This is a genomic window from Chryseobacterium sp. 14P4.3.2, assembly GCF_057799275.1.
Genome location: NZ_JBYOKO010000011.1, coordinates 115,344 through 168,827 on the forward strand (window position 1 = coordinate 115,344; position 53,484 = coordinate 168,827).

Consider the following 53,484-nt stretch of genomic DNA (forward strand, 5'->3'; position numbering starts at 1 on the left):
TTGAGGCATTCTCTCCAAAACAGAATAACAGAATCGTTTGATATGTGGGAAGCAGTGTTTTGGTAACCGCAATGTCAGATGTATTTTCAGCAAAATAAAAATGAGTGAATACATTTTCAAATTCCGCAGGAACTGAAATTCTGAAATCATTGTATTGCGGTTGTGGCTCCATTACTCAGATAATGATGAGGTTAGTTTTTTAGTCATTTTATAGTTGGTGAGGCTGATCCCTTTTACATAGACAATCTGCTCTTTGATTATTTGAAATCCTTTTTTTTTAAAAAATGGACGGGCCGTTTTGCTGACATCCGCTGTAAGGTAGAGCTCATTTTGTTCCAAAGCTTTTTGTTCGATATGAGTATACAGCCTGGATGCAATTCCCTCATGTTGATGATTATGATGAACAAATAGTAAATCAATATAATTTCCCTGATCAAGTGTACAGAAACCAACCAGCTGATCATTCAGAATGGCAACTAAAACATATTGATCTTTGAGGACACTCAGCCATCTTTCTTCATTTTCTGTACCTGAGCTCCAGGCTTTGCGCTGCATATCATCATAATCTTTCCTGCAGATAACATCTATTGTATGAGTAAACAATAGCTGCATCTCTTTCAGGTCGTTTTCATTTCCTTTTCTGATGATGATTTCCGGATTATTAGATGTACTGCTGCTCATAAAGTTTTTGTTGTTCTTTGTTGAGAAGAGGGTAGAAGAGATTCATCTGAAGAAGAGTATAATGCTGTATTGCTTTTTTTTGATCCAGTTTTAAAATGAGCTTATTGTGGCTGAGCCAGTTATCGGCAATGATGAAAATCTGTTCAGTGAGGCAGTCTACAATAAAATCTGGTACTTCAGTCTGAAAAACAGCACTCTTTTGAAGGTTGGTAAATATCTGTTGAAATTCTTCCTTTCTGTTAAAATTAATCACTTCATATTGTGCCTTTATTTCGGGAATTTTGTTTAATATATCAACAAAATTGACAAATATAAAACGATAAGAATAAAATATACTGGATGTAGAAAAAGTAAACTGATAAAGGTCTTGAAGAGTTTTATTCTCCGTCGCTTTCATTTGATTCAGGAGTTCATCCATTTTCAGGGTAAGTTCTGAAAAAAGAATTTTGATAATGTCCTCAGAATGTCTGAAATGATAATGCAGATTCCCTGCACTTATTTTCAGTTCAGCAGCAATATTCCTTGTGGTGACATTATTATACCCCTTTTCATTAAATAGCTCCAGCGCTTTAGACAAAATCTTTTCCTTTGTGGTCATCCTTCAAAGATAAGAATAAGAGTGGTAATAAATCATCTTTTTATAATTAGAACAATTGTTCTAATTATGTATATTTGCAGTATCAAATCTTATGATAATGGAAGGAAAACAAAAGTTTGATTACGAATCGGCGGAAAAAAAGGGAACATCTGATAATACAGACTTTCAGGAGATTGTCGTGAAAGTTCTACAGGTGATTTTGGGTATTATTATGGCAGTGCTGCATATGTAATGAAGAAGAAAATTCCATACTGGTTTTGGGCGGGAATAGCTTCGTGGGTACTTATTATTCTCCTGAGAAGAAATGACATTTATATACCTGTGATCAATGATCATTTTACAGATTTTATTACCATTCCTATGTATTGCTGTCTGATAGAATATATAATGAATTCCTTACCAGGCTGTCATTGGAAGCCTGATTTGAAATTTGTACTCACCTCAGTTCTCTACCTGTCTTTTTTATTTGAAGTACTTTGCCCAAAGCTTTCTGAAAAGTTTACAGGAGATGTTTGGGATGTACTGGCTTATCTGGCTGGAGGACTCATTTATTATATTTTTCAGGTTAGGAGGTTTCAGGCAGAAAAATAAAAAAGCCGGCAGCTCCACATCGTAATCGGAGACTGCCGGCCGGCGTTATAGTTTTTATCCTGATTCAATCATAATCCATGTACATGAAGGTCTAGCTGCCGCCACCTGCTCTGTTGGATTCTTCAAATTTCACTTGCTTGGTAGCTCCTTTCACATTATTATTCCCAAATTTATAAGTAAGAGAAAGATTTACATTTCGGGTAATTCCTTTATACTGATAATCGATATTGTAAGTAGGGTAGTATTCAATCCCTTTTTCGCGGTTGGTATTTAAAATATCATTTAAATAGAGATTCACGAGAAGTTTTTTATCCATGAAAGCGAGTTTCACTCCTGTATACAGTGAAGCATTGGTATAATAATAGGTATTTCCGTTTCTGTTTGGAAGACTGCCCCATAATCCAAGCATCAGGGTTACCGTTTTTTCTTTATTAAGGAAGAAATTGTTGTCGATATTAATATTGGCACTGTACCCTGCCGGAGCTGGAAGAATCAGAGGATCATAAGATTTTGACTTGGCATAATATCCATTGACAAAAATAGTGGACTCCAGCCATTTCAGTTTGTTGTAATTGTAGCTGATATTGATTCCGGCCTGATCTTCATTATAAAAATTCTTAGCAACCGTATATCTGTAATTTCCGTCTACCATTTGAATCCTGTCCCAGTTGTCTTTATTGTAATTATAATATAAAGTGATATTGAGATTATTTTTTAAGACATAACCAAATTCAAAATTGTCAGAAAATGAAGGAAGGAGATAAGGATTTCCTGTACTGTATTCATAATCGGAGGTAAAATATTTGAATGGATTCAGATTTCCGAAATAAGGACGTGAAATTCTGCGCGAATAGTTGAGCGAGAAGGCATTATTCTCATTAGGTTTATAGCTTATATAGGCGGTAGGGAAGAATTTTCCATATTTAATCTTTGCTGAATTGTTGTCATTCATTGAAATTCCTTCCAGTGTAGTATATTCATAGCGAAGCCCGGCTTTTGCATCCCACTTTTCACTGATTTTAAAATTAGTAGAAATATAGGCTGCATAATTTTCTTCATTATAAAAGAAGGTATTTGTTTTCCCTTGATTAAGTTCGTAATCTCCGTTTTTTATATCAAAAAAATTAAATTCAGAATCATTTTTAATCTTAGTATACTTTAGCCCGCCTTCAGTTTTAATCTTAGCAAAAGTTTTTTCCATATCAGCCTGCCCCGAGTAGATTCTGTATTTACTGATAGGATTAGCCATTGTAGAAGTTGTTCCCGTAGTAGTGGTATTGGAGAAATTCCTGGCATTGGAGTTATTAATCATCATATTGGCAGTAAGGTTCAGTTTACCACCCGCGCTGTCTAGTTTTGTTTCATAAAAAGCCGTTGCATTATGAACATCCCTGCTGTTTCTGTTCCTGTAATCAGACATAATATCCAACAGTCCTTCATCATTGAATCTTTTTGATGTACTCTCTCCTTTTTCCAAAGGATTACTGTGGGAGTAATTATAATTAATTCCAGCAAGATTTTTATCATTGATCTTGTATTCGGCCTTTATATTTCCACTTTTATATTTATAATTATTAAGAATTTGAGTATCTCTGTTCCAGTAATTATTGCTGGTGGTACCTGTCAGATAATTCTTATTGGTATAGTACCAGTAATTATCCCCTATAGACAAATTGGTACTTAGAGATAATTTATCTCCCTGATAGTTAAATGTTGCTCCACTTCTTGAAGAAACAGTAGGTCTTCCCCAAAAATAATTTCCGGAGGTCTGAAGAGATCCGTTCCAACCCAAATTGGCATTTTTCTTAAGAATAATATTGATGAGCCCGCTTTTTCCTTCCGCGTCATATTTTGCAGGAGGAGTGGTGATCACCTCAATTTTAAGAATATCGTCAGAACGGAGGGTCTTCAGATAGTTGATAAGTTCCTGCCCGTTCAGGTTCAGTAGTCTGTCATTAATCATTACAGCTACGTTACTTTTACCGGCAATACTTATCGCATCATCACTGGTTTTTACCATCGGCGTTTTGGCAAGAGCTTCTATAGCATCAATTCCCTGAGAGGCTACAGAATTCTCGACATTGAAGACCAGGCGGTCTACTTTTCTCTCGAATAATTTTTTCTTTGCAGTAACGGTTACTCCTTCTATTTTCTGCTCCGCAGCTGGAGCTTCTTTTATCTGAATATCTTTTTTGGCATTACCGTTTACTGTAATTTTTTCACTGTTGGTTTTTACCCCGTCTTTTATAATCTCAAGCAAATAATCTCCGTTTTCCTGCAAAAGAATTTTAAATAATCCTTTTTCATCGGTGATGGTAGAAAATTTTTTCTCATTTTTCGTAATCAGGACCTCAGTTTCAGATACTGGCTTATTATCTTTATCCATAACTGTTCCTTCTACACTTTGTGCAAAAATGAATGATGAAGAAAAAAGGCCTAAAAGGTAGATAATCTTTCGATTCATACTTTGTTTTTATATAAGACAACTATTTAAATGAACCTATTACATCAGCTTGTGAAAATCTTTTAAAAATATTAATCAATACTGAAATTTTCTTTTGGTATTTTTGTATCATACTCAAAAATATCCATTTCTATGCACGACAAGCTTTTACAATACCTCTGTTCAGACCATGATTTTTCACAAAGAGAACTTGAGGCTGTAAAGCTGTATTTCGAACCCATTATATTTTCGAAAAATGAGATAATAGAAGAAGCCGGAAGAGTTCCTGGTTATCTTTATTATATTGTTTCCGGATATCTCAGACTCTTTTATACGGACGAGAATGGGAATGAGATAACCACCCATATCAACTGCCCGCCGGGATTTTTTACATCATATTCTGATTTTATCAACAGTATGGTCTCAGAAAATAATGTGGCAAGTATTACAGATTGTGAACTTTTGAGGATTTCCAAAGAAAATTTGGATCATCTGGTGAATGAAAGTCAGACGATGAAGGACTTCAGTATTTCTGTTTTCCAGCAGTCTATTACCTATAATGAAAACCGTTCCAGAGAACTATCGGGTTTGAATGCAGAACAGCGCTACCTGAAGCTTATGAAAGATTTTCCTGAGATTATTCAGAATGTTCCCATTCAGTATATCGCTTCCTTTCTGGGAATGAAACCCGAGAGTCTGAGCAGAATCAGAAGAAAAATAATTAACTAACAAAAGTCAAGTGATTCCGGAGACAGGAAATAGAACTTTGTCGTAGTAAAATCAATACAATGACAAAGAATAATTGGAGTCTCGTTTCAGGGGCTAACGGGCATCTGGGAAATAATTTAGTGAGATTTTTATTAAAAAAGGGACTTCCGGTACGTGCTGCAGTGAGAAATACCGGCAACATAAAACCTTTTGAAGGACTGGATTGTGAGCTGGTGCAGGCAGATATTACAGATAAAGCTTCTTTTGTAAAAGCTCTGCAGGGGGTAGAAACATTTTATGCTGTAGGTGCTTCATTTAAACTATGGGCCAAAGATCCTAAAAAAGAGATCTATGATGTGAATATCAACGGTACGCGTAATACCATTGAAGCTGCCGCAGAAGCCGGAGTAAAGAAAATTGTTTACGTAAGTTCTATTGCAGCCCTGGATTATACTCAGCTCCCGACTAAAGAAAGCAATGGATATAATCCGGACCGGAGGGATATGTATTATAATTCTAAGAATGATGGGGAAAAAATTGCCTTTGAACTGGCTGCAAAACTTGGAATTGAACTGGTTTCTGTGATGCCCTCTGCAATGATTGGAAGTGAAGCATTTTTACCTTTAAATGTTTCTTACGGTGTATTAAAGCTTATTTTAAATAAGAAAATTCCGGTTGATACAAGGATTACCCTGAACTGGGTAGATGTGAAAGATGTTGCCGAAGGATGTTACCTTGCCGCTGAAAAAGGACGTCCGGGAGAACGTTATATTCTTGCCAATGAAAAGTGTATGACGATTACAGATACCACCATTCTTGCCAATACCCTTTATCCGGAACTGAAACTGGAGATTCCCCGTTCTGTTCCCAAAGGAATTTTGTTTACAATTGCTGCTATCATGGAGTTTACAGCAAGAATGAGTGGAAAAGCACCGGTGCTTACCAGAAAAGATATTTCCATGTTTTCCGGATTACAGCAGGATTTTGATATATCCAAATCAAGAAATGAATTGGGATTCAATCCTAAAAGTCCTGAGCAGGCTGTAAAAGAGGCACTGCAATACCTGATGGAAAGGCCTGAAATTTTAAAAGAGAGTTAGAAATCTCCTTACTGATACTCAAGCTTGATAATAGAACCTTTGTAAAATTTGGTTAAATCATATAGATCTGCAAAATAACGTTGAAGATCTGGAATGATTTTTTCATCAAAATCCAGTAAACTGAATTGGCTTTCAGCCATTAAATATAAGGAGTGGTTATCTGGTTTCAGATAGTCGCATAGTATATTTTCACAGCCTTTTTCCTTTTTGAAGATCTCAGTAAGAAATATTCCGTAGACAATAAATTGATTGAAAATTTGAGCATCCACGATATAGTTCATATCCTGCTTTATGAGTTTTTCATAGCTGGCAAGGATCTGCTGGAATTTTTCCGAACCATCCGTAGCGGGAATTTCATAAAAAATATCGATACCATTGATGAAGAGCTGTGTCTTTATTTCTTCATGATCTGAAGAATAGGCTGTACTGAACCATGAAAAAATTTGCAGAAATTCTTCCCGGCTGAGATTTTCTACAGAATCCTTTATTTTATCTTTAATAATTTCAAGATTGGATTTTGCATCAGGTTTTAAGAATTTCAATACACTTTCTTCCTCACGGCAGATCTTATTGTACAAATTAATTTTGGCAATATTAGGATTGGTTTTTATGAAATAAAGTTCTTCTGCCATAGCTATTTACCAAATAATTTTTATTAAAGATACGAAATATGCAGTAAGTTTATCTAAAAAATAATATGTATTGAATGGTAATGGTGAAATTGTTTCTTTTTTAATAATATAATCCGTTACTTAATTGTAAAAACTATAAAAAGTAATCAATTTTAAGACTTTAAATGCTGTTTTCATAATTTTTTCTGGGAGTCTTTTTAATTAAAAAAAATCTTAAAATAGAGTATTGTAAATGACAGCATTTCCCTGAGTCATAGTTTGCAGTAAAACAGACAGTTTTATTAATCTTAAATAAAGATTTTCTTTATCATTTAAAAATAGATAGACTTATCTATTTTTTTTATGTAGCTTTGTAAAAAATTTTCAGGATGAAAAAAGAGAAAGTGCAGGACAGGATTCTCAGAGTGGCGTCTGACTTATTCTACAGACAGGGCTATAATTCTACGGGGATTAATCAGATTATTGCAGAAGCTGATATTGCAATTGGTTCATTGTACAATCACTTTTCTTCAAAGAATGATCTTCTTCAGGCTTATCTTATCAGAGAAGAATTGAACTGGTTTGAAGGCTTTGAAAATAGAGTTGCCAAAATTTCAGATCCAAAAGATAAATTATCAGCCCTTATTGACTACAGAAAAAAATTACAGCATTCTGCTCATTTTGCAGGATGTCAATTTATCAAGATTATTTCCGAAATAGGAGATGGAAATCCGGTGATCTCTGACTTTGTTAAGAAACATAAGGAGAAACAAAAGGATCTGATCAGAACCTTAGTGAAACAGTCGAATATAAAAGAAGAATCTATGGATTCTGATCTTATAGCAGATACTATTTTCCTGCTTATAGAAGGGGCAGTAGTAACCTCTACCATTAACAAAGAAAATGATTCTTTTGATCAAATTAAGAAAATGATTAAGGGATTAATTCCTTAATTTTTTTAAACAGTAAAAAATAGATATATCTATATAAAAATGAAACCTAATTATCTGAAATTAATTATTATACTGTTTGGACAGTTGCTTACTATTATGGATATTTTCATCATTAATGTATCCATTCCTTCCATACAGCGGGATCTCAATGCTTCCAATGGAGAAATGCAGTTTATAATAGCGGCTTATCTTATCGGTTTTGCTTCTTTTCTGATTACAGGAGGCAGGCTGGGAGACTTATACGGGCGGAAAAAGATGTTTATTACAGGATTATTATTTTTTATGCTAAGCTCTATAGCCTGTGGAATTTCATCCGGAGCTGTTCAGCTTATGATTTCAAGATTTATACAGGGAATCAGCGCGGCGGTGATGGCTCCCCAGGTACTTTCTATGATACAGATATTATTTTCAGAGCATAAAGATCGTACTAAGGCAATGGGATGGTATGGGATCACCATTGGGATAGGAACTATTCTTGGACAGTTTCTAGGAGGTTATTTTTCTTCTCTTACAGAGATGGACGAGCCGTGGAGACTGATTTTTCTGATCAATATTCCGGTCTGCATTATGGCTGCTTTTTTCAGTACAAGCCAACTGGAAGAATCCAAAATAAATGAAAAGCCATCTTTTGATATTGGAGGAGTACTGATCCTTTCTGCAGGATTATTCTGTATTACATATGCTCTTACCGCTTCTGAGCAGGAAGGACTGAATGTTCAGAATGTATTGCTGATCATTATTTCTGGCTGCATATTATTCTATTTTATGAAGAGCCAGAAAAACAGGCTGAAAAGTTCAAAATCTTATTTGATTGATTTTGAACTTTTCCAATATAAGAATTTCAATTTGGGGATTGTGGCTGTTTCTTTATTTTTCATTATGCTGGATTCCTATTTTTATATTCTGTCGATATTTTTTCAGGATGGCTTGAAGATAAATCCGTTACAGGCAGGAGTTATCATTGTTTTTCAGGGTCTGGGTTTTATAACAGCCTCGGTTTTCTCTGTGAAACTGGTTTTAAGATATGGAAAAAATGCTTTAATATCAGGGCTTATTCTGATCATTATGGTGCTTATCCTTCAACTGTATTTTTTCAGAATGCAGACTGATTTTTACCTGTTCTGTGTTCTTTTATTTTTACATGGAGTAGGAGTGGGCTCTGTCATTCCTTCCTTAGCTAATATTGCGTTATCCGGAATGTCCGAAAAGCTCATAGGAAATGCCTCCGGGGTCTACAATACCCTCCAGCAGGTTGCCGCCATTATTGGGATTGTTGCTGTAGGAAGTATTTTTTATTATTTTCTTGGAGACAAACCTTTAGCAGAACGGTATTATTTTGCTTTTTCAATAGCTGTGGGGATTAATGTTCTGTGTCTGATTTTAGTAATTAATACTGTTTTTAAAGTACCGGACTATATTTTACCAAAGATCAATTCAAAAAAATAATGAATAGAAATTATTGAACTGTTCATTGGATAAATCGGTTCATGGCTTCCGTCCAGTGAGGTTTATCATGATTGATCTCTCCGTTTTCCACTTCAAAGAAATTGTGCTCAGTATTCAGGTATCTTTTATAAGTTAAATTGTTTTTATGGGCTCTGATTAAAGAATGGGGTTCACGAAAATAATTAACTATTTTTTCAATTACAGATTGTTATCAATGATGATAAATTCATTCTCCGGCAACGTTTTCTTCATAATTTTTCGGTTCATTCTTCAGCGCAACAGGTATATAATGATTTCCTTTTTTCGTGTAAACATCAGCACGGTAAGGGTGTTTTTTTATAATACCTGTGATTGATTCAAATAAATCTGATTGGCTAGACCACACGGTTCCGCATTCTCCACAGCCCCAGAATTCTTTCTGACCGGACACATGAGATATCAACCCATAACAGGAACTGCATGGACATCTTAATCCATCTTCGGCTGTTTTTCTTATAGCGTCTGGAGCATCCATGGTTTGTGGATTCAAAGAGAAATCTTGATAGCATGAAGGGCATTCCAGCATGATGAATTTCATTCCTTTTTTCTGTGAATCAAGAATAAATGTAATTTGGGACTCAGAGGCTGCAGGCATCGTAAATTTATTTATGATCTGAGAACTTTTTCGTTATAAACTTCCATAAAAACATCAAAACTCAAGAGATGTCCGTATCTGAACTTTAAAATTACCTCACCTTTTACAGTTTTTATTTCAAAATATTCTCTATTGCGGTACAGAGGTCTTAAATCTTCATAAGCATAGGAATGACAATCGATCTCAATATTTTTTGAGCTCATAGTGATGACATTGGCCGTAAGATCTTTTATTAAAAGATTAGGGATATGGGCAGGTTGTTTCTTATCCCTCCTGACCAGATAATAAAAAGTAATAACTTTTTTCTGTTCCAGTTGCTCTAATAAAAAGGGAGCTCTGTAATATAAATAATTTTCCAAAAAATAATCTGTGTTTCCGGAATAATCAGATGAAATGGTGTACCAACGGTCTTCTTTGGTTCGAAAAGCCAGGTTGTTGTGTCCTCTTTCAAATTTTTTTCCTGATGGAAAAAGAAATACATCTTCTATGCTAGATAAAGAAATTATTTCATGACCAGTATTTATTTCGTTCCCTGCCAGGTGGAATACCGGTTTTTTTAGATGCTTGAAAAACAGATACCCAAAAAAAATACAGGTGGCAAAAAGGGCATATATTGCCATATGCTCTATTTTTGTAGAGTAAGAGAAATTAATATACCATAAGACAGTAAACAGGGAAAGGCTAAGGAAAATCCCAAGCGCGTATAGGACACTAAGCAAAGGCGAGGGTCTGTAAGATATAATGGTTTTCATACCTGTTTAAGCTATTTTGAAGACATGTGATAATAATATAACAAGGTTTATTATGGGCAGAAAATGTCCTGACTTCCATGATCAAGTCTTTTCGTAAGATTTATTTTTAATAAAATGGAGACAGAAAACAGAGGTAAAAGAATCTGCCGTGATCGGGTAGAAATAAAATGTAAGCTTTTCACCTTAGCCTATGCTTGAAAATTGGAATCATCATTTGTGTTTTTAGAATCGTTTTTTACAGGTTTATAAGTCGTATACCGTGAATATTAGTTTCTACTTTGAGAATAAACCGAAGCACAGGACATAGGTGATATTGTTAATTTTTTCATTTTTTCTTTGTAATAATTGTATACTGATTTTCCATATAAGATCAGTCATTAGGGAATGATGCAAAGCTATCCCGAAACAATATAATTGACAAGGAAAAGGGTGTCATTATTCGCGAATATTAACAGGTATTGTATTTTATTTATTTGATTTTTAGATTTTTATTTGGTTTTATTAAAATTGTTTTTTAGTAGAAACTGGAACTAAAGATTTATTTTATTTGCTCAAAAAGAATAAATTTCCTTTTTTTAATAGAAATATTGATGAAAATCTAATCTTGAAAAATAATCAGATAATTGGCTTTCAATAAAGGCTGTCATTATTCGCGAATAATGACAGCCTTTATTGAACAGCTTTCCGTCTCATAATACTTTTTCGACAGGATGAAAAATAATGATATTTGATCTATAATTGATCATTTGAACAGAAATATAGCTGATCCTTAATGAAAGTAATATGATAACGAGTATTGCACGAACTAATTCATTACAGTATATAAGTAAAGCCCGGATAAGAAATCCAGGCTTGTTGCTATATAGTCTCAAAATGTGTATATGAATACTTATTTTACTGATATTCTTAGTTGAATTTGTAGTTCAATTATTTCTCTACAGAAATCAATAGCATCATAGGACGCCGAAGCTCATCTTTCATTTCCGGAATTTCTTTCAGCATTTCCTGCCCGGGCTCCGGTTCTGTGATTTCTTTTATTTTGAAACCGATCTTTAATAAAGTATTTATATAAGAAGTTAAAGTTCTGTGATATTTGATGACATTTTCACCTAAAAAAGTCGTATTTCTTTTTCCTTCTATGAAATAACGGTCAACCGGCCAGGATGTTTTGTTACCATCTTTGTCATAAGCCCAGTCCTGACCTCCTTCTGCTGTGAAAACAGGATGTTCCACTGAGAATATAAAATGACCTCCGGAGGTTAGCCATTGAAAAATATTCTGAGCAATGCTTTCAAAGGATTCTACATAATGTAATGTAAGTGAGCTTAGCACAATATCAAATGTTTCAGCAGGATAATCAACATCTTCCAATGCTTTTCTTTCATATCGAATGCTTTCCAGATCATTAATTTCCTTTGCTTTTGCCAGCATTTTTTCTGAAAGATCAATTCCAATGACGGATTTCGCCCCATTTTCAATAGCATAGCGGCAATGCCATCCAAAGCCACAACCAAGATCAAGAATATTTTTTCCATTAAAATCAGGTAACATCTTTTTCAGGGTATGCCACTCTCCGGCACCTTCCAGGCCTAACTGTGACCTCAGCATTTTTTCGTACTGGTCAAAAAAAGAAGGGTTATCATATTTATTTTCTTTCATAAGCTGATATTTTTGAATGATGATGGATCAGGTAGAAATAAGAATTTAATACAGTTCGTAACGCAGGGCTTCTTTATCGTTATTTTTCATAATAACAAATTTCCCGTCATAAACGTATTCTGTTTGTAATGATGTTTTAAATTCATTTTTAATAAGTCCTTTTTCCCGGTCATAAACAGGATTTAATGAGAGTGCTTTAGTGAGCAGGTTTTTATTATTGTACTCAAAAACTTTCTTTGCCGTTAATTGAGTATTAGCATAATATTTTACTTCCGTCATGAGTCCGTTTTTATAGGTATACTCTTTTAAATATTTTTTGGGAGAAGAAGAGTCCCCTGAAATTTCTGATATTTTTATTAAAAGATTTTTATCATAGACAAATTCTGTTCTTTTGTTCTCTTTATTATTATAAAAATCAGTAACTGAAGCCAGATTACCGGATTTGTCGTAGGTATATTGGCTGAAGTCTTTTTTCCAACCGAATCTTATCATTCTGTTTTTTTGATCATAGGATACAGAATCTCTGATCCCTGAGCGCTTTTCTGCAATTTCTCCATTTCTGGTAAGTTCCTCTTTGTACCGGATAGCGATCAGGTTTTTGTTTTTATCATGAAGAAGCTCTTCTGTTGTTTTCCTTTCCTGAAATCTTTCTGTTACCTGCGATTCTCTTTTTACCAGTATCCCGTTTTGATAGAAATACTGCTGTCTGCTGTCAGGAGATTGTATTGTAGATATTTTGCCATCCTGATAAGTTATATCCGTTTTTTGATCAGAGGTCAGTTTTTTACTTTTTTCACTCAATTCAAATTCCTGAGAACGATAAGATGTTACCTGATTTTTACTGTTTAATGTTGCGGTGTAAAGACTTTCTGTACTGTTGGGTTGTTGATAAGATACATCGATTATCCCATCATTGCTGTACTTGGCCCTCGCTTCTGCCTGTTGTAAAGCTTGCCGGTTAGAGGCTTCTATTTTATCTTTATCAGCAATATACACGAATTGCTTTTCAGTAAGAATTCCATTTGTATAGGTGCATTTCAGGTTTTTTTGGGTACTGCCGGTTTGTGTATTTTTTATAATGTTGCCATTTTTATCATATTCCGTAATACTGGTAGATGTGATTTTTTTTCTGATAGGTAGCTTTTTTAAATTCTGGTTTTCGATCTCCATTTCAGGATATGAAAGAAACTGTATTTTTTTAATGCTTATTTCAGGAGTAACATAGGTAGGGCATGTATCTACCTGTGCAGAAACAGGTATGGAAGCAGCTAAAAATAATAGGAATGAATATCTCATGGTTTTAGGATAAAATAAATAGGAAGACAGGATGTTTTTTGATAAGCCATAAAATTACAATTTTCAGAAATAAAAATCCTTTACAGAAGTAAAGGATGAGAATATAGAGGTAAAATAATTTTATTTCTGACGGTCACGCACTGCCCGAATTAATTTCTCATTCCGTTTATTGGCTCTTTCATTATTCAGCGACATTACTGCCCAGATAGCAGCAGGAAGCCAGCCTATAAGCGTAATCTGCAAAATAAAACACAGAATTCCGGTAAGGATTTTTCCACGAATCATAAAAGATAAAAAGGGAAGTAAAATGGCTATTAACATGGTTTTAATTTTTGAAGTTAATATTTAAAAATACATCAGTGTGAATCAATGCAATTTACAAATTAATTATTCATGCGTGTATTGCACATTTTTCTGCGTATTTCCTGAAAATTATTTATATTTTCGGCAGCTATACCAATAAAAGCTGTTTTTAATGATTTATTAAAAACAGCTTTACATTTCTTTAGTTCTTCAATGAGAGCTTATCGCAATACTTTTTTTTAAAAAAATGCTGCTCTGCTTTGCCAAAAATTTTTATACATTCTCGTGGATCTTCAGGTGCACATGAACAAAGCAAATGCGTATATATAATTTTAATGGGATTGTGGATCAAAATACGCTTTAAAGGTAAGCGAATTCTCAACTTTCTCTTCAGCTTCTTCGAGATATTCTAAATATTCTGCCTGATGCTTTTCCATATAAATCATAACAATAGCCAGATTTACAAAAAGGTTTTTATCTTCTGAACCTAGGTTTAAAGCCATTTTTAAATAGTGCAAAGCTTTTTCATTTTCTCCCATATCAGAATAAATAGCCCCAATGTTAATTAAAGCAGAGGTATTTTTAGGTTCAATAAATAAAATTTCATCCAATTCTTTAATCAAAAGATCGTTTAAAGTATCCCAGTGATCTTCATTCTGCCATCTTTTTGCCTGAAGTTTTTTTACGTTTTCAAGTCTTTGTACTATGTTATTCATTTGTTTTGAAGTGTTGAATCTTTCCAGATCTTATCTATAAGTGAGGTTTTAGTGTAATATTTAAAATGTTGTCCTATCCAAATGCCCTCTTCAACAGACTTTCCACTTTCGGCTCACTACCTCTGAAGTTTTTATATAATTCCATAGGGTCTTTTGTTCCTCCTGAAGAAAGAAGTATCTTATACTTCGCAGCAATCTCCGGATTGAAGATTCCGTTTTCTTTAAAATACTGGAATGCATCAGCATCCAATACTTCTGCCCATTTATAAGAATAATAACCTGCAGAATATCCACCCTGAAATATATGTGAAAAGCTCGGACTCATTGCTGTTTCCGGGTTTACAGGATAAAGGCTTGTAGCTTTGGTATATTTATCCTCAAAGTCTTTTACACTTTCATGATCCAGCTCATCTACTTTTGTGTGGTAATTCATATCCATAAGTCCGAAACCTAGCTGTCTCATGGTCTGATAACCTTCCATGAAGTTTTTAGACTGCTCTATTTTTTCTATTTTTTCATCAGGAAGTACTTCTCCTGTTTTATAATTTTTAGCAAATGTTTTTAAGAATTCAGGCTCATAGCAGAAATTTTCTAGGAACTGTGATGGAAGTTCTACGAAATCCCATTTTACAGAAGTTCCCGAAAGAGTAGGGTATTGGGTATCAGCCATCATTCCGTGGAGTGCATGTCCGAATTCATGGAACAAAGTAGTTACCTCCTGAAATGTCAGTAAGCTAGGCGTATCTTTGGTCGGTTTGCTGAAATTACAAACGATAGAAATATGAGGACGAGAGTTTTCACCATTTTGTTGGTACTGGCTTTTGTAGCTGGTCATCCACGCTCCCGCTCTTTTCCCTTTTCTTGGGAAATAGTCCACATATAAAAGAGATTTGTAAGTTCCGTTTTCTTTTACTTCGTATACCTTTACATCCTCATGGTATTTCGGAATGTCATTTCTTTCTTCAAAAGTTAATCCGAAAAGTTTCCCTGCCAGGCCAAAAACAGCATCCTGAACCTGATGTAATGGAAAATAAGGTTTGAGCTCCTCATCATTAAGATCAAATTTCTGCTTACGGAGCTTCTCAGCATAAAAAGTATGATCATAGCTCTGCATATCTTCAATTCCGTCTGCTTTTGCAATGGATTTTAGCTCTTCGATTTCCTTATCTGCGTAGGGTTTTGCTTTAGTTAACAGCTCATTTAAAAAATCAAAAACTTTTACCGGAGATTTTGCCATTCTTTCTTCAAGTACATAATCTGCGTAGTTTTTATAACCTAAAAGAACCGCTTTCTGCTGTTTTAAATTAAGAAGTTCCCTGATCAGGTTTTGGTTATCATATTCTCCTCCGTCAAAAGATTTTTTGCCATTCGCCAAAGCCAGTTCTTTTCTCAGTTCACGGTTTTCCGCATAGGTCATGAAAGGAATATAGCTTGGATATTGGAGTGTAACTACCCAGCCTTCGAGGTTTCTTTCTTTTGCTTCTTCTGCGTATTGTTCAATAATAGCTTCCGGAATTCCTGCAAGTTCTTCTTTATTCAAGATATGTTTGAAATAAGCATTGGTGGAAGACAATACATTTTGTCCGAACTGTAAAGATTTTAAAGAAAGATCCATACTGATTTTCTTTAATTTTTCTTTCTCCTCTTCATTCAGCAAAGCACCGCTTCTTACAAAACCTTTGTAGGTTTCATTCAAAAGCATTTCCTGCTCACTATTGAGGTTATATTGCTCCTTTTCATCATATACTTTTTTGATTTTATTGAAAAGGGCTTCGTTTTGAGATATTTTTGAAGAATATTCTGTTAAGATTGGAGAAACTTCCTGAGCAATCTGCTGAAGCTCGTCACTGGTTTCTGCTGAATTTAAATTGAAAAATATATTGGATACCACATCCAGCTGCTTTCCTGAGTAAGCCAATGCCTCAATTACGTTTTCAAAAGTAGGAGCTTCAGTATTGTTGACAATGGCATCAACTTCTGCTTCGGATTTTTGAATCAATTCTTTAAAAGCCGGCAGATAATCTTCATTTTTAATGTCACTGAATGGGGCTGAGTGATAGGGAGTATTAAATTTTTCTGTTAAAATATTCATTTTTAGATTTTTTTATATAAAGTAAATGTAATGATTCACTGGGGATCTGGCTGAAAGGGTCAAAAATAATGCCTGAATAACATGGTATGACAAAAATACCTTATCTTTAATAATCTTGTCATATGGAAAGTGGAGGCGATGCCGGAATATTTAATTTTGAGGACAGATTCAGTAATGATCATTGAAATAAAAAACCTTAAAAATATAAACTATGAAAACATTCTTAAAAATCATTGGTATTATCCTTCTTCTGCTTATTGTGTATGCAGTAATTGCTGTCCTGACTTTCAGTAAAGATTATCACTATGAAAAATCTGTTGTCATTAATGCTCCCAAAGAAAAAGTATGGACGTATGTAGGTTCATTAAAAGGGTATAATATGTGGGATCCCTTTTCCAAGGAAGTGAGAGATATTTCAATTACGTATTCCGGAGACGGAGATAAAGTAGGGGATTCATATCACTGGAAAGGAGATGAAAGTGAAGGTGAACAGTCTATTACTGCAATTGTACCCAACGAAAAAATGATGACAAAGCTTCATTTTATTCAACCTTTTGATGGAAGTGCTAAAGCAACTTTCATTATTACACCGGAAGGAACCGGAACAAAAGTGACATGGTCCATTGACAATGAGTTGAGCCCTATGATGAAAATTATGAAACCTCTGATGGATAATAATATGGGTAAAATGTTTAATCAGGGACTTGCAGATCTTAAGAAGCTATCTGAAAAATAAAATAAAAGCCTTGTCAATTGACAGGGCTTATTTATTAAATTTCTTTTTTACCAATCTCATTAATCGAATTATAATTTCCTTCTCCTTTCGGGTTAGGACCGTATTCATTTGGCCCGTGATCACTGTCAGCAAATATCATCCATAATCCATAAAATGGTATCAATTGAAACCAACCGGAGTTTCCTCTGTCATGGCATCTTTTAGCACCTTGTGCAATAAGAAACCAAAGAAATGGAATAAGTAAAATAAAGAAAATTACAGCAACGGTTCCTGATGGTTCGTTATTTTGGAAATAAAGATTGAAAGGTACAGAGAGTGCAAGATAGATAAGATATGACAGTCCGTATTCTGTTCTTCTGATTCTTCCCTCAAATGAAAAGGGGGCTTTAAACATGATTTTAGTTTTTATAAATGCAAATCTAGGAACAATTTTTAAAAATGATGAAGAATTCCCTTTTTTTGTTATTTACAACTGCAGCGCTGGCAGCCACAACGTCTGCAGTGCTGTGGGTTGTGCTTCATATTACTTATTAATGCATTCTGAAAATCATCTGTTGTGGTATTGAATGTATCATTTCCTTTTCCTTTTGGATTAGGGCCATATTTATTGACTCCATAATCACTGTCGCCCAGCATCATAAAGAAGAAATAACCGGGGATAAACTGATACAGGCCGCTGTTGCCCCTGTCATGGCATCTTCTTGCCCCTTTCAGCAGAATAAAAAATAAGAAAGGGAACATACAGAGACCAACGATTCCTTTACCATCTTCTGACAGTTCATAATGTTTCTCAATTAACGTTAAAGGATAGGTGAGTGCATAAAATATAATAAGAGAAATAATATAGTGGCTCCTTGTGATTCTGCCCCTGCGGGAGAACTGATTTAAAATTCTATTGATCATTAGTTTATTTTAATATATGACGAAAATATTAATTATTATTCTAAAAATATTATCTTTATATAAAGAATCGATTGTATGGAGAAGACCGTATTTGAAAAAAGTGCTATCAGAGACTTTGTAAAAATTATCATTGCAGAGAAAATTGAGAAACTTAAAAATTTTATCGAATTTACCCTTGAGGCCAGCCGTGACATCAAAAAAACTCCAAAATATGACAGCATGAGAGAAGAAATGCAGGAGGAGATTTATCAGATGCAGCGACAGCTTGGTGCTTTGAATGATCTTAAAAGCAATATGGCAAAAGTACTCAATAAAGCTACTGAAAGAGTTCAGCTGGGGTCAATTGTTGTAACTAATAAAGCAAGGTTTTATATTTCTGTTTCATTAGGAGAGTTCTTTTTTGAAGGAGACCGGTTTTACGCGATCTCTCCTGAAAGCCCTATGTCTAAAAAAATGATGGGCATGAAAGCAGGAGATGAATTTACACTGAATAAGATTCATCAGAAAATCATAGAAGTACTTTAGTATGAATACTCTTTAATAGTGAATTTTGTTTCACAATTAAATGATGAGCGGAATAAATAATATAAACTTCAAATGTATTTGGAGTTTTCTTTTTATTTGGAACTCTTTGGTTTTTGAGCAATTATAAAGCTTATAAAAATCTTAAACGAAGGGGGAATTCTTAACATTTTAAATGAAACAGATTGAATTCCATATTGTAAATTTGCAGTTATGAACAAAGCATCAATTTTAAAAGAAATAATAGAGCAGAGAAGAAGTATTTTTCCAAAAGATTATACCGATACAGAAATTTCTCAGGAAGTTATTGATGAAATTTTACATTCGGCTACTTTAGCTCCCAATCATAAACGTACAAAACCTTGGCGTTTCAAAATATTCAAGGGAGAAGAAAAAGTAAAACTGGCTTTAGAAATGCAGACAATATACAAAGCCAGTCAGCCCGAACAGCTTTTTCTGGAGAAAAAATACAATGACATCGGTTTTAAAATCAATAAAGCAGATGTTGTAGTTTCCATCGTTGTCAACTTCAGTGGGATGGTTCCTGAATGGGAAGAAATTGCTGCAACTTCAATGGCAGTCCAGAATATGTACCTTACCTGTACCGCAAATAATGTAGGATGCTACTGGAGCTCTCCAAAGATTGTGGACCATCTTAAAGAATCTCTGACTATTGAAGAAAATCAGAAATGTTTAGGGTTATTTTATATGGGGGCTGTTTAATATGAAGAATATTTACAGAAATTATAATGAAGAAGATTTGATCATAGCTTATCTTTATATGATGGATCACACAGGTAAAATCAATGATGAAATGCATGATGTGATCAGCCAGAAGTTCAATTATAATGAATTTGTAAAGAAAGCTGAATATAGAAAAACTCTGATAAAAGAAAAGGGAAGAATTTCTTTTGAAGTTCATAACTTAGTGCAGAAAGGAGAGGGCATTGACTTTATTAGTGAAAATATTTCTTCAGGAATTATAGAAAGTAATGAATTGAAGAAATTTATTTTTGACAAGTTTAGTCATTTTTCAAAGGTAAAAGAGAACGATAAAATAGATAAGAAAACAGTTTTTAAAAGTCTTTTAGGAATTGTAATAGCCTCTGTTATCGGAATGATCTTTTTGTATTTGGTGATTGAATCCGCTGGTGGATTTTCGTTCTTTTTACTGATACCTGTTTATATCATCAACTATTTTGTGATTAGGCTGACTACAGGAAAAACGAGAGATAATCTTATTGTATTTCTGGCTGTTTTTATTTCTGTACTTATTTCTACAATATTGCCCTTTATAATGATAATTTGAAAAAATGTTAAAATATATCATATTCAAATTACCTAATTGAAAAAAATATATTATCTTTGCACTCTTAAATATTTAACTGGGACGAGTTCCCGTAAAATTCAAACATTATGTCAGTAAAAATCAGATTACAAAGACACGGTAAAAAAGGAAAACCTTTTTTCCACATCGTGGTTGCAGATTCTAGAGCAAGAAGAGATGGTAGATTCATCGAAAAACTAGGAACTTACAACCCAATTACTAACCCGGCAACTATCGAATTGAACGTTGATTCTGCTGTACAGTGGTTAAACAACGGTGCTCAGCCTACTGATACTGCTAGAGCTATCCTTTCTTACAAGGGTGCCCTTTACAAAAAACACTTACAAGGTGGTGTAGCTAAAGGTGCTTTTGATCAAGCTGAAGCTGAGAAAAGATTTAACGCTTGGTTAGAATCTAAAGAATCTAAAGTACAAGGTAAAGTAGAAGGTTTAGCACAATCTAAAGCTGATGCTAAGAAAGCTGCTTTAGACGCTGAAGTAAAAGTAAACGAAGCTAGAATTGCTGCTGCTGCACAGGTTGAAGCTGATGCTAAAGCTGCTGAAGAAGCTGCTAACGCACCTGCTGAAGAAGTTGTTGAAGCTACAGAAGGAGAAGCTCCTGCTGCTGAAACTGAAGAAAACACTGAAGCTTAAGAACAAATTCTGTTATGCGTAAAGAAGATTGCTATTTTTTAGGGAAAATCACACGCAGACACGGACTTGCGGGTAACGTGATCCTTAAATTGGATACCGACCAACCCGAGCTTTACAATAAATTGGAATCAATATTCGTTGAAATCAACGGATTATTGGTTCCGTTTTTTATTGAAAAATCATCATGGAGCAAGTTAGATGCTCTGAATCTTGCATTTAAAAATGCCACTGAGGCCATTGTAGATCAGGTTTTGGGTAAAAGTGTTTACCTGCCGCTTACTACATTACCAAAACTTTCTGGAAAACAGTTCTATTATCATGAGATCATAGGATATGATATTCTTGACGAAAATGGGAATGACTGTGGGGTAATCAGATCAGTAAACGATCAGACTGCACAGAATTATTTTATTCTTGGATTTGAAGGTAGAGAAATTGTTATTCCTCTTATCAAAGACTGGATTCTGGAAGTGAACAGAGAAGAAAGATTCATAAAAATGCAACTGCCAGAAGGCCTGATGGACGTATTTCTTGTACCATCTAAAAAAGACGAATAAACTTTGCATTAAGCAGTTTTTTCATTCGAATTTCTAGTACACTTTCCTCAAAAATTACTCATTACCCAATAATGCGGGTAAAAGATATTCCTGTACTATTTTATCAACCTGTGAATGAGCATAAGGTTTGTTATAAGCTTTTGCTGTAATGACCATTACGAAAGGAATATCCTTGAATACGATGATTTTATTCCCCCCATTACCGCTGCACTGATAAGCCTCAAAATTTTTATTTCCAACCTGGTATACTTTTCTCCAGAACAAATATCCATATCCTTCAAAGTCTTTATTATCTGTAAAGTAATTGGAGAAAGACTTATGAACCCAGCTTTTATCTAAAATTGCTTTGCCATTCCAGATTCCGTTATTTTTATAAAGCTGTCCGAATTTTGCGAAATCCAGAGCGCTCATTCGCAGTCCGCCTGCCAGAGAAGGCTTTTGCTGAGGAGTGAATTGCCATTTATATTTAGAGATTCCAAGTGGCTGGAAAAGCTTCTTGTCTGCGTAATTTTCTAACCCTTTAGGGACTGATTGGTTTATAATATCTCCCACAACGACTACTCCTGCAGTGAAATAATTCCAGTTTTCACCAATTTTATCTTCCGTCATGGGTAAGTCTAATGTGAATTGAACCCAATTATCAGTTGGATACATATTCTCTTCATTTCCGGGAGAATCGGAATTATCATCATTACCGTCAAAACCGGAACTCATAGTCAGAAGACTTTTAATGGTAACACTGTCTTTTTTAGGGCTGTAATTTTTAAATGATTTTAAATTGTAAAACTCTTTCAGACTTTGATGTTCGCTTTTAAGGTAACCTTCCTGAATAGCAATACCTGCCAGCGCAGAAGCAAATGATTTTCCTACCGATCTGGTATCCTGTAAAGAATCTCTTCCGGATTTATTAAAATATTCTTCCAGAAGAAGTTTATCATTTTTAATAACGATTATTCCTGTAATTTCTTTGAACCTCTCTTCTGCAATCTTTTTGTTTAAAAGTCTTATTTTTTCAGGGCTGAACTTGTCATCAGAAACTTTCCATCCGCTGTGTGGTTGTATGGGCTGAAGAGCAATTTGAGTTTCACTGCTACTTTTTTGGGGAACATTTAAGTTTATTTCTCCAGAAGCAATAATATTTCCTGTTTTTAATACCGAGGTTTTTAGATAAGGGCGGATCTCGATTTTTAAAATATGATTTCCACTTTGCAGTGCGTCAATTCCGTCGTGACCAAAATAAAAACGCATCCATAGATATCTTCCCCATGAATCCTCATTATTACTGCTTAAAAGAGGAATTCTAAAGGTGGTCTTGAACTTCTTATCATTCGGAATCCCTGCTCCTTTGTTAAGATTTTCCTGATAAATCATTTTTCCGTCTACGTAAAATGAAAATTGGTAATTTCCTTTTTGAAGAAGCTCATCCGCTGTTAAAGAAGGATCTAGCTGGTGCAGATAATTAACCAGGGAATTGTCCGTAAAAACGCGCAGATCGAGATTCTGACTTTCCTGGAATACCATACTTTTAAGGATGTCAGATTCCTTGAGATTTTCAATAGATATCGATTTATTAAGAAAAATGACCTTATTGATATTTTTCTTCTGGATCTGGTTTTCAATTTTATCTGCATTCACAATATCGCGGTTCTGTGCGGAGTAAAAACAAGATATGAGAACAAAGGCAAAAGTTGATGTTATTTTCATCTCAATAGAATTTCAACAAAAATAGTCAACTTTCTCATTGCAAAATAGAATGAAATTAACATGCTGTCAATTATATTCTTCTAATTAAACAGTTTCCTGAATTCTCCGGGGGACTGATTTGTTTTTTGCTTAAACAGTTTACTGAAAGATTGTGGATGCTCAAATCCCAGTTCATAAGCAATTTCGCTCACTGATAAATGCGTGGTGCTTAAACGCTCTTTGGCAGAATCTATTAACCGGTTCTGGATATGCTGCTGTGTATTTTGCTGCGTATGAATACGTAGTAAGGTCCCCAGATAATTGGGAGAAATATTCATTTGCTCGGCGATGATTTTTACAGATGGAATTCCATTTTCAAGGAGCTTTTCATTGTCAAAATATTGGGAAAGCACTTCTTCAAACTTATGCAGCAACTCATGACTTGATCTTTTTCGGGTTAGAAACTGACGTTCATAAAAACGCTCAGAGTAGATCAATAGTAATTCAATTTGTGCAATAATTAATTCCTGAGTGAATTTATCAATATTGGATTGATATTCACGTTCTATATTTTTAAAAATCTCAACGATGATTTTCTCTTCCCTATCTGAGAGAAAAAGGGCTTCCTTTACCTGGTAACTGAAAAAATCATAAGACTTTATCTTTTTAGTTAAAGATGTATTCCACAGAAAATCAGGATGTATCAGTAATAAAAATCCTGTAGGATTTACTTCAATATCCTGTTTTACTTCAAGGCTTAGGAACTGTTGTGGAGAAACAAAGCATAAAACCCCCGAATCAAAATCATATTGCTGCTGGCCATAATTGAACCTCGGATAGACATTTTTTTTCAGGCCAATCGAATAAAAATTCTGAATCCATTTCAGCTCAGCACCTTCTACAGGATAATTGACTTCGCTATAATCTATCAGACTGATGAGCGGATGATCCGGATTCGAAAGATTACAGAAAGAGTGAAAATCTGAAATAGAATTAAAACGGATTGGTTGTTTCATAATCGCTAAATTATTTAATTAATTCGAATATTGAATTGATTCTGAATGAATAAGATTTTATGTAAAGAATATTTATAAGACAAATTCTCAGTATTTTTCACTCCTTACATAAAATCTTAATAATTCATATAAGCTTTGAGTTTTTCGTTCTCTTGCTTCAATGCAAAAGGACAGCATAGAAAGGATAATTAAATCGCAGTCGAAACCGTCAGGCTTTCCCATTTCTCTGAATCTTTCTTCAGAATATCAATCTTATTATTCAGAATTTCAAGGGTTTCCACTCCCAATAACAAATGTACAGGTGGATTTTTTTCTTTACTGATCTGGATCAGTACTTCTGCAGCTTTCCCGGGATCATTAGGCTGATTTCCATTAATATCATTAAGGTGGGCTTGCTCTGAAGTTCTTGCAGCTTCGTAGGCCTGAATAGGATTGGAGGGAGTTCTCACAGAGTCTTTCGTTAAGAAATCTGTACGGAAATATCCGGGATAAACTACCGTAGCATGAACTCCGAACTCTTTGGCCTCTTCAGCCAGTGCTTCTGTAAATCCGGCAACTGCAAATTTGGTTGAACAGTAAATTCCCCAACCTGGAAAGTTAGCCGAATAACCTCCAACAGAAGAAATATTAAAGATGTTTCCAGATCCTTGCTCACGAAGATAAGGCATTGCATTTCTGATCACATTTAACGTTCCGAAAACATTAACCGCATAATTTTCTCTTGCTTCCTCATCGGTAAGTTCTTCAAGAGTCCCGATTTGTCCGTATCCTGCGTTGTTCACGACCACGTTAAGCTGTCCGAAATGTTCAACTGTTTTTTCGATGGAAGATTTTACATCATTATTATCTGTAATGTCTACACTCAGCGGCAGAAAGTTTTCAGAAGTTTCTCCAATCGTTGAAATCAAAGAATCAACAGTGCGGCTTGTTGCAGCTACCTTGAATCCTTCGGATAATAGTTTTTTAACCAATTCAAATCCTAACCCTTTGGAAGCTCCTGTTACGAGCCATACTTTTTTAGTTTCCATTTTATATTTTTTTTGCTTTAAATAGTGGTACAAAGATGGAAAGTTAAAAGAATTGAAATGTAGCCTAATCGGGGAATGATGTATCCAAATCGTGAATAACGATTTTTTTCATGTATTTTAAGTTTAGGGAATTTTTAGAAGGTTCCTGTATTTTAAGGGGGTAATCCCGATATTTTCTTTAAAACACCGGATGAAATGACTCTGATCTGCAAAGCCGCATTCTAAAGCTATATCCGTGAGAGGAGTATGCTTTCTGTTGATCAGTTCCAGAGATTTACTGATCTTCAGTTTCCTGATATATTCACCCAAATTACAGTGGAAATGCTTTTGAAAGTCTCTGCTGAGATGGATAGGATGAATATTTACGGTTTTGGACAGTTCTTTGAGGCTTATTTTTTCTGTGAAATTTTCGTGCAGGATTTCATCCACCTGGCTAACCCATAACGGTTTCTTCTCGAAGGTACTATTCCTGGGAGCCAGTTGAGAAAAAAGATTCAGCAGAAGTTCATTAGCTGCCACCTCAAAAGAAGTATCATTGAGTTTGGTTTCTTTGAAAATTTTATAAACCAGTAATTTTAATGCTGGATTTTTAATGTTGAAACTGCCTTCTGCTTTGTTTTTCTGAAGATTAAAAGCGTCAAACCAGTCTTGTGTAATTTCAATATGAAATCCCCGTGTGAAAAGATCGGGCTTAACATTATAATGTGGGTCTTCCCAATGATGATAAAGCAGGGTGCCGGGAGAACATCCGTAAATTTCTTTTTTATTGCCTTCTGTCATATGACCTTGAAGTAAAAAAGTAAAGTAAGCATTTTCATGATAATGCCAGTCTACATAAGGATGGGTATATTCTGTATCGGTGATGATCAGCCCTTCAAAATGTACGTTTTCATTAGTGAGACCAAAATATTGGCCGTTTTGAAGAGTTTTCATGATAAATCCTGTTTTAAACAGTCAATCTGCTGATACATTTTATTGAAAAATATTTTCCTCTCCCTGTTTCCGGATTCATTCAATGATTTCGAGTTTTTAATCTGATGTTCAAAATAGCTCAGAGAATCCTCACAGGTCAGTTGATCATTGGTCATCATATATCCGAACATACTGAAAGGAATAAAAAAAGAACATTGCTGCTCATTTTTAAATAGGATACTGTTATTTAAAATCACGAGATCATTTACATAAATCTGAAAATTGGATTTTTCCAGTGTCTTATTTTCAAGTTCTTGTAATAGGTGTTTCAGATCTTCAAGAATCAGATCAACATCATTACTCCTTAGCAGTCCCATTTCATAATAAAAAGAAACCTGTCTCAATGCACTCATTATTGTGGTATCATTCCATATTTCTGTAACATTCTGCTTGTCGTACAAATCTTTAAGCATTTCATTTTTCACAGAATGATACCCAAAATTAAACTCATGAAACGGGCTTAAGAATTTATCCTGATTCAATAAATTCATCCACACGTAAAACTTGAAACGGGACAAAACTGAATCTGAAATCGTATAGAAAAACGGGATGTCTTTTGCTGAATAAAATACTTTAGAATCCGTAATATTCTGAAAAACGTTTAAAATCTTAAGTGAACTTTCAAAATAGTTGAAAAGATCTTCAGTTGTTTTTACAGGCTGAGTTCTTTTGACAACCAATTGATTTTCTGTTCCCAGAAACTGATCCAGAGAGATCTGATAATATCTGGCAAGCTCCAGAGCCTCTTCAAAACTGAACTTGGCTTTCAGAGAAGTTCTCCGATGAGCCGCATCATAGCTGATGTCAAGAATATTAGCGATCTCATCATTTAAGGATTTTTCACCAATTTTTCTTCGGATTTCCTTCAGTAAAGCTTCCTGGTGCATAGTTTTGTGATTTTCACAAATGTAGTATTTTTTTTAATTTTTATTCACATTTATAAGTGTTCTTTCTGATGATAATTTTGAAATATAATTTTAAAACAATGAATTATGAAAACACGAATCTTATTATTAATGGTCCTTTTATTCCATAGTCTGGCGTATGCGTCAGATAGTTTAAAAGTAGATTCTCTGAAGCCCAGAATAGTTGCTGCTTCTCCTTCAAAGAATATCAGAAACGTCAATGGAATTCTTTTCAAATATTTCGATGAAGAGGAGAATTTTACGCCTAAAAAAGTAAATGGGCTGGGTATGGGTTTCAATATTATTGGAGTTTTTCTTCCACCGCTTATGCTTGTTAGTTTACCATCAGTACAAGGTTGGGACCTTGATAATGATTATGCTGTTATTTCCAGACAAAAAATGAACAGAATTAATGGAGTACAGCTGTCACTCATCAATATGGAGCCTACTGTCACCAATGGGTTAGAGATTAATGTTTCCAGTAATATCAGTACGTATGCTGTTACAAATGGAGTTTCTGTTTCGCCGTTTTTCAACCTGCATCACGAGATGAACGGGGTTTCTGTGGCATCTTTTGCTAATGTAGGGCAAAAATGCAGGGGAGTTCAGATTGGATTGTATAATAAATGTAAGGATTTCAGAGGAATACAGATCGGGATGTGGAATGAGAACGGAAAGAGAAAATTGCCTCTGATCAACTGGAATTTTAAGAAACAGAAGACAAAATAAAGAGTTATGAAAAGATTTGTTTTAGAAATTACCATGTTCCTATACAGCTTTGTGAGAGATCAGTTTGAAGAAATAAAAGAAAAAAGGTCTGCTGAAAAAGATGAACCTGCTTTTAGCTGAAAAATAATTGAATTATGAAAAATTATAAACTGATAGTAGTATGGATATTGTTGTCCGGAAGGTTTTTTCACAAAATACAGAAAATGACACATTGGAAACCAACAGAAAAGAGCCTTTTGACTATAAACAATATTATGATTGTGATTACGGTGAAGGAAATGTTTTAATTGTTATCAGGAAAGGAAAAACATTTACAGACCTTAGCTGAAGAAATCCAAAACTGGTTTTGCCTTGAAAATGGAAGCAATATACAGTATGGAATTTAATGATGGGAAAAGATATGAAACGAGTGTGTTGAAAAATATTACTCATGACAGTATTTCAATGATTAATTTTTTTAACGAAAATGCGGCTGCATAGGCAGGAAAACCGTTTTCATTGATTGTCTATCCTCTTTCATCCCTAAAGTATATTCGTTTTATGGATGACAGGATGCTGTCTATGTACACTAAGAAAAATATTCAGAAGAATTATGATTTAATAGTGAAGAAAATGGATCATGCAAAAATGTGCCCTGCCGTACTGGATTTCAAAGATAGAAACGGTGAGACCAAGGTCTGTCATTTCTATCTGCCGAGCCAGGGATATGATCTTCTTTACGAAGACAGAGGTAAGGTATATTACGTAGAAGGAAAAGTACAATGGGAATGATTTTTGAAGAGCGTACAACTCCATGCTGTATGCTCTTTTTATAATTTTATCAGGATTAATTTTAATGCAAAGACTGATCAATACAAGAAAAAATAAAAAGAGAAATGAATGTACTGAATAAAAATAATATTTTTGTAAGATAGCCTGAATAAGTGATGAAAATAAATTATTTGATCCTATTATTAATTGTGTGTAACATATTCCAAGCACAAACCAATAATATAGAAAAGGGCCTTTCTGAAAAAAGGACTTATCAGGAATTGGAAAAGGAATTCTATAACGGAAAAACCTGGGATGTTGGGAGTAAACGTAACATCGCAAAATATTACCTGAAAAAAGCCAAACTGGAGAAAAATAACACCCACATTGCTGAAGGTTATGTGATGATGCACTTTGATGAAACCTTACCCAATGCCTTAAAATATATTGACAGTCTTCAGCTGATCACCAAAAATTCCACAGAAAATTATTACCCTGCAAGAATCTATCTATTAAGAGGCAATCTGAATTTGAGATTTGACAACCTTCAGGCTGCCCTCAATAATTATATCTTAGGTCTAAAATATGCCAAAGAGAAAAGAAATAAAAAGCAGATTGCCATGGCGCATATCAGTATTGCTTCTCTGAATAATTATATCGGGAAGCACGCTGAAACAGCTAAAACTTTTAGACACTATTTATATAATGCTGATTATCTGGATGAAACTGAACATGATAACCTGAGGTTCAACTTAGCGGATGCCTATATAGAAATTAATAAAATGGATTCTGCATATACATTAATACAGGAGGGTTTGCAGTCTTCTAAAAAAAATGATAATGTATATGCCTATCATCAAAATTTGGGACTACTGGGCTATTATAACCTGCAATTAAAAAATTATCAAATGGCCATTGATAATTTGCTTCAGTGCCAAAAATATTTCTTTACCACCTATAACCCAAGTAAGAGAAACGAGAATTATACCCTTTTAAACTTAGGAAAATCCTATGCAGGGCTTCAGGAAAAAGATAAAGCGATAACCTGTTTTAGAAAGATAGATTCTATGGTTTTTAAAACCCATTATGTATATCCGGAGCTTAGAGAGGTGTACACCTATCTTATCAATTATTATAAAAGTAATAATGATAAAGAAAATCAGCTGTACTACGTCGAACGCTTTTTAGAAGTTGATCAGATTCTTGACACCCAGTTCAGGTATATATCCCGGGAACTTCCCAGGCGCTATGATGCCCCTAAGCTGGAATTGGAAAAAGAACTGATATCCAACGAACTTAAATATAGAAAATCACTTTTTTATATTGTTATCAGTTTATTATTGATATCACACCTGCTGTTTATCAACTTTTATTTTAAATACAAAAAATCCGAAAAGAAGTATAAAAAGATTGCTCAGGACCTTATACAGTCTGTGAGTGAAAATAGAGTCAGTGAAGATATTGAATTAAAGAATAGAGCATTGCCCAATAATCTGCCGGTGGAGGATGCAGAAAATACATCTTCCAAAATAATTTCCGAAGATATCGTTCAGAATATTTTAAAAGAACTTGAAGTCTTCGAAAGTAAAGATCAGTTTTTAAACAAGGGAATCACACTAGGGAGTTTGGCAAAAAAAATAAAAACCAATTCCAGATACCTGTCCGAAACTATCAATACTTACAAAGGGAAAAATTTTGCAACTTACCTTAATGACCTCCGTATTGATTATGCCATCAGCAGATTGGCCAGTGACAGAAAATTTAGGTCTTACAAGTTACCTTTTATCGCCGAAGAATTAGGCTATAATAACGAGCAGGCTTTCACTTTAGCCTTTAAAAAACGAACAGGAACACCCCTTTCTGTCTATCTGAAAGAAATTGAAAATATAAAGTCGATTTAGATTTAATTTACTTTATATCAATTGTTTAAATAATGTAAATTCATGATTTTATGTCTATAAATTTATGAATTTATAGACTATTTACTTGTTTCAATATTCTCTTTTGCCGCATCTTTGCTTCAGAGGTAAAAACACAATTATCATATTTTGTATGTGCACATTACAAGATGAAGAGAAGCCAAATGCGAATCAAGTTGGAAATGTTTAATAATTAGAAAAATTGACTGATGTAATTCATAAAGTAATTATTCAGAAAAGTTAGAAACGTAGAAGTAATGATCATTTAAAAAAACACAAAGTAATTAAAGCAAAATTCACAAAATACATTCGGAATATAAAAAAGTATCACTTAAAACTAATAACCATTTCTATACATTAAAAACTATTCCATGAAAACTCAGAATAAATTTATTTATTCTTTTTAAAAGTGATAAGATGAGTGTATTCAGTTCAAATTTATGTAGATTTTTAGATCCCATAGAATTGAAATTAAACTATAAAAGTGAAGGAGGATCAGCAGCTGAAAAAGATAGTTTTCTTGAACTGGAAGTTTAAATACTTGATAAATGATTTTTAAAGACGGCGTAACCATTAAGTTGCGCTGTTTTTTTGTAACTTTGCCAACATTAATTTTTACATAAAAAATTTATCATCAACAAATGAAAAAGCAAACGATTAAAGAAGTCCTACAGGACTACAAAAAAGTATTACATCATGACATTACAGTATACGGATGGGTAAGATCTTTCCGTGCCAATCGCTTTATAGCACTTAATGATGGTTCTACGATTAATAATTTGCAGATAGTTGTTGACTTTGAAAATTTTGACAAAGAAATTATCGGTAAGATAAGTACTGCAGCTTCTCTAAAGATTATTGGTGAAGTGGTAGAAAGTCAGGGAGCAGGGCAAACTGTAGAAATTGTTGCTAAAAAAATTATTATTTTAGGGGATAACTTCACGGAAGACAGGGATAAAACGATTTTACAGCCGAAAAAACACTCATTAGAGGTTTTAAGAGAGCAGGCGCATTTAAGATTCAGAACCAACCTGTTTGGTGCTATTTTCAGAGTACGTCACGCAGTCAGCTTTGCTGTTCATTCATTCTTCAACAAAAATCAGTTTTTCTATATCAACACACCGGTAATTACGGGAGCAGATGCAGAAGGGGCAGGAGAGATGTTTGGGGTAACCAACTTCGATCTGAATAATATGCCGAGAACCGAAGATGGAGAGATTGATTTTGCTCAGGATTTCTTTGGAAAGAAGACCAACCTTACTGTTTCAGGACAGCTGGAAGGAGAAACTGCAGCAATGGGATTAGGAAGAATCTATACATTCGGACCTACTTTCCGTGCTGAAAATTCAAACACAACAAGACACCTTGCTGAATTCTGGATGATTGAGCCGGAAGTAGCATTCAACAATCTTGAAGACAATATCGACCTTGCGGAAGATTTCTTAAAATATGTAATTCAGTATGTATTGGATAACTGCAAAGATGATCTTGATTTCTTAGACAATCGTTTTGCAGAAGAACAGAAAACAAAACCGGAAAAAGAAAGAGCAAAAGAAGGTCTTATCGAAAAGCTTCAGAATGTAGTTGCTAAACGTTTTAAACGTGTAAGCTATACAGAAGCAATCGAGATTTTACTGAACTCTAAAGAAAACAAAAAAGGAAAATTTGTTTACCCTATTGAAGAATGGGGAACTGACCTTCAGTCTGAGCATGAAAGATATCTTGTAGAAAAACACTTTGAAAGCCCGGTAGTCTTATTTGACTATCCGAAAGAAATCAAAGCTTTCTATATGAAACTGAACGATGACAATAAGACCGTTGCCGCAATGGATGTATTGTTCCCGGGTATCGGAGAAATCATCGGAGGATCAGAAAGAGAAGCAAGATTAGATGTATTAAAACAGAAAATGGCAGATATGCATGTAGATGAGCACGAACTTTGGTGGTATCTTGATACCCGAAAATTTGGTTCTGTACCTCATGCAGGCTTCGGTTTAGGGTTAGAAAGACTTGTTCTTTTTGTAACGGGAATGACAAACATCAGGGATGTAATTCCTTTCCCAAGAACGCCGAAAAGCGCTGAATTCTAGAGTAATAAAAAAAAGCCTTATCTGATGATGAAGGCTTTTTTTATTTTTTAGTAGTTTATTATGTAAGGAGTATAATGCAAAAATCATGCTAAATGTATTTTTTATCAAATAAATTTATTAAATTCGTAGAATATGTTATGTTAAAACGCAAATAAGAATATGCTTAAACAACACTTACAACTCAAATTAGGACAGAAGCTGGCCCCTCAGCAGATCCAGTTGATGAAGCTTATTCAGCTTCATACTCTTGAATTTGAAGAGGAGTTGGAGAGAGAGTTAGAAGAAAACCCTGCTTTGGAAATTGCCAAAGAGGATTCTAAAGAAGATGAGTATTCTTCTTTGGAGGACGCTTATCAGGATGAAGGTACAGAAAGTATTGAAACGGATTTCGACGTTAATGATTATATCTATGACGATGAACCAGGCTATAAAACCGCATCCAGCAACTACTCTCCGGATGATGAAGAGTTTGACAATGAGAGTCTCTTGACAGAAGGACAGTCGTTATATGATTATTTGATGGAGCAGATCCATTTGGTAAATATCAATAATGAGGATCTGAAAATTGCAGAATACCTTATCGGAAACTTAGATACAGACGGATATCTGAGAAGAGAGATCAAATCTATTGTAGACGATCTGGCTTTCTCACAGGGAATTTATACCACCAAAGAAAAAATTGAAGATATCCTTGAGAACTATGTTCAGAAACTGGACCCGTCAGGAGTAGGAGCAAGAGGATTACAGGAATGTTTACTGTTGCAGATCGAGAAGAAAGTAAGCTCTGATAAAGCAGTTTCTCTGGCCGCCAATATTTTAAGAAATCAGTTTGATGCTTTGACAAATAAGCATTATAACAAGATTATTCAGAAATATGATATTGAAGAAGAAGATCTTAAAGATGCTCTTGATGAAATCTCTAAGTTATCACCTAAAGTAGGCGGGAACTTTGATACACAGACGATTACAATTAATCAGGAAATCATTCCGGATTTTGTAATTCAGGTGAAAGACGGTATGGTAATTCCAATGCTTAACAGTAAAAATGCACCTACCTTAAGAGTTTCTGAAGAATATAAAGACATTCTAACAACTTATTCTCATGATAAAAATTCATCAGAGCATAAGCAGGCAGCACTATTTATCAAACAAAAACTGGATGCGGCAAAATGGTATATCGATGCTATTAATCAGCGTCAGAATACCTTATTACAGACGATTACAGCTATTGTGAAGTTCCAGAAAGATTATTTCATCACGGGAGACGAAAAATCACTGAAACCAATGATCTTAAAAGATATTGCAGATATTACAGGATTTGATATCTCAACGATTTCAAGAGTTGTAAAAAGTAAATATGCAGATACCCCTAATGGTATTGTATATCTTAAAGATTTATTCTCAGACAGCTTAACGAATGATGATGGAGAAGAGGTTTCTACCAAAGAGATCAAAACTCACCTTCAGGAAGTAATCAGTAAAGAGAATAAGAGGAAACCACTCACAGATGATGCCTTAGTGGTCATTTTAAAAGAACAGGGGTATAATATTGCAAGAAGAACGATTGCAAAATATCGTGAACAGCTTAATATTCCTGTCGCAAGATTAAGAAAAGAACTTTAAAGTATAGAAAGAGAAAAAGCATTTCAATCTGAAATGCTTTTTTGTTTTTTTACAGGTTAAAAAGTGCAAATGCCGCTGGTAAAGCCTTCGTTTACTATTCTTAAACGCGTATCAGTACTTTATGCAGAGGGGCTAGACTTTATTAATTTCCATTCCGAGTTCTTTCATAGAAATTTCCCGCATTTCCACTTTTCTTATCTTTCCGGAAATCGTCATAGGAAACTCATCTACAAATTTCCAGTATTTTGGTACTTTATAATGGGCAATTCTTCCTTTACAGTATTCCTCAAGTTCTTCTTTCGTAAGGGTGAATCCTTTCCTCACTTTTACCCAGGCCATCACTTCCTCTCCAAACTTTTCACTTGGAACTCCGATGATCTGAACATCCAGAATGTTGGTATACGTGTAAAGAAAATCCTCAATTTCCTTAGGTGAGATGTTTTCTCCACCCCGGATAATAAGGTCTTTAATCCTGCCGGAAATCGTAATATATCCATTTTTGTCCATGACAGCCATATCTCCGGTATGCATCCAGCGGGCATCATCCAGTACTTTTCTTGTATTTTCAGGATCATTCCAGTATTTCAGCATCACAGAGTAGCCTCTTGTACACAGCTCACCATGTTCACCGCGTTCAAGGATTCTGCCGTTTTCATCAATAATTTTTATTTCCAGATGATCCTGAACAGTTCCTACAGTACTGACCTGCTTTTCCAGCGGTGTTCCAATCAGTGTCTGGGTAGACACGGGTGAGGTTTCTGTCATCCCATAGCAGATGCTCATTTCCTTAATGTTCATAAGATTCTCCACCTTTTTCATGATTTCCGGTGGGCAGACAGATCCTGCCATCACTCCGGTTCTTAAGCTTGAAAAATCATAGGTGTTGAAATTCTTTACAGCCAGTTCAGCGATAAACATCGTGGGAACACCATATAAAGAAGTACATTTCTCGTCTGAAACAGCTTTTAATGTAATTTCCGGATCAAAACTGTCATTAGGAATTACCATACAGGCACCATGGGCAGTGCAGCACATATTTCCAATCACCATTCCAAAGCAGTGATAAAAAGGAACAGGAATACATACACGGTCTTTCTCTGTATATTTCAATCTTACACCGATGAAGTAGCCGTTGTTTAAAATATTATGATGAGAAAGAGTAACCCCTTTTGGGAAACCCGTAGTTCCTGAGGTATATTGAATGTTAACAGGATCGTCAAACTGTACATGCTCCTCAAAACTGTGAAGAACTTCATCCGAAATTTCCTGTCCGTTGTTGACAAATTCTTCCCAGTTATCATCGAAGAATATTTCATGCTTCAAAGTGGGGCATACTTCTTTTGCATATTCCACCATTTCCCTATAGTTGCTGGTTTTAAAATGTAAAGAAGAAAAAATAAAACGAATTCCGGACTGATTGATTACATAAGTCAGTTCATGAGTTCGGTAGGCAGGGTTGATATTAACTAAAATACTTCCTATCCTGGCAGTAGCATATTGAAGAAGGACCCATTCATAACGATTGGAAGCCCAGATTCCGATTCTGTCACCTGCTTTTGCCCCTAAAAATAAGAGAGCTTTGGCCACAGCAGTGGTCTGATTATAAAATTCCTGATAAGTAGCTCTGTAATTCTGGTGAACGGAGACTAACGCTTCCTGATGGGGATATTTTTCGACAGTACATTTAAGATTTCCTCCAATGGTCTGTCCTAATAATGGAACCTCTGATGTTCCATAAACATAAGATAAGGGCATAGTTTAAGATTTGGTGGAATAAAATTAATAATTATATCCTGAACTACGCCTATGTGGATCAATTTTCCTGAGAATCTATTTCTTTAAGCTGTTTTAAATTCTTATCAAGTTTTTTAATAATGATACCATATACCAGTCTGTAATAAAGCCAGATCATAGATATGGCAAGCAGTGTGCTGACAGCAAGGCCAACAATAATGATCGTAAGATTGGAGTTGGTAGGCTGTATATTTTGAGAATTTAAAGTATAAAATATAAAAGCAGTCAGTACAAATGCGAATGCAATAAGCAATACAATACTAATCAGAATAAAGGCATTAACGGTTGTTTTGAATTTGATGATCCGGGTTATAAGTCCTTTCAGATTTTCCTCAATCTTTATTTTTCGGTAATTCTGATAGAATTTCAGGACAAAATAAGCCGTAATCAATAAACTTAATATTTTTATAGCTAAATAAACATGACCAAAATTGCTTTCTACTTCAGGAGCTTCTTGTGCACCCACTCTTTCCAGCATTTTTCGGAAACTGTCAGATTCTTCCTCCTGGAAGAAATAGAATAATCCCAGTACAGAAAAGAACAGGAATTCCACAACACTGATCCAGAAAATATACTTTACATAGTTGCGTGATTTTCTATTCAACATCTGAAGAATCTCACTGTTGTCATATTTAGGCTGCACAGGTTGTTCCTGCCAGGTTTTCTTAAAGCTATCTAAATCAAATTCAGGCATATTTTTCCATCTGTTCTTTAAGGGTTTTCTTTAATCTGTTCATTTTTACTCGTGCATTGACTTCAGTGATACCTAGATTTTCTGCAATATCCTTGTAAGGCAGATCGTCCAGATACATCATGACGATGGCTCTTTCTACATTAGGAAGAGTCTTGATTACAGTATACAAAAGCGATATCTGCTGCTGTTTTTCATCATCATCTTCCACAAAATCTTTGTGGTTGATGTCCAGTTCATTAGTAGGAAGGCTTTTGCTTTTTTTTCTAAAGAGCGTAATGGCTGTATTGAGCGCTACACGGTACATCCACGTGGAAATTTTAGAATTCCCTTTGAATGAGTCGTAACTTCTCCAAAGTTGTAACACAATCTCCTGAAAAAGATCTTCCTCATCCTCCAGAGAATTGGTATACAGACGAGATACCTTAATAATCAGACCCTGATTATCTTTGATAAGCTGCGCAAATTCTTTTTCTCTGGAATTCATAGATGTATAATGGCACGAAGATAATAATAATGTACTAATAGATGAAGAATTATAATTGTAAAATTGTAAAAGACCAAAAAAGAAAAGAAAACACAGCGTACGTATTTACTTATTTGTATTTCAGTCTTTCCCGCTTTCTTTGCCTGTTTTACAGCTTCCCTTCCTTAAATTTATGTATCTTTGCAATCGCGAGAAAATCGGCTTGTTGATTTCCTGTTTTGCAGGAGGTAGGAAAGTCCGGACACCATAGAGCAGCAAAGCGGATAACATCCGTCACCCGTGAGGGTAGGACAAGTGCAACAGAAAGCAAGTACAGTTCGGCTGTAGTGAAACCAGGTAAACTCTTTGCGGTGCAATGGTAAGTATATCGGTTCTTTTCAGCAATGGAAATAGGGGCGGCTCGTCCTGAAAGCCGAGGGGTAATCAGCTCAAGCTTTGCAGCAATGTAAAGCGTAGATAAATAACAGGCACTTCTTCGGAAGTACAAAATCCGGCTTATAGATTTTCTCGTGATTTTTTTACCAAAAGAAATAGAAGCTTGAAGTTAAAAATACAGATTTATTTTTCTTCAAACTTCCATTCTCTCTCTTTCTTTATACTATTCGTTTTCCAGTTGTTTTTTTGCCTTCTGAAGATCTTCTTTATCTTTATCGGAAAGCTGAGGATATTTCAGATTCATTTTTTCTAAAGTGTCTATAATGATCTGTACTGCTGCTACTCTGGCAAACCATTTGTTGTCGGCAGGAAGTACATACCATGGAGCATGATCTTTTGAAGTTTCATTGATAGCGGTCTCATAACATTCCATATATTGATCAAATAATGCTCTTTCCGGAAGGTCAGCGGCAGAGAATTTCCAGTTTTTTTCCTGCTCGTTAATTCTGTCCAGAAGTCTTTTTTTCTGCTCATCCTTAGAGACATTTAAAAAGATCTTCACAATGGTTGTTCCGTTTTGTGCAAGGTGTTTTTCAAAATTTCGAATGCTTTCATACCTGTTTTCCCAGAATTCATTATTGAACTCTTTTACAGAAGACCAGGTCTTTTCGCTTAAATTATACTCAGGATGCACCTTACATACCAATACATTTTCATAATGTGAACGGTTGAAAATTCCAATCATCCCTTTTTGGGGTAATGCAATATAGTGTCTCCATAAAAAATCATGAGAATATTCTTTGGGACTTGGAGTTTTAAAGCTGGTTACATTACAACCCTGTGGGTTTACCCCTCCGAACACATGTTCTATCATGCTGTCTTTTCCGGCAGCATCCATGGCTTGTAAAACGACTAAAAGAGATTGACTTCCGTCAGCATATAATTTTTCCTGCAATTCACGCAGTTTTTCTTTTTCCTGAATTAATAATTGGGCTCCTTCATCTTTGGTGAGTTTGCCTTTATATGAAGTTGAGGATTTCTTTATTGAGAATTTTCCGTTTACTTTAAAATCATCTGAGAAATTGGTGTCCATATATTTTTTAAGATTAAATTATTAAGATTTAATAAGAGCAAAATTTAGTCCGCTTTCAGAAATAACTAGAATTCCTCCCGGCTTTAGCTAAAACATAAATAGGTTCCGGGAAAATTTCAATGCTTTATGATATGCAATCAGAGATCCATTCCCTGAAACATGTTATCTGCTGTCTATTACTGATATAAATGTAATAAAAAAACCGCCTCTGTAGAGACGGTTCCTTTATTTTTTTGAGTAGAGATTAATTTGCGGCAGCCTTTTTAGCTACTTTTGCCGCTTTTTTCTCAGCTTTAGCAGCTTCTTTCTGTTCCGCAGGAGTCAATGGTTTTGGGTCAGGGGCATTAGCATCTACGTTACCTTTAATGTAGATTACGCTTCTGCTGTTTGCAGGGTCGTTAGAGAAAACCTCAATCATTTTGTTGAAACCTCCAGGAATAGAAGTGTTGTATCCTACTTTAATTTTAGCAGATTTTCCCGGCATGATAGGATCCTGGCTAAATTCTGGCGTAGTACATCCACAAGAAGGTTTTACATTTGAAAGGATCAAAGGCTTATCACCTGAATTTGTTACTGTAAAGAATCTTGTACCGTCTGAGCTAGGCTTGATAGTACCATAGTCAAAAGTTGTTTTATCAAAGGTAATAGTTTGTGCAGATGCAAGAGCAAATGTTCCGAATAATGCAATTCCTGCGATTAATTTCTTCATATTCTTGAATGTTAATATGTTTGTTAGATAAATTTTGTGAAACAAAGTTAAAAATTATTTTAATTCATGGTTAAAATTTTTTTTCTTTAGACTATTTTTGCAAATCGTAAGTCAAAGAAATAGAATTTATGCAGATTTCAGAAAAGTACAATCCACAGGAAACAGAACAAAAATGGTACAACTTCTGGATGGAAAATAAATATTTTCATTCAGAACCTAATAACAAGCCGCCATATACCGTGGTAATACCTCCGCCCAACGTGACGGGGATCTTACACATGGGGCATATGCTGAACAATACCATTCAAGATGTTCTGGTCCGCCGTGCAAGAATGCGCGGGTTTAATGCCTGCTGGATTCCGGGAACAGATCACGCTTCAATTGCTACTGAAGCTAAAGTTGTTGCTAAATTGAAGTCTGAAGGGGTCAGCAAGTCAGATATTACCCGCGAGCAATTCCTGGAACATGCCTGGGAATGGACAAATAAATATGGAGGAACAATCCTTGAGCAGTTGAAAAAGCTGGGATGTTCATGTGATTGGGATAGAACCCGCTTCACAATGGAAGATAAATTGTCTCAGCAGGTTATCAAAAGCTTTGTCGATTTATATAATAAAGGGTTGATCTACAGAGGATACCGTATGGTAAACTGGGATCCGGAAGCCAAGACCAATATTTCAGATGAAGAGGTAATATTTAAAGAACAAAATGGGAAATTATATTTCCTTAAGTATAAAATCGAAGGTTCAGAAGAATTTCTTTCCGTTGCTACAACGCGTCCTGAAACTATTTTCGGGGATACTGCCGTATGTATCAATCCTAATGATGAAAGATATGCCCACCTGAAAGGTAAAAATGTAATAGTACCTATCGTAAACCGTGTAATCCCAATTATTGAAGACGAATATGTTGACATTGAATTCGGAACAGGAGCTTTGAAGATTACTCCGGCACACGATACCAATGATTACGAAATCGGACAAAAACATCAGTTGAAAATGATTGATGCTTTGGATGATGACGGAAACCTTAATGAACATGGTCTTCATTATGCCGGTAAAAACAGATTTGACGTAAGAAAGCAGATTGCAAAAGAGCTGGAAGAAAAAGATCTTTTGTTAAAAGCTGAGGATTATGTAAATAAAGTGGGAACTTCTGAAAGAACAGGAGCTGTAATTGAGCCTAAAATTTCAGTACAATGGTTCCTTAAAATGTCTGAAATTGCTAAACCTGCACTGGATGTAGTAATGGATGATGAGGTGAAGTTTTATCCTGAAAAATTCAAAAATACTTACAGACACTGGATGGAAAACATTCGTGACTGGAATATCTCCCGCCAGCTTTGGTGGGGACAGCAGATTCCTGCTTACTATTACGGTACAGGAGATGAAGATTTTGTGGTAGCTGAAACTATAGAAGAAGCTTTAGAACTGGCAATACAGAAAACAGGAAATCAGGAATTAACGGTAGAAAGCCTGAGACAGGATGTTGATGCATTAGATACATGGTTTTCATCATGGCTATGGCCGATGTCTGTATTTGATGGATTACTTGACCCTGAAAATAAGGATATCAACTACTATTATCCAACATCTGACCTTGTTACAGGTCCGGATATTATTTTCTTCTGGGTAGCCAGAATGATTATGGCCGGATTGGAATACAGAAAAGAAGTTCCTTTCAAAAATGTTTATTTTACAGGTATTGTAAGAGACAGCCAGAGAAGAAAGATGTCTAAATCTTTAGGAAACTCTCCAGATCCACTAGAGTTAATCTCTGAATTTGGAGCTGATGGAGTTCGTGTTGGTATCTTATTAAGTTCAGCTGCCGGAAATGACCTTCTTTTTGATAAAGACTTAATGCTTCAGGGAAGAAACTTTGCCACAAAGATCTGGAATGCGTTCCGTTTGATCAATATGTGGAACCACGAAGATAAACCTGCAAACCCAACAGAGACTCAGACCATCGAATGGTTCGAAAATAAATTAAACAAAACGATTGTTGAAATTAATGATCAGTTTGAGAAGTTCAGAATTTCTGATGCTCTTCATTTGATCTACAAATTAATTTGGGATGATTTTTGCGGTTGGTATCTTGAGGCGATTAAACCAAACTATGGTGAAGGAATCTCTAAAGATGTTTATAACAGAACAATTGCGTTATTTGAAGAATTGATGAAATTACTTCATCCGTTTATGCCTTTCTTAACAGAAGAATTGTGGCAGACTATTTCGGAAAGAAGTATTGAAGAAGCGTTAATGATTTCTCAGCAGAAAACAGGAGGAGAATTTGATGAAACTATCATCAAAAACTTTGAAACGGCAGCAGAATTCATTTCCGGAGTTAGAAATTACCGTCAGACAAAAGGAATTTCACCTAGAGAAGAAGTTGAGATATATACCAATGCTTCTGAATTTGCCAATGAAGCAGTAGTAAGAAAATTAGCAAATGTTTCTGATATCCATTTTGGACAGAAAACAGATAAGCCAAGCTTTACTTTCCTGGTAGGAGCAACTGAAGTTTCTATACCTTTAAGTGAAAACCTTGACTTAGGTGAGGAAAAAATAAAAACTGAAGAAGAATTGAAATATTTAAAAGGATTCTTAATCTCAGTGGAGAAGAAGCTTTCCAACGAAAAATTTGTTGCCAATGCAAAACCTGAAGTAGTAGAAGGAGAGCGTAAAAAACAAAAAGATGCTCTTGACAAGATTACGATTTTGGAAGAGAAGCTGAAAAGTTTGTAGATTATCCAGATAAATTAGGGCTAATTTGTTGGAGTGTCAGGCTGAGCACAGAGTAAAATCTGTGAACGAATGTTCAAAAGCCTTTTTAAAATAAGATGAAATACTATTTCATGTCTATTTTAAGATGTTTCCATGAGTCTTATTATAAAGGAGTTATCAGTGATGCTGAATTGAGATTTTCTCAGTATCAGACAGGCAGATTTCCTGAAAGTTATACTCATAAAAGAAGACCAGTTGAACTCGTCTTCTTTTATGTATTTAATGACATTAATCAAACAACTGCGTTTGAGAAACAAGTGACAGGTGGGAGAAGAAAGAAAAGAAGCCCTTATAAATGATTATTGGGATTAGTTAAATAAAAATCATTTTGATCATGTTGAACAAGAGATTAAAAAGATTTCAGCTCCAATCAGCCTGACGCGGAAAATAAAGAATAAATTAAATGACACATTTAGAAAACATAAAAAAACTATTCTCGAAAGACTTTGTAGAAAGTCCGTTATTGGAAAGTTTTGAAGTAGGGAAGATTTACCTTTCCAGTGGAAAGCTGGTTGCTTGTGATCCATTAATCACAAATGATATGCTTTCTTTTACTGCAGAGTTTCCGAAAGGAGATTTTTCTGTAATGTTACATAAAGAAAGAGATAGTAACTGCGTGGCATATGCCGAAATAGTATTCAGTAATTCTAAAATTAAAGAATGGAAACTGGCCACCACAATGGGGCAGAATGTAAAAGAACTGGCAGAAGGAGAAGTCTTTGGATACCCCGTAGAAAGCGGAATGGGATGTTTCATGGATGTTGATACTCAAAGCAGTCTCAACGAGCTGGAACTAAAATTATATAATAGCAAAGGCGGAGATTTCATGGGGATCTATGAAGAATTTTTCCACGGGCATTTTTTTGATAAAAACGGAGCTATAGATCAATATGCTTTTCTAAAACCTTCAGAAGAACATCCTGGAACTATATTTGCCTTTGAAACCGGATATGGTGAAGGCTTTTATGCCAGCTATATCGCTTATGATAAAGATCAATCCCCGGTAAAGATAATTACTGAATTTATTGAAATAAGTTAATAAAAAAATAGTTACTTTTGAAATACCATTTTTCTTAAAATATTAAACTTAAAAGCCAATATAAAACACAATGCATTTCTCATCAGAACAACCCCGGATTATTGTTGTAGGAAGCTCATCCATAGATTTGGTATTAGACACCGAAAAACTTCCTTTACCTAATGAAACGGTTTTGGCCGTTAATTCAGACAGCTATTTTGGAGGTAAAGGAGCTAATCAGGCTGTAGGTACGGCCAGATTGGGAGCAAGCGTGTATTTTATAGGATGCGTAGGAATGGATCCTCTTGGTCAGCAGATTATGAGGAATCTGGTGGGCGAAAATGTAAATGTGGGCTTTGTATATGAAACAGACAAAGAAGCTACAGGGACTGCCTATGTGACGACCTCACACGGAAATGCTGCCATTGTAGTAGTGCCTGCCGCCAATAAATACCTTAATAAGAATCATATAGACGAAGCAGACCGCTATTTTCATACTGTAGATCTTGTATTGGTACAGCTAGAAGTTTCTATGGAAGTGGTAGAATATACCATCAGAAAAGCAAAAAAATATGGCAAAAAAGTAGGGCTGTATGCCTCGCCAGCAATGAGAGTCAGCGAAGAAATCTTAGAGAATGTTGATTTTATTGTAGCTAAAAGCAGCGAACTGTACATTATTTTCGGCGAGGAGAAAAGAGAAGACGTTCTTAAAAAGTACTTCAATAAGGTCTTTGTAAGAGATGATACCAACTCTACTATCTATTTTGACGGTACAGAGATGAAGTATTACAGAAATGATAAAGATGAAACGGTTTATAAGATGGGAATGGGAGATGCTTTTACCTCAGGTTTTGCTATTGCGCTTTGCCATGGAAACACCATTGAAGAATGTGTGAAATTTGGAAATGAAGTATCATCAAGGGTATCAGGAGGGAAAGGATCTCAAACAGGATTACCGAGAATATCAGATTTCCGTTCCTAAAACTATTGAAGGCATATCGAAAGTCCAGAATTTAACTTAAAAATAAATGTAAAATGTCCACTTTTATAGTGGATTTTTTCTTTTATAATATGGAAAAACTAATACTTACTACAGAAGACCATGTTTCTCTGACTGCCCATCTTTTTCAGCCTGAAAAAAGTAATGCAAAACTATTACTCATTAACTCAGCAACAGGGGTGAAGCAGCAGGTCTATTTTTCCTTTGCCAATTATTTTGCAGAACAGGGATTTACTGTTATTACCTATGATTATAGGGGTATAGGGCTTTCCAAACCCCAAAAGATAAGAGGTTTTCAAAGCTCTATGAGAATCTGGGGCTCAAAAGATTATAAAACATTAACTCAGTATATCACCCAAAATTTTCCTCAATACAAAAAGTATTGTCTGGGACATTCTGTAGGTGCGCTTATTCTTGGGATGAATGAGGACTCTAAAATGTTTGAAGAATTTGTTTTTGTAGGAACACAAAATGCCTTTGTTGGTAATCTTAGATTGAAAACAAAAATTGAAGCCTACCTTGGTTTTGGAATTGTTCAGCCATTAACCACTTCATTATTAGGGTATTTTCCGGCACATTGGTTTGGACTCGGAGAAAGTCTTCCAAAAAATTGTGCATATGACTGGAGAACCTTAATTTTAAACAAGAAATCAACCAACAGATTGCTGGAGAAAATTGATGATTATTCTAAGAATTTAACGCAGAAAGTATTCGTAATTCGGGCTGAAGATGACGTCTGGTTAACAGAAAAGGGAGTGCTGAGTTTACTAAATGATACTTATCCTAATCTTAAACCCACTTACCGGTTGGTAAGAACTTCTGAATCTGATAAAAAAGAAATAGGACACGTTAATTTTTTTAGAAGCTACAATCATAAGCTCTGGAATATTATTTTAAATGAACTGATAGATCAATGAAAAGTACGATTAACAAAACAATAGAATTTGTAAAAGAAAAATTAGAAGGAGCAGAAGCGGGACACGACTGGTTTCATATTGAAAGAGTCTGGAAACTTGCTGCAAAGATTGCAGAAACAGAAGATTGTGACAGGGAAGTAGTAGAATTATCTGCATTATTACATGATATCGCAGACCCTAAATTTCATAACGGAGACGAAACCATTGCCCCAAAAATCTCAAGAGAGTTCCTGGAAAGCCAGAATGTTTCAGAAGGAATTATCCAAAAGGTCTTATTTGTGATTGAGAATATCTCATTCAAAAACAGGAGCCAGGCTCCGGAAAATCCATCCATTGAACTTAAAATTGTACAGGATGCAGACCGTATTGACGCTATAGGTGCTATTGGAATTGCCAGAACATTCAACTTTGGAGGATTCAAAAATAACCTGATGTATGATCCTGCTCTAAAACCTAATTTAGGAATGTCTAAAGAAGAATATAAGAAATCCAACGGGACTACCATCAATCATTTTTACGAAAAATTGTTGCTTCTGAAAGATCTGATGAATACTGAGGAAGGAAAAAGAATGGCCGAAGAAAGACACCAGTATATGCTGAATTTCCTCGACCAGTTTTATAAAGAATGGAATGTAGATTAGAAAATATTATATCCCAGGATTAAAGAGAAAGATTTAAGATCTGCGTGAGGAAGGTCCTTATAAAGGATGTTTGTGCTGCTGCTAAATCTCGCCTCTACACTGAATTTGTTATGATAATTGAATCCTGCCCCAAGAGACATACCTCTGAAGCTTTGAGTGGAAGCAAGAGCAATCTTATCAAATACAGCATTATCGTAATCCACATCTATTGAAGCTGATGAACTTGTTCTTACATTCAATACATTGGTAGCGACATTAACGAAGATTTTTGATTTTTCATTCAAAAACATAGAATATCTTATCCCTACAGGAATACTAATAAAAGAATAGCTGTCCATTGTCATATTATACAGATTATCATCTGTGCGGATAGTTGTTTTTTTATTGGTATACTGAGCATAGGTAGGCTCAAGGATCACAGACCATTTATTCTTATTAAACGGTAAAACCAATTCTGCTTCCACACCAATTCTGAAGTTAGATTTTGAAGGGAAACCGGGATTGCGGTAAGATTCCTTCAACTCCAATGGCGCATAAAAATTAATCCCCGGTCTGATACTAAGGTTGAATTTTGGCTTCTTTTTAGTTTCAGTGAAAGACTGGTCGCTGTTCTGAGCTGTTGATCCGTCAGAATTTTCACCATTATAAGTTTTAAATATTTTCGTTAAGCTGGAAGCTGTATACTGTGTTTTGTTTACTAAAGACTGAGCATTGGTGTTATCCGCAAAAATAGTTTTTAACTGATCAAGATACTGTTCATTGGTAGCAACCTGAGAGCTGTTTCCGTTAAAGAAATATTTTTTATAAATCAAAGGTTGAATGGTTGAATCTGATTCTGAATAGAAATACCTTGTAATATGACCTTTGTAGGTGTATAAATTTTTATTTCCGGCAACAAGCTCTTTCAGGAATACTGAGCTTTTGACGAACTTAGGTTCTTTGGTGTTGGAAAAACTGGAAATGTCATCAGATGAGTAGTCGATATTTCCATTATAGGTAACATATTTGGAGTCGTTATAGATCCCGAATTCCTTGATTGTAGATGGCGTTCCTTTATCTTCGGCTGAATTCTCATCTGTTTTGAAAACGAAATTGTCAGGATTGCTTACCCATCCTTTATTTTTGATGAGAACCTCTTTTTTTACATTATTCTGGTCTATAATATACCCTTTTTCGAATTTTACCTGTGCATAAAATGAAGCTATACTAAACAAAATAAGTCCTGAAAGTGTTTTTTTCATGGTTAGTTTAAGTTAAAATTTGGTGGCAAATATAGATAAAATACAGAGAAGAAGTATCTTTGTAGAATATGACACTGATTATTTTTATAATATTTCTCGCTTCTATCTTTTCCTTGGTTCTATTCAAGGTAAAATCGGGGCCTATAGCAAAATGGGCCAAGCTGTTTCGCATTGTAACCGTAGTTTCTTCGATCTCTGTTTTTACCTATTGGTTTATTAAGAAAAGTGCTGTTGCATTTGTAGCCAATTCCGTTGGACTGCAGGTAGTCAATAAACTTCCGCAGACCCTCGATTTTTATCTTATTAATGTAAGCAAGACAGATAAAACAACAACGCTGGAACCGAAGCACATTGGTAAAATACGTCCGGAATATTACAGAATAGAATATCTTAAAATGGATAAGTCTGATGAATACTGGATCGCAGGATATCTTGGGAAAAAGAACCTTGTCTACTTTTCCCAACACTCTGTGCCCAATAAAAATATTGATCAGATTGTAGAAGTACAGAATTATATCAATCAGAGTATGAAGCTTTCCGAAGCGGCCAAAAAACAGGTGGATGCCTATAATTATGAGAATACAAAACTGGGGATCTGGATTACTTTGGACTTTCTGCTTTTATTTCTTAATCTCGCACTTCTGCTGAAAAAAAATAAGACAAAATAATATATTATACAGGTAATGAATTGTTTTTATACTTCTCATTACCTATCATTTTTTACTAAGGATAATTCAGGATCTGCATGATCTGTTCCTTAAATTCTTCCGGGCAGCTTCTTACCAGCCTGTCTTTATTCTGTTTGCTGATCTGCTGAGGTTCCAGCCATTCAATTCTGTTAGAATTCAGACTGTGATTGTCATATACTCTTTTTATCTTAGAGTTATCATAAAAAGTATATTCATCACCAAGCCAGCTGCTGGTAATACTGATTTTGCAAATTTCCTTTTCCATCATATTTATTTTAAAACATACCCTATTAGTGAAATAAGGTATACTCTAATGTAGACATTTTTCTGCTATGAAAAGGATTTATATTTTTTTGAAGGTAAATTATTAAATAGGTATTGCCCTTTAGGTAGGGTCTAATTCTTTTAAAAAAGAGTTCCTGTACTTTCAGTTGCCATTTGTGGAATATGAATATCGGTTTTCCATTCCTGGTTCATCTTCTTGATGAAATAGGCCGATAGCAGAGGGGAAGCTTTTTCTATATTCTGGTGTACAAAAAAGTACAGATTTTGAAGACCTTCTTTTTTCCATTTTGTTAAATGCTTCATCCAGTCATCCAGTCTTTTATAATCGCTTTCTGCATTCGCCCCTACATAGCGGATGAACGCGTTGGGGGTCGTAAGGCGCATGTGAAGCATATCTCTTCTTCCTGCTGTATCTACAATGATATTGGTAATATGATGGGCTTCAAAAAGCTCACAGGTTGTATTAAGGATTTCTTCGTTGGTAAACCATTCCGTATTTCTAAGCTCTATAGCCAGAGGTACTTCTTTGGGCCATTCTTTTACAAATTTTTCCAGCCTGTCATAGTCTTTAGGCTTGAAATTATCATGAAGCTGAAGAAAGGCCATCCCCAGCTTTTCATCAAAATTAATCACTGCTGAAGCGAAATGGGTAACCGGATCCGTTACATCAATCAGTCTTCTGAAGTGAGAAACCGTATTGGTGATTTTAGGGAAAAATTTAAAATTTTCGGGAGTTTTCTCCTTCCAGGTTTTTACCTGATCAGGAGTAGGCATTCCGTAGAACGTAGCATTCAGTTCAATAGAATTGAATTGCGTCGCATAATAGGTCAGTTCATCTTTCGTTCCTTTCGGATAAAATCCCTTCAGATCAGTTTTATTCCATTTAGCACATCCTATGGAAATATTCTCTAACCCTTTTTTATTTAGACTTAAAATTTCTTTGGTTCTGGAATGATCTTTTGGTAACGTGAAATCTATTTTTGAAGGATCCTCTACCTGGCCGAATTTCATATTTTAAGTTTTTGTGAATTAAACTGTATAACAAATATAATACAAAGTTTTGAGATTTTACTCCTGATGATTAAGATATGGGGTACAGAATCAGTAATGAACTATGAAAGTATACATTATTCTTGTAAAAACTGATAGCGAATAATTATTGTTAATTATTGAAGGATTTTAATGACTATTATTTTATAATGTACATAAACTAACGATAGTTGTTCTTTTTTTTAATTAATTTTTATATCAGAAAGGCTGTCACTATTCGCGAATAGTGACAGCCTTTTTGTTGCACTTGCTGTTATTTCAGGATATGTTTACTGTTCTTTGGAGATGGTCCATTTTCTCACGCATGTACATCCTATTATTGGTGATTTGCTGTAGTATGGATAATGATCCATTTTTATTATAGACAATTCTTATAAAACATATAGTTATGAAAAGAAAAATGACCTCTATTTTTTTACTGATCTGCGGTCTTGGATTCGCACAGGTTGGTGTGAATACTACAAATCCGCAGGCCACTCTGGATGTTACCCTTCCTGCCGGGTATACGTCCGGAACTAAAGCCGGGATTGCTTTCCCTCAATTGTCGGGAAATGATATAGAATCAATAAATACTGCCGGACTGAGATCCGGAACCCTGGTCTACAGTACTTCTGCCTCTACAGCATCAACAAAGGATATTACAGCACCGGGCTACTGGTACTGGAAGGATACTACAGACAAATGGGAACCCGTACTTAACAATGCACCCAGGTTCTTCTATTCACCATCTATTCCTATTGATACCAGGGTAACTGTGGGTTCTTTAGATTTATATGCTAATTATAGCAATCAATTTACAAATCCTATGACAAGCAGTACCGGAGCATCAGGGAATATTCCTGTGTATGCAGCTTCCGCACTGGAATATTACATTACATGGTATGACGACACTATATTTTCTAATGTATCAATAGATGCAAATGGAAAATTAACGTACAGTATCCTGAACACTGCGGATACAAGCAAAATTACCTATATGAATGTTGTTTTCGTGGTGAAATAAGATATGTTAACAGACATTTTAAATTAATTAATGGATTAAAAATCATAATGAAACGAGAACAAAATTTTAAATATTTTCTTTTTCTCCTTTTGCTTTTGCTTTTCGTAAAAGGATCAGCTGCCAATTATTATTGGGTAGGAGGGAGTGGAAACTGGAGTGACATCAACCACTGGAGGACTTCGTCGGGAGGAACCTTCATGCCTTCTGTGGTCCCGGGACCTGCTGATAATGTATTTTTTGATGCCAACTCTGGATTTGTTTCAACAAACAAAACAGTTACGCTTAACGTGACGGCAAGCTGTAATAATATTGTCTTTTCAGTAAACAATACGGTTCCTGTTTTGAAAGGAACCGGTAAAGAACTCAATATCTATGGCTCATCTGAATGGCAGACCGGAATGACGATAAGTAATATAGCCGCTGTTTATTACAGGAATAGCAACACTCCGAAAACAATAAAAAGCAATGGAGTAGTTCTGGATGCAAAAAATGTTTATTTTCAGGAAAAAACATCGATAAGTTTATCAGATGACTTTACTGTTTCAGGTATATTACGCCAGGCAGCAGGAATTTGGAATACCAATAACTTTAAAGTGACTCTGTCAGATTACTGGGGGCAGTACCTAACCGAGCCGGGAGTCCTCAATATGGGAAGTTCAGAATTTTTTATAACTGAAAGTTTTGTAACAGAAAGCGCTTTATTGACACTGAATGCTGGTACTTCGCATATTCATTTTTCCGGGGTTGGCAGAATAAGACCTTTTTCTGGCCAGACTTATTATGATATAAGCTTTGATAATGCTCTGAAAACCTCATATTTAGGAAGTCTTCAGAACGGTAAAGTATATTATAACCGAGTGGAAATCAAAGGAAATGGAAATTTGATTAAAGATAACCAGGTTAAAGAACTTATTTTTTCGGAAGGAAAGACTTATATTTTAGGATCAGGATCTACACAAACGGTAACTTCCTTACTTAGATCTCATTCTTCCGGGTGTGGAGAGATAGCAATGATCAGTTCTTCAACTCCCGGTACTCAAGCTCAACTTGTGGCTATAAATGGAGTGACTATTGATGTCTCAAGAACTGTTTTAAGGGATATAGGGGCATCAGGAGGGGCATTATTTACGGCATCAAACTCTACGGATGGTGGAAATAATACAGGATGGAGCTTTCCAGCCGCTTTGGGACAAAATCTCTACTGGGTAGGAGGGTCTGGAAATTGGAATGAAAAAGAAAGTTGGTCGCAAACAAGTGGAGGTGCTGGGGGATTCTGTATTCCCGGGCCATCAGATAATGTGTTTTTTGATGCTAATTCGGGATTTACGATAACAGATAAAGAGGTTTCCTTACCATCGGCTTCCTACTGTCACAATATTATTTTTTCCGGTAGTACCGTTGCCCCTGTTTTGAAAGGAAATACGCAGGTTCTTAATATTTACGGAATATCCGAATGGCAATCCGGTATGCAAGTGAATGTAGGTACTCTTTATTATCGTAATACAGGAGAAGTAAAAACCATTAAAAGCAATGGTGTTTTAGCGGTAGTTGAAGACATTATTTTTGAAGAAGAGAATACCGTCAACCTCCTTGATGATCTGTCTTTCTCAGGTAGATTAAGCCAAATGGCTGGGACCTGGAATACCAATAATCATAAGGTTTTGGTTGGGAAGTATTATGCCGATGGGGGATCAAAACCCCGAACAGTTAATATGGGGAGTTCAGATTTTTATGTAACTGATAGCTATTCCGCAACTTTTTCTACAAATAGTTCCGGCACTATAACGGTTAACTCCGGAACCTCACATATTTACTTTCAGGGCTCTTTTTCTGTTTTTAATGCTCATACAGGTCAGATATTTCATAACGTCACTTTTGAAAATGGGAGCTCAGGCACATTAAACGGATCTTATCAGGGAGATCATGTGTATTTTAATAGAGTGGAATTTAAGGGTGATGGATCCTTGCGTTGGGATTCTCAGATCAATGAGCTTATTTTAAAACAAGGTAAGGTTTATACATTGAACGGAATCACAACGGTAATGACTTCACTGACAGCTTATGCTTCCAATTGTGAAGAGTGGATCACAATTAACTCTTCCGTTCCAGGAGTTGTAGCGGAAATCGTTGCAGGATCCGGAGTTTCAATAGACGTTTCGAGAGTCATTTTAAAAGATATAAAAGCGTCAGGAGGAGCTGTATTTAATACCGTAAATTCTGTAGATGGTGGCAATAATGTAGGTTGGGTATTTTCAGATGGTATAGGTAAAAACTTATACTGGGTTGGAGGAAGTGGAACCTGGAGTGATATATTACATTGGTCACAAACCAGTGGCGGAGTAGGAGGCTACTGTCTTCCAGGGCCCTTAGATAATGTATTTTTCGACGCTCAGTCAGGATTTACATCAACAGATAAAACAATTACCATTGGCAGTATTGCAAATTGTCATGACATTACCTTTGCAGGAAGTACTGTAGCTCCATTTTTAAATGGTTTCAGCAAAGAGCTTAATGTGTATGGAGCATCTATCTGGCAAGAGGGAATGGCAGTTACTGTAAGGGAAATATATTACAGAAACAGTAATGAAGACAAGACAATCAAAAGTAATGAGGTTTTGCTGGAGGCTAAGATAATTTTAGAAGAAGAGAAATCAATAAGTTTACTCGATGACTTTTCTATTTCAGGAGGATTAGAGCATAATGCCGGAACCTGGAATACCAATAATCATAAAGTGACCTTAGCATGGGGGTATTCTGCAGACTACAATGCACAAAAGGTCAGAACCATTAATATGGGAAGTTCGGATTTCTATATAAAATATGTTGGGGGGTATTTTCTATCTGATTCTTCTCTATTAACAGTGAACGCCGGGACTTCACATATTCATTTTTTAGAATCTTCCGCTGTACTTGGGCCGGCTGCAGGTCAGACTTATTACAATGTTACCTTTGAAAATACTCAGGGATTTGGTGGTTTGGGAAATTTGCAGACCGGTAAGACATATTATAATCGTGTGGAGTTCAAGGGTGATGGAACGTTTCTGAAAGAAAATGAGATCAAAGAACTCATCCTTACCGCTGGAAAAACATATAAGATGCAATCGGGTGGTACACAGGTTGTCACCGATAAATTGTATGCAAGCGGAAACTCCTGCTTTGTAATCTTTCTCAAAAGTACTTCAGATGGTACAAGTGCCGGGCTTAATGTACAAGGTGGTCCCACCAGCTTTGATTTTGCCAATGTGAAAGATATTAACGCATCAGGATTGATACTTCATTTTGGAAGTAAATCCTCAAACGCGGGTAATAATTCAAATACTGTATTTGATGCTTATGATCCGGGGGTCTTTTCGGGATTTAAAGATCAAAACTGGGATGCTGCTCTTTTTGACAACAATGATCCGGCTTCTTATACTTTAACTTCATCCGGTTTCTATGGGAATCCTTCAACGGCATATGAATGGACAAAAATTGGTGACCCTGCGCATATAGGTGTCATTGCGACTACCGATTCCATAGATCTGCGATCTTTCGGATATGGTACTTATCATGTTAAAGTAACTTATTCGGCTGCGGGATCATCTGATTATTGTGTAGTAGAGGAAAATATTTGGGTCAGAAAATATACACCAAGTATGATTAATCCGGCATTGCCAATCAGGAATTATTAATTGATGATGGTCATAATAAACCAAAAAACCGCAGGACTAGT

At 35.2% G+C, this 53,484-nt stretch carries 55 protein-coding genes and 1 other RNA gene (1 of these 56 cut by a window edge); 29 read left to right on the forward strand and 27 right to left on the reverse strand.

Annotation, left to right across the window (positions count from 1 at the left end; genetic code table 11):
- The 3 genes in view from AC27VX_RS16260 to AC27VX_RS16270 are tightly spaced (each overlapping or abutting the next) and all read right to left on the reverse strand, a layout consistent with a single transcriptional unit that may run on beyond the window.
- A protein-coding gene (locus tag AC27VX_RS16260) for a helix-turn-helix domain-containing protein (RefSeq protein WP_488696675.1) crosses the window boundary here: on the reverse strand, positions 1-172 show its beginning. Its footprint begins 647 nt before the window's first position; the window shows 172 of its 819 coding nt (coding positions 1-172); the start codon lies at positions 170-172; the stop codon falls past the left edge of the window.
- Positions 172-681 carry a GNAT family N-acetyltransferase gene (locus AC27VX_RS16265; RefSeq protein ID WP_236855825.1) on the reverse strand — a complete coding sequence of 170 codons (510 nt, stop codon included), beginning with the start codon at positions 679-681 and terminating at the stop codon, positions 172-174. The genes AC27VX_RS16260 and AC27VX_RS16265 overlap by 1 nt, the downstream gene beginning before the upstream one ends.
- On the reverse strand, positions 662-1,279 hold the full coding sequence (locus AC27VX_RS16270) for a TetR/AcrR family transcriptional regulator (RefSeq protein ID WP_236855823.1): 618 nt from the start codon (positions 1,277-1,279) through the stop codon (positions 662-664). Before AC27VX_RS16270 ends, AC27VX_RS16265 begins: the two co-directional genes overlap by 20 nt.
- A gap of 97 nt (positions 1,280-1,376) precedes the next feature.
- Between AC27VX_RS16270 and AC27VX_RS16275 the strand changes: the two genes are divergently transcribed.
- A complete protein-coding gene (locus tag AC27VX_RS16275; protein ID WP_262912485.1) occupies positions 1,377-1,511 on the forward strand; it encodes a hypothetical protein in 135 nt (44 codons plus the stop codon).
- On the forward strand, positions 1,511-1,870 hold the full coding sequence (locus tag AC27VX_RS16280) for a hypothetical protein (protein ID WP_488696678.1): 360 nt from the start codon (positions 1,511-1,513) through the stop codon (positions 1,868-1,870). The genes AC27VX_RS16275 and AC27VX_RS16280 overlap by 1 nt, the downstream gene beginning before the upstream one ends.
- A 91-nt stretch (positions 1,871-1,961) precedes the next feature.
- On the opposite strand, the gene AC27VX_RS16285 is transcribed toward AC27VX_RS16280, so the two are convergent.
- Positions 1,962-4,334, reverse strand: a complete 2,373-nt coding sequence (locus AC27VX_RS16285) for a TonB-dependent receptor domain-containing protein (RefSeq protein ID WP_488696680.1) — start codon at positions 4,332-4,334, stop codon at positions 1,962-1,964.
- Between the two features lie 132 nt (positions 4,335-4,466).
- Between AC27VX_RS16285 and AC27VX_RS16290 the strand changes: the two genes are divergently transcribed.
- Positions 4,467-5,042 (forward strand): Crp/Fnr family transcriptional regulator, encoded by a 576-nt coding sequence (locus AC27VX_RS16290; RefSeq protein ID WP_488696682.1) that lies wholly within the window; start codon positions 4,467-4,469, stop codon positions 5,040-5,042.
- Positions 5,043-5,101: 59 nt separating this feature from the next.
- Complete coding sequence (locus AC27VX_RS16295) at positions 5,102-6,121, forward strand: NAD-dependent epimerase/dehydratase family protein (RefSeq protein WP_488696684.1); 1,020 nt, start codon at positions 5,102-5,104, stop codon at positions 6,119-6,121.
- 8 nt (positions 6,122-6,129) lie between these two features.
- Here AC27VX_RS16295 and AC27VX_RS16300 read toward each other — a convergent pair whose 3' ends face one another.
- Entirely contained in the window at positions 6,130-6,753 is a 624-nt protein-coding gene (locus AC27VX_RS16300) for a hypothetical protein (protein WP_236855817.1), read from the reverse strand.
- A gap of 368 nt (positions 6,754-7,121) precedes the next feature.
- Here AC27VX_RS16300 and AC27VX_RS16305 point away from each other — a divergent pair, with 368 nt between their 5' ends.
- Positions 7,122-7,685 (forward strand): TetR/AcrR family transcriptional regulator, encoded by a 564-nt coding sequence (locus tag AC27VX_RS16305; protein WP_236855816.1) that lies wholly within the window; start codon positions 7,122-7,124, stop codon positions 7,683-7,685.
- Positions 7,686-7,724: 39 nt separating this feature from the next.
- Positions 7,725-9,131, forward strand: a complete 1,407-nt coding sequence (locus tag AC27VX_RS16310) for an MFS transporter (RefSeq protein WP_236855815.1) — start codon at positions 7,725-7,727, stop codon at positions 9,129-9,131.
- Between the two features lie 226 nt (positions 9,132-9,357).
- On the opposite strand, the gene AC27VX_RS16315 is transcribed toward AC27VX_RS16310, so the two are convergent.
- The 7 genes from AC27VX_RS16315 to AC27VX_RS16345 all read right to left on the reverse strand — a co-directional run bounded on the left by AC27VX_RS16315 (position 9,358) and on the right by AC27VX_RS16345 (position 16,583).
- Complete coding sequence (locus AC27VX_RS16315) at positions 9,358-9,765, reverse strand: hypothetical protein (protein ID WP_236855814.1); 408 nt, start codon at positions 9,763-9,765, stop codon at positions 9,358-9,360.
- Between the two features lie 11 nt (positions 9,766-9,776).
- A complete protein-coding gene (locus tag AC27VX_RS16320) occupies positions 9,777-10,517 on the reverse strand; it encodes a hypothetical protein (protein ID WP_236855813.1) in 741 nt (246 codons plus the stop codon).
- 927 nt (positions 10,518-11,444) lie between these two features.
- Positions 11,445-12,176: a class I SAM-dependent methyltransferase gene (locus AC27VX_RS16325; RefSeq protein ID WP_236855812.1), complete on the reverse strand. Its 732-nt coding sequence runs from the start codon at positions 12,174-12,176 to the stop codon at positions 11,445-11,447.
- 45 nt (positions 12,177-12,221) lie between these two features.
- The gene (locus tag AC27VX_RS16330; protein ID WP_236855811.1) at positions 12,222-13,472 is read right to left on the reverse strand and encodes a hypothetical protein; all 1,251 of its coding nucleotides are present in this window, start codon (positions 13,470-13,472) and stop codon (positions 12,222-12,224) included.
- Between the two features lie 120 nt (positions 13,473-13,592).
- The gene (locus tag AC27VX_RS16335; protein WP_236855810.1) at positions 13,593-13,793 is read right to left on the reverse strand and encodes a YqaE/Pmp3 family membrane protein; all 201 of its coding nucleotides are present in this window, start codon (positions 13,791-13,793) and stop codon (positions 13,593-13,595) included.
- Between the two features lie 314 nt (positions 13,794-14,107).
- Positions 14,108-14,491 (reverse strand): tetratricopeptide repeat protein, encoded by a 384-nt coding sequence (locus AC27VX_RS16340; protein ID WP_236855809.1) that lies wholly within the window; start codon positions 14,489-14,491, stop codon positions 14,108-14,110.
- A 73-nt stretch (positions 14,492-14,564) separates the two neighbouring features.
- A complete protein-coding gene (locus AC27VX_RS16345) occupies positions 14,565-16,583 on the reverse strand; it encodes a M3 family metallopeptidase (protein WP_236855808.1) in 2,019 nt (672 codons plus the stop codon).
- A gap of 211 nt (positions 16,584-16,794) precedes the next feature.
- Between AC27VX_RS16345 and AC27VX_RS16350 the strand changes: the two genes are divergently transcribed.
- Positions 16,795-17,319 carry an SRPBCC family protein gene (locus AC27VX_RS16350; RefSeq protein WP_236855807.1) on the forward strand — a complete coding sequence of 175 codons (525 nt, stop codon included), beginning with the start codon at positions 16,795-16,797 and terminating at the stop codon, positions 17,317-17,319.
- A 34-nt stretch (positions 17,320-17,353) separates the two neighbouring features.
- Here the strand turns inward: AC27VX_RS16350 and AC27VX_RS16355 are convergent, their stop codons facing one another.
- Both AC27VX_RS16355 and AC27VX_RS16360 read right to left on the reverse strand, forming a co-directional pair.
- On the reverse strand, positions 17,354-17,713 hold the full coding sequence (locus tag AC27VX_RS16355; RefSeq protein ID WP_236855806.1) for a DUF805 domain-containing protein: 360 nt from the start codon (positions 17,711-17,713) through the stop codon (positions 17,354-17,356).
- A 68-nt stretch (positions 17,714-17,781) separates the two neighbouring features.
- On the reverse strand, positions 17,782-18,222 hold the full coding sequence (locus AC27VX_RS16360; RefSeq protein WP_488696689.1) for a DUF805 domain-containing protein: 441 nt from the start codon (positions 18,220-18,222) through the stop codon (positions 17,782-17,784).
- A 75-nt stretch (positions 18,223-18,297) separates the two neighbouring features.
- Here AC27VX_RS16360 and AC27VX_RS16365 point away from each other — a divergent pair, with 75 nt between their 5' ends.
- The 5 genes from AC27VX_RS16365 (at position 18,298) to rimM (ending at position 21,281) form a co-directional block, all read left to right on the forward strand.
- Positions 18,298-18,747, forward strand: coding sequence for a GreA/GreB family elongation factor (locus AC27VX_RS16365; protein ID WP_236855804.1), 450 nt, complete (start codon positions 18,298-18,300; stop codon positions 18,745-18,747).
- Positions 18,748-18,957: 210 nt separating this feature from the next.
- The gene (locus AC27VX_RS16370) at positions 18,958-19,467 is read left to right on the forward strand and encodes a nitroreductase family protein (protein ID WP_236855803.1); all 510 of its coding nucleotides are present in this window, start codon (positions 18,958-18,960) and stop codon (positions 19,465-19,467) included.
- A 1-nt stretch (position 19,468) separates the two neighbouring features.
- On the forward strand, positions 19,469-20,053 hold the full coding sequence (locus AC27VX_RS16375; protein ID WP_236855802.1) for a hypothetical protein: 585 nt from the start codon (positions 19,469-19,471) through the stop codon (positions 20,051-20,053).
- A 107-nt stretch (positions 20,054-20,160) separates the two neighbouring features.
- The gene (locus AC27VX_RS16380; protein ID WP_236855801.1) at positions 20,161-20,724 is read left to right on the forward strand and encodes a 30S ribosomal protein S16; all 564 of its coding nucleotides are present in this window, start codon (positions 20,161-20,163) and stop codon (positions 20,722-20,724) included.
- A 14-nt stretch (positions 20,725-20,738) separates the two neighbouring features.
- Positions 20,739-21,281: a ribosome maturation factor RimM gene (gene rimM / locus AC27VX_RS16385; RefSeq protein ID WP_236855800.1), complete on the forward strand. Its 543-nt coding sequence runs from the start codon at positions 20,739-20,741 to the stop codon at positions 21,279-21,281.
- Between the two features lie 54 nt (positions 21,282-21,335).
- Here rimM and AC27VX_RS16390 read toward each other — a convergent pair whose 3' ends face one another.
- The 5 genes from AC27VX_RS16390 to AC27VX_RS16410 form a co-directional block, all read right to left on the reverse strand.
- Positions 21,336-22,985 carry a serine hydrolase domain-containing protein gene (locus AC27VX_RS16390; RefSeq protein ID WP_488696693.1) on the reverse strand — a complete coding sequence of 550 codons (1,650 nt, stop codon included), beginning with the start codon at positions 22,983-22,985 and terminating at the stop codon, positions 21,336-21,338.
- Between the two features lie 80 nt (positions 22,986-23,065).
- Positions 23,066-23,980: a helix-turn-helix domain-containing protein gene (locus tag AC27VX_RS16395; protein WP_488696695.1), complete on the reverse strand. Its 915-nt coding sequence runs from the start codon at positions 23,978-23,980 to the stop codon at positions 23,066-23,068.
- 188 nt (positions 23,981-24,168) lie between these two features.
- Positions 24,169-25,008, reverse strand: coding sequence for an SDR family NAD(P)-dependent oxidoreductase (locus tag AC27VX_RS16400; protein WP_236855797.1), 840 nt, complete (start codon positions 25,006-25,008; stop codon positions 24,169-24,171).
- Positions 25,009-25,131: 123 nt separating this feature from the next.
- Positions 25,132-25,941 carry a helix-turn-helix transcriptional regulator gene (locus AC27VX_RS16405; RefSeq protein WP_236855796.1) on the reverse strand — a complete coding sequence of 270 codons (810 nt, stop codon included), beginning with the start codon at positions 25,939-25,941 and terminating at the stop codon, positions 25,132-25,134.
- The gene (locus AC27VX_RS16410) at positions 25,938-26,867 is read right to left on the reverse strand and encodes a helix-turn-helix domain-containing protein (RefSeq protein ID WP_236855795.1); all 930 of its coding nucleotides are present in this window, start codon (positions 26,865-26,867) and stop codon (positions 25,938-25,940) included. The genes AC27VX_RS16405 and AC27VX_RS16410 overlap by 4 nt, the downstream gene beginning before the upstream one ends.
- 105 nt (positions 26,868-26,972) lie before the next feature.
- Here AC27VX_RS16410 and AC27VX_RS16415 point away from each other — a divergent pair, with 105 nt between their 5' ends.
- The 7 genes from AC27VX_RS16415 to rpoN all read left to right on the forward strand — a co-directional run bounded on the left by AC27VX_RS16415 (position 26,973) and on the right by rpoN (position 33,996).
- Positions 26,973-27,614 (forward strand): LA_2272 family surface repeat-containing protein, encoded by a 642-nt coding sequence (locus tag AC27VX_RS16415; RefSeq protein WP_236855794.1) that lies wholly within the window; start codon positions 26,973-26,975, stop codon positions 27,612-27,614.
- Positions 27,615-27,774: 160 nt separating this feature from the next.
- Positions 27,775-27,942 (forward strand): hypothetical protein, encoded by a 168-nt coding sequence (locus AC27VX_RS16420; protein WP_236855793.1) that lies wholly within the window; start codon positions 27,775-27,777, stop codon positions 27,940-27,942.
- Positions 27,943-27,971: 29 nt separating this feature from the next.
- A complete protein-coding gene (locus AC27VX_RS16425; protein WP_488696698.1) occupies positions 27,972-28,094 on the forward strand; it encodes a hypothetical protein in 123 nt (40 codons plus the stop codon).
- Between the two features lie 60 nt (positions 28,095-28,154).
- The gene (locus AC27VX_RS16430; protein WP_236855792.1) at positions 28,155-28,385 is read left to right on the forward strand and encodes a hypothetical protein; all 231 of its coding nucleotides are present in this window, start codon (positions 28,155-28,157) and stop codon (positions 28,383-28,385) included.
- A 170-nt stretch (positions 28,386-28,555) separates the two neighbouring features.
- A complete protein-coding gene (locus tag AC27VX_RS16435; protein WP_488696700.1) occupies positions 28,556-30,265 on the forward strand; it encodes a helix-turn-helix domain-containing protein in 1,710 nt (569 codons plus the stop codon).
- A 659-nt stretch (positions 30,266-30,924) separates the two neighbouring features.
- Positions 30,925-32,373: an asparagine--tRNA ligase gene (asnS, locus tag AC27VX_RS16440; protein WP_488696702.1), complete on the forward strand. Its 1,449-nt coding sequence runs from the start codon at positions 30,925-30,927 to the stop codon at positions 32,371-32,373.
- Positions 32,374-32,532: 159 nt separating this feature from the next.
- Entirely contained in the window at positions 32,533-33,996 is a 1,464-nt protein-coding gene (rpoN, locus tag AC27VX_RS16445) for an RNA polymerase factor sigma-54 (RefSeq protein WP_236855789.1), read from the forward strand.
- 132 nt (positions 33,997-34,128) lie between these two features.
- Here rpoN and AC27VX_RS16450 read toward each other — a convergent pair whose 3' ends face one another.
- From AC27VX_RS16450 to AC27VX_RS16460, 3 genes are read right to left on the reverse strand one after another with little or no spacing between them, the layout of a single operon-like run.
- Positions 34,129-35,751 carry an AMP-binding protein gene (locus AC27VX_RS16450; RefSeq protein WP_236855788.1) on the reverse strand — a complete coding sequence of 541 codons (1,623 nt, stop codon included), beginning with the start codon at positions 35,749-35,751 and terminating at the stop codon, positions 34,129-34,131.
- Positions 35,752-35,809: 58 nt separating this feature from the next.
- The gene (locus tag AC27VX_RS16455; RefSeq protein WP_236855787.1) at positions 35,810-36,484 is read right to left on the reverse strand and encodes a DUF8845 family protein; all 675 of its coding nucleotides are present in this window, start codon (positions 36,482-36,484) and stop codon (positions 35,810-35,812) included.
- Positions 36,477-36,968: an RNA polymerase sigma factor gene (locus AC27VX_RS16460; protein WP_236855786.1), complete on the reverse strand. Its 492-nt coding sequence runs from the start codon at positions 36,966-36,968 to the stop codon at positions 36,477-36,479. The genes AC27VX_RS16455 and AC27VX_RS16460 overlap by 8 nt, the downstream gene beginning before the upstream one ends.
- 189 nt (positions 36,969-37,157) lie before the next feature.
- Between AC27VX_RS16460 and rnpB the strand changes: the two genes are divergently transcribed.
- Positions 37,158-37,482: RNase P RNA component class A (gene rnpB / locus AC27VX_RS16465), an RNA gene on the forward strand.
- Between the two features lie 84 nt (positions 37,483-37,566).
- Here the strand turns inward: rnpB and AC27VX_RS16470 are convergent.
- Both AC27VX_RS16470 and AC27VX_RS16475 read right to left on the reverse strand, forming a co-directional pair.
- Positions 37,567-38,436 carry a polyphosphate kinase 2 family protein gene (locus AC27VX_RS16470; RefSeq protein ID WP_236855785.1) on the reverse strand — a complete coding sequence of 290 codons (870 nt, stop codon included), beginning with the start codon at positions 38,434-38,436 and terminating at the stop codon, positions 37,567-37,569.
- 244 nt (positions 38,437-38,680) lie between these two features.
- Positions 38,681-39,145 (reverse strand): DUF1573 domain-containing protein, encoded by a 465-nt coding sequence (locus AC27VX_RS16475; RefSeq protein WP_236855784.1) that lies wholly within the window; start codon positions 39,143-39,145, stop codon positions 38,681-38,683.
- A 128-nt stretch (positions 39,146-39,273) separates the two neighbouring features.
- Here AC27VX_RS16475 and AC27VX_RS16480 point away from each other — a divergent pair, with 128 nt between their 5' ends.
- The 6 genes from AC27VX_RS16480 to AC27VX_RS16505 all read left to right on the forward strand — a co-directional run bounded on the left by AC27VX_RS16480 (position 39,274) and on the right by AC27VX_RS16505 (position 45,504).
- Positions 39,274-41,889, forward strand: a complete 2,616-nt coding sequence (locus AC27VX_RS16480; RefSeq protein WP_488696706.1) for a valine--tRNA ligase — start codon at positions 39,274-39,276, stop codon at positions 41,887-41,889.
- A 95-nt stretch (positions 41,890-41,984) separates the two neighbouring features.
- Positions 41,985-42,227, forward strand: coding sequence for a GIY-YIG nuclease family protein (locus tag AC27VX_RS16485; protein WP_236855782.1), 243 nt, complete (start codon positions 41,985-41,987; stop codon positions 42,225-42,227).
- A 104-nt stretch (positions 42,228-42,331) separates the two neighbouring features.
- Positions 42,332-42,967, forward strand: coding sequence for a DUF4241 domain-containing protein (locus AC27VX_RS16490; protein ID WP_236855781.1), 636 nt, complete (start codon positions 42,332-42,334; stop codon positions 42,965-42,967).
- 70 nt (positions 42,968-43,037) lie between these two features.
- The gene (locus tag AC27VX_RS16495) at positions 43,038-43,928 is read left to right on the forward strand and encodes a ribokinase (RefSeq protein ID WP_236855780.1); all 891 of its coding nucleotides are present in this window, start codon (positions 43,038-43,040) and stop codon (positions 43,926-43,928) included.
- A gap of 89 nt (positions 43,929-44,017) precedes the next feature.
- The gene (locus AC27VX_RS16500) at positions 44,018-44,863 is read left to right on the forward strand and encodes an alpha/beta hydrolase family protein (protein WP_488696709.1); all 846 of its coding nucleotides are present in this window, start codon (positions 44,018-44,020) and stop codon (positions 44,861-44,863) included.
- Positions 44,860-45,504, forward strand: coding sequence for an HD domain-containing protein (locus AC27VX_RS16505; protein WP_488696711.1), 645 nt, complete (start codon positions 44,860-44,862; stop codon positions 45,502-45,504). Before AC27VX_RS16500 ends, AC27VX_RS16505 begins: the two co-directional genes overlap by 4 nt.
- Here the strand turns inward: AC27VX_RS16505 and AC27VX_RS16510 are convergent.
- A complete protein-coding gene (locus tag AC27VX_RS16510) occupies positions 45,501-46,745 on the reverse strand; it encodes an outer membrane beta-barrel protein (protein ID WP_236855777.1) in 1,245 nt (414 codons plus the stop codon). The two genes, AC27VX_RS16505 and AC27VX_RS16510, sit on opposite strands and share 4 nt — an antisense overlap.
- 68 nt (positions 46,746-46,813) lie before the next feature.
- Between AC27VX_RS16510 and AC27VX_RS16515 the strand changes: the two genes are divergently transcribed.
- Complete coding sequence (locus tag AC27VX_RS16515) at positions 46,814-47,413, forward strand: hypothetical protein (protein WP_236855776.1); 600 nt, start codon at positions 46,814-46,816, stop codon at positions 47,411-47,413.
- A gap of 55 nt (positions 47,414-47,468) precedes the next feature.
- On the opposite strand, the gene AC27VX_RS16520 is transcribed toward AC27VX_RS16515, so the two are convergent.
- Both AC27VX_RS16520 and AC27VX_RS16525 read right to left on the reverse strand, forming a co-directional pair.
- Positions 47,469-47,699, reverse strand: a complete 231-nt coding sequence (locus AC27VX_RS16520; protein ID WP_300686354.1) for a hypothetical protein — start codon at positions 47,697-47,699, stop codon at positions 47,469-47,471.
- A gap of 140 nt (positions 47,700-47,839) precedes the next feature.
- Positions 47,840-48,730, reverse strand: coding sequence for a DUF72 domain-containing protein (locus AC27VX_RS16525; protein ID WP_488696714.1), 891 nt, complete (start codon positions 48,728-48,730; stop codon positions 47,840-47,842).
- A 427-nt stretch (positions 48,731-49,157) separates the two neighbouring features.
- Here AC27VX_RS16525 and AC27VX_RS16530 point away from each other — a divergent pair, with 427 nt between their 5' ends.
- On the forward strand, positions 49,158-49,772 hold the full coding sequence (locus AC27VX_RS16530; RefSeq protein ID WP_488696715.1) for a hypothetical protein: 615 nt from the start codon (positions 49,158-49,160) through the stop codon (positions 49,770-49,772).
- A gap of 47 nt (positions 49,773-49,819) precedes the next feature.
- The gene (locus AC27VX_RS16535) at positions 49,820-53,443 is read left to right on the forward strand and encodes a hypothetical protein (protein ID WP_488696717.1); all 3,624 of its coding nucleotides are present in this window, start codon (positions 49,820-49,822) and stop codon (positions 53,441-53,443) included.
- Positions 53,444-53,484 lie beyond the last annotated feature (41 nt).

What these genes read in the sequence shown, in the direction of transcription:
- AC27VX_RS16280 (WP_488696678.1), top strand. Translation starts at nt 1,511, where the DNA reads ATGAAGAAGAAAATTCCATACTGGTTTTGGGCGGGAATAGCTTCGTGG.
- rpoN (WP_236855789.1), top strand. Translation starts at nt 32,533, where the DNA reads ATGCTTAAACAACACTTACAACTCAAATTAGGACAGAAGCTGGCCCCT.
- AC27VX_RS16365 (WP_236855804.1), top strand. Translation starts at nt 18,298, where the DNA reads ATGGAGAAGACCGTATTTGAAAAAAGTGCTATCAGAGACTTTGTAAAA.
- rimM (WP_236855800.1), top strand. Translation starts at nt 20,739, where the DNA reads ATGCGTAAAGAAGATTGCTATTTTTTAGGGAAAATCACACGCAGACAC.
- AC27VX_RS16295 (WP_488696684.1), top strand. Translation starts at nt 5,102, where the DNA reads ATGACAAAGAATAATTGGAGTCTCGTTTCAGGGGCTAACGGGCATCTG.
- AC27VX_RS16325 (WP_236855812.1), bottom strand. Translation starts at nt 12,176, where the DNA reads ATGAAAGAAAATAAATATGATAACCCTTCTTTTTTTGACCAGTACGAA.
- AC27VX_RS16305 (WP_236855816.1), top strand. Translation starts at nt 7,122, where the DNA reads ATGAAAAAAGAGAAAGTGCAGGACAGGATTCTCAGAGTGGCGTCTGAC.
- AC27VX_RS16420 (WP_236855793.1), top strand. Translation starts at nt 27,775, where the DNA reads ATGGATATTGTTGTCCGGAAGGTTTTTTCACAAAATACAGAAAATGAC.
- AC27VX_RS16475 (WP_236855784.1), bottom strand. Translation starts at nt 39,145, where the DNA reads ATGAAGAAATTAATCGCAGGAATTGCATTATTCGGAACATTTGCTCTT.
- AC27VX_RS16500 (WP_488696709.1), top strand. Translation starts at nt 44,018, where the DNA reads ATGGAAAAACTAATACTTACTACAGAAGACCATGTTTCTCTGACTGCC.
- AC27VX_RS16400 (WP_236855797.1), bottom strand. Translation starts at nt 25,008, where the DNA reads ATGGAAACTAAAAAAGTATGGCTCGTAACAGGAGCTTCCAAAGGGTTA.
- AC27VX_RS16470 (WP_236855785.1), bottom strand. Translation starts at nt 38,436, where the DNA reads ATGGACACCAATTTCTCAGATGATTTTAAAGTAAACGGAAAATTCTCA.
- AC27VX_RS16405 (WP_236855796.1), bottom strand. Translation starts at nt 25,941, where the DNA reads ATGAAAACTCTTCAAAACGGCCAATATTTTGGTCTCACTAATGAAAAC.
- AC27VX_RS16525 (WP_488696714.1), bottom strand. Translation starts at nt 48,730, where the DNA reads ATGAAATTCGGCCAGGTAGAGGATCCTTCAAAAATAGATTTCACGTTA.
- AC27VX_RS16510 (WP_236855777.1), bottom strand. Translation starts at nt 46,745, where the DNA reads ATGAAAAAAACACTTTCAGGACTTATTTTGTTTAGTATAGCTTCATTT.
- AC27VX_RS16415 (WP_236855794.1), top strand. Translation starts at nt 26,973, where the DNA reads ATGAAAACACGAATCTTATTATTAATGGTCCTTTTATTCCATAGTCTG.
- AC27VX_RS16340 (WP_236855809.1), bottom strand. Translation starts at nt 14,491, where the DNA reads ATGAATAACATAGTACAAAGACTTGAAAACGTAAAAAAACTTCAGGCA.
- AC27VX_RS16355 (WP_236855806.1), bottom strand. Translation starts at nt 17,713, where the DNA reads ATGTTTAAAGCCCCCTTTTCATTTGAGGGAAGAATCAGAAGAACAGAA.
- AC27VX_RS16460 (WP_236855786.1), bottom strand. Translation starts at nt 36,968, where the DNA reads ATGAATTCCAGAGAAAAAGAATTTGCGCAGCTTATCAAAGATAATCAG.
- AC27VX_RS16360 (WP_488696689.1), bottom strand. Translation starts at nt 18,222, where the DNA reads ATGATCAATAGAATTTTAAATCAGTTCTCCCGCAGGGGCAGAATCACA.
- AC27VX_RS16315 (WP_236855814.1), bottom strand. Translation starts at nt 9,765, where the DNA reads ATGCCTGCAGCCTCTGAGTCCCAAATTACATTTATTCTTGATTCACAG.
- AC27VX_RS16270 (WP_236855823.1), bottom strand. Translation starts at nt 1,279, where the DNA reads ATGACCACAAAGGAAAAGATTTTGTCTAAAGCGCTGGAGCTATTTAAT.
- AC27VX_RS16370 (WP_236855803.1), top strand. Translation starts at nt 18,958, where the DNA reads ATGAACAAAGCATCAATTTTAAAAGAAATAATAGAGCAGAGAAGAAGT.
- AC27VX_RS16515 (WP_236855776.1), top strand. Translation starts at nt 46,814, where the DNA reads ATGACACTGATTATTTTTATAATATTTCTCGCTTCTATCTTTTCCTTG.
- AC27VX_RS16485 (WP_236855782.1), top strand. Translation starts at nt 41,985, where the DNA reads ATGAAATACTATTTCATGTCTATTTTAAGATGTTTCCATGAGTCTTAT.
- AC27VX_RS16300 (WP_236855817.1), bottom strand. Translation starts at nt 6,753, where the DNA reads ATGGCAGAAGAACTTTATTTCATAAAAACCAATCCTAATATTGCCAAA.
- AC27VX_RS16425 (WP_488696698.1), top strand. Translation starts at nt 27,972, where the DNA reads ATGGAAGCAATATACAGTATGGAATTTAATGATGGGAAAAGATATGAA.
- AC27VX_RS16380 (WP_236855801.1), top strand. Translation starts at nt 20,161, where the DNA reads ATGTCAGTAAAAATCAGATTACAAAGACACGGTAAAAAAGGAAAACCT.
- AC27VX_RS16310 (WP_236855815.1), top strand. Translation starts at nt 7,725, where the DNA reads ATGAAACCTAATTATCTGAAATTAATTATTATACTGTTTGGACAGTTG.
- AC27VX_RS16530 (WP_488696715.1), top strand. Translation starts at nt 49,158, where the DNA reads ATGAAAAGAAAAATGACCTCTATTTTTTTACTGATCTGCGGTCTTGGA.
- AC27VX_RS16480 (WP_488696706.1), top strand. Translation starts at nt 39,274, where the DNA reads ATGCAGATTTCAGAAAAGTACAATCCACAGGAAACAGAACAAAAATGG.
- AC27VX_RS16520 (WP_300686354.1), bottom strand. Translation starts at nt 47,699, where the DNA reads ATGGAAAAGGAAATTTGCAAAATCAGTATTACCAGCAGCTGGCTTGGT.
- AC27VX_RS16430 (WP_236855792.1), top strand. Translation starts at nt 28,155, where the DNA reads ATGGATGACAGGATGCTGTCTATGTACACTAAGAAAAATATTCAGAAG.
- AC27VX_RS16375 (WP_236855802.1), top strand. Translation starts at nt 19,469, where the DNA reads ATGAAGAATATTTACAGAAATTATAATGAAGAAGATTTGATCATAGCT.
- AC27VX_RS16335 (WP_236855810.1), bottom strand. Translation starts at nt 13,793, where the DNA reads ATGTTAATAGCCATTTTACTTCCCTTTTTATCTTTTATGATTCGTGGA.
- AC27VX_RS16275 (WP_262912485.1), top strand. Translation starts at nt 1,377, where the DNA reads ATGGAAGGAAAACAAAAGTTTGATTACGAATCGGCGGAAAAAAAGGGA.
- AC27VX_RS16535 (WP_488696717.1), top strand. Translation starts at nt 49,820, where the DNA reads ATGAAACGAGAACAAAATTTTAAATATTTTCTTTTTCTCCTTTTGCTT.
- AC27VX_RS16320 (WP_236855813.1), bottom strand. Translation starts at nt 10,517, where the DNA reads ATGAAAACCATTATATCTTACAGACCCTCGCCTTTGCTTAGTGTCCTA.
- AC27VX_RS16390 (WP_488696693.1), bottom strand. Translation starts at nt 22,985, where the DNA reads ATGAAAATAACATCAACTTTTGCCTTTGTTCTCATATCTTGTTTTTAC.
- AC27VX_RS16450 (WP_236855788.1), bottom strand. Translation starts at nt 35,751, where the DNA reads ATGCCCTTATCTTATGTTTATGGAACATCAGAGGTTCCATTATTAGGA.
- AC27VX_RS16410 (WP_236855795.1), bottom strand. Translation starts at nt 26,867, where the DNA reads ATGCACCAGGAAGCTTTACTGAAGGAAATCCGAAGAAAAATTGGTGAA.
- AC27VX_RS16495 (WP_236855780.1), top strand. Translation starts at nt 43,038, where the DNA reads ATGCATTTCTCATCAGAACAACCCCGGATTATTGTTGTAGGAAGCTCA.
- AC27VX_RS16505 (WP_488696711.1), top strand. Translation starts at nt 44,860, where the DNA reads ATGAAAAGTACGATTAACAAAACAATAGAATTTGTAAAAGAAAAATTA.
- AC27VX_RS16265 (WP_236855825.1), bottom strand. Translation starts at nt 681, where the DNA reads ATGAGCAGCAGTACATCTAATAATCCGGAAATCATCATCAGAAAAGGA.
- AC27VX_RS16395 (WP_488696695.1), bottom strand. Translation starts at nt 23,980, where the DNA reads ATGAAACAACCAATCCGTTTTAATTCTATTTCAGATTTTCACTCTTTC.
- AC27VX_RS16345 (WP_236855808.1), bottom strand. Translation starts at nt 16,583, where the DNA reads ATGAATATTTTAACAGAAAAATTTAATACTCCCTATCACTCAGCCCCA.
- AC27VX_RS16285 (WP_488696680.1), bottom strand. Translation starts at nt 4,334, where the DNA reads ATGAATCGAAAGATTATCTACCTTTTAGGCCTTTTTTCTTCATCATTC.
- AC27VX_RS16350 (WP_236855807.1), top strand. Translation starts at nt 16,795, where the DNA reads ATGAAAACATTCTTAAAAATCATTGGTATTATCCTTCTTCTGCTTATT.
- AC27VX_RS16455 (WP_236855787.1), bottom strand. Translation starts at nt 36,484, where the DNA reads ATGCCTGAATTTGATTTAGATAGCTTTAAGAAAACCTGGCAGGAACAA.
- AC27VX_RS16330 (WP_236855811.1), bottom strand. Translation starts at nt 13,472, where the DNA reads ATGAGATATTCATTCCTATTATTTTTAGCTGCTTCCATACCTGTTTCT.
- AC27VX_RS16490 (WP_236855781.1), top strand. Translation starts at nt 42,332, where the DNA reads ATGACACATTTAGAAAACATAAAAAAACTATTCTCGAAAGACTTTGTA.
- AC27VX_RS16290 (WP_488696682.1), top strand. Translation starts at nt 4,467, where the DNA reads ATGCACGACAAGCTTTTACAATACCTCTGTTCAGACCATGATTTTTCA.
- asnS (WP_488696702.1), top strand. Translation starts at nt 30,925, where the DNA reads ATGAAAAAGCAAACGATTAAAGAAGTCCTACAGGACTACAAAAAAGTA.